This window comes from Enterobacter sp. WCHEn045836 (assembly GCF_003965585.1).
Lineage (GTDB): Bacteria > Pseudomonadota > Gammaproteobacteria > Enterobacterales > Enterobacteriaceae > Enterobacter > Enterobacter dissolvens.
Map to the genome: position 1 here is coordinate 1 of NZ_RXPT01000026.1, position 56,621 is coordinate 56,621.

58 protein-coding genes, 2 pseudogenes and 1 other annotated feature (1 of these 61 running past the window's edge) are annotated in these 56,621 nt (G+C 53.2%); of the genes and pseudogenes, 35 read left to right on the top strand and 25 right to left on the bottom strand.

Annotation, left to right across the window (positions count from 1 at the left end):
* The 4 genes from sapC to EKN38_RS23665 form a co-directional block, all read left to right on the top strand.
* Positions 1-875: putrescine export ABC transporter permease SapC (gene sapC / locus EKN38_RS23650; RefSeq protein ID WP_126522917.1), on the top strand; the 875-nt coding region annotated here is incomplete at its 5' end.
* Positions 875-1,867 carry a peptide ABC transporter ATP-binding protein SapD gene (sapD, locus tag EKN38_RS23655; RefSeq protein WP_014832200.1) on the top strand — a complete coding sequence of 331 codons (993 nt, stop codon included), beginning with the start codon at positions 875-877 and terminating at the stop codon, positions 1,865-1,867. The genes sapC and sapD, both read left to right, overlap by 1 nt.
* 1 nt (position 1,868) lies before the next feature.
* Positions 1,869-2,675 (top strand): putrescine export ABC transporter ATP-binding protein SapF, encoded by an 807-nt coding sequence (sapF, locus tag EKN38_RS23660; RefSeq protein ID WP_014832201.1) that lies wholly within the window; start codon positions 1,869-1,871, stop codon positions 2,673-2,675.
* Between the two features lie 199 nt (positions 2,676-2,874).
* Positions 2,875-3,789: an ATP-grasp fold amidoligase family protein gene (locus tag EKN38_RS23665; RefSeq protein WP_126522920.1), complete on the top strand. Its 915-nt coding sequence runs from the start codon at positions 2,875-2,877 to the stop codon at positions 3,787-3,789.
* A gap of 1 nt (position 3,790) precedes the next feature.
* Here EKN38_RS23665 and EKN38_RS23670 read toward each other — a convergent pair whose 3' ends face one another.
* Both EKN38_RS23670 and EKN38_RS23675 read right to left on the bottom strand, forming a co-directional pair.
* Positions 3,791-4,858: an ATP-binding protein gene (locus EKN38_RS23670; protein WP_014832203.1), complete on the bottom strand. Its 1,068-nt coding sequence runs from the start codon at positions 4,856-4,858 to the stop codon at positions 3,791-3,793.
* Positions 4,855-5,559, bottom strand: coding sequence for a response regulator (locus EKN38_RS23675; RefSeq protein ID WP_126522922.1), 705 nt, complete (start codon positions 5,557-5,559; stop codon positions 4,855-4,857). The genes EKN38_RS23670 and EKN38_RS23675 overlap by 4 nt, the downstream gene beginning before the upstream one ends.
* Positions 5,560-5,876: 317 nt before the next feature.
* On the opposite strand from EKN38_RS23675, the gene EKN38_RS23680 reads away from it, so the two are divergent.
* The 7 genes and pseudogenes from EKN38_RS23680 (at position 5,877) to pdeR (ending at position 16,968) form a co-directional block, all read left to right on the top strand.
* Positions 5,877-6,263, top strand: coding sequence for a hypothetical protein (locus EKN38_RS23680; protein WP_043951647.1), 387 nt, complete (start codon positions 5,877-5,879; stop codon positions 6,261-6,263).
* A gap of 128 nt (positions 6,264-6,391) precedes the next feature.
* Positions 6,392-7,294 (top strand): annotated as a pseudogene (locus tag EKN38_RS23685) (ABC transporter six-transmembrane domain-containing protein).
* Between the two features lie 35 nt (positions 7,295-7,329).
* Positions 7,330-10,425 carry a multidrug efflux RND transporter permease subunit gene (locus tag EKN38_RS23690; RefSeq protein ID WP_014832207.1) on the top strand — a complete coding sequence of 1,032 codons (3,096 nt, stop codon included), beginning with the start codon at positions 7,330-7,332 and terminating at the stop codon, positions 10,423-10,425.
* A 273-nt stretch (positions 10,426-10,698) separates the two neighbouring features.
* A complete protein-coding gene (gene fabI, locus EKN38_RS23695) occupies positions 10,699-11,487 on the top strand; it encodes an enoyl-ACP reductase FabI (protein WP_014832208.1) in 789 nt (262 codons plus the stop codon).
* A 154-nt stretch (positions 11,488-11,641) separates the two neighbouring features.
* Positions 11,642-12,628, top strand: coding sequence for a CMD domain-containing protein (locus EKN38_RS23700; protein ID WP_014832209.1), 987 nt, complete (start codon positions 11,642-11,644; stop codon positions 12,626-12,628).
* 88 nt (positions 12,629-12,716) lie between these two features.
* Positions 12,717-14,651: an exoribonuclease II gene (locus EKN38_RS23705; protein ID WP_014832210.1), complete on the top strand. Its 1,935-nt coding sequence runs from the start codon at positions 12,717-12,719 to the stop codon at positions 14,649-14,651.
* A gap of 325 nt (positions 14,652-14,976) precedes the next feature.
* Complete coding sequence (pdeR, locus tag EKN38_RS23710) at positions 14,977-16,968, top strand: cyclic di-GMP phosphodiesterase (protein WP_014832211.1); 1,992 nt, start codon at positions 14,977-14,979, stop codon at positions 16,966-16,968.
* Here the strand turns inward: pdeR and EKN38_RS23715 are convergent.
* Positions 16,965-17,834 carry a crotonase/enoyl-CoA hydratase family protein gene (locus EKN38_RS23715; protein ID WP_014832212.1) on the bottom strand — a complete coding sequence of 290 codons (870 nt, stop codon included), beginning with the start codon at positions 17,832-17,834 and terminating at the stop codon, positions 16,965-16,967. The genes pdeR and EKN38_RS23715 overlap by 4 nt on opposite strands.
* Before the next feature lie 193 nt (positions 17,835-18,027).
* Here EKN38_RS23715 and EKN38_RS23720 point away from each other — a divergent pair, with 193 nt between their 5' ends.
* From EKN38_RS23720 to osmB, 3 genes are all read left to right on the top strand, one after another.
* Positions 18,028-18,210 carry a hypothetical protein gene (locus EKN38_RS23720; protein ID WP_014832213.1) on the top strand — a complete coding sequence of 61 codons (183 nt, stop codon included), beginning with the start codon at positions 18,028-18,030 and terminating at the stop codon, positions 18,208-18,210.
* Between the two features lie 43 nt (positions 18,211-18,253).
* Positions 18,254-19,006 (top strand): DNA-binding transcriptional regulator YciT, encoded by a 753-nt coding sequence (locus EKN38_RS23725; protein WP_014832214.1) that lies wholly within the window; start codon positions 18,254-18,256, stop codon positions 19,004-19,006.
* A gap of 261 nt (positions 19,007-19,267) precedes the next feature.
* The gene (osmB, locus tag EKN38_RS23730; RefSeq protein ID WP_014832215.1) at positions 19,268-19,486 is read left to right on the top strand and encodes an osmotically-inducible lipoprotein OsmB; all 219 of its coding nucleotides are present in this window, start codon (positions 19,268-19,270) and stop codon (positions 19,484-19,486) included.
* Positions 19,487-19,588: 102 nt separating this feature from the next.
* Here the strand turns inward: osmB and yciH are convergent, their stop codons facing one another.
* From yciH to pgpB, 5 genes are all read right to left on the bottom strand, one after another.
* Positions 19,589-19,915: a stress response translation initiation inhibitor YciH gene (gene yciH / locus EKN38_RS23735; protein WP_014832216.1), complete on the bottom strand. Its 327-nt coding sequence runs from the start codon at positions 19,913-19,915 to the stop codon at positions 19,589-19,591.
* Positions 19,915-20,652: an orotidine-5'-phosphate decarboxylase gene (gene pyrF / locus EKN38_RS23740; RefSeq protein ID WP_014832217.1), complete on the bottom strand. Its 738-nt coding sequence runs from the start codon at positions 20,650-20,652 to the stop codon at positions 19,915-19,917. The genes yciH and pyrF overlap by 1 nt, the downstream gene beginning before the upstream one ends.
* Before the next feature lie 185 nt (positions 20,653-20,837).
* Entirely contained in the window at positions 20,838-22,007 is a 1,170-nt protein-coding gene (lapB, locus tag EKN38_RS23745; protein WP_014832218.1) for a lipopolysaccharide assembly protein LapB, read from the bottom strand.
* Between the two features lie 6 nt (positions 22,008-22,013).
* The gene (locus tag EKN38_RS23750) at positions 22,014-22,322 is read right to left on the bottom strand and encodes a LapA family protein (RefSeq protein WP_013096374.1); all 309 of its coding nucleotides are present in this window, start codon (positions 22,320-22,322) and stop codon (positions 22,014-22,016) included.
* 148 nt (positions 22,323-22,470) lie between these two features.
* Positions 22,471-23,238, bottom strand: coding sequence for a phosphatidylglycerophosphatase B (pgpB, locus tag EKN38_RS23755; RefSeq protein ID WP_014832219.1), 768 nt, complete (start codon positions 23,236-23,238; stop codon positions 22,471-22,473).
* Between the two features lie 198 nt (positions 23,239-23,436).
* On the opposite strand from pgpB, the gene ribA reads away from it, so the two are divergent.
* A complete protein-coding gene (gene ribA / locus EKN38_RS23760; protein WP_013096372.1) occupies positions 23,437-24,027 on the top strand; it encodes a GTP cyclohydrolase II in 591 nt (196 codons plus the stop codon).
* Positions 24,028-24,071: 44 nt separating this feature from the next.
* Here the strand turns inward: ribA and acnA are convergent, their stop codons facing one another.
* The 6 genes from acnA to topA form a co-directional block, all read right to left on the bottom strand.
* Positions 24,072-26,747 carry an aconitate hydratase AcnA gene (gene acnA, locus EKN38_RS23765; RefSeq protein ID WP_014832220.1) on the bottom strand — a complete coding sequence of 892 codons (2,676 nt, stop codon included), beginning with the start codon at positions 26,745-26,747 and terminating at the stop codon, positions 24,072-24,074.
* A 165-nt stretch (positions 26,748-26,912) separates the two neighbouring features.
* Complete coding sequence (ymiC, locus tag EKN38_RS26105; RefSeq protein ID WP_014832221.1) at positions 26,913-27,011, bottom strand: small membrane protein YmiC; 99 nt, start codon at positions 27,009-27,011, stop codon at positions 26,913-26,915.
* 137 nt (positions 27,012-27,148) lie between these two features.
* Positions 27,149-27,283: a hypothetical protein gene (locus EKN38_RS26110; protein WP_072095078.1), complete on the bottom strand. Its 135-nt coding sequence runs from the start codon at positions 27,281-27,283 to the stop codon at positions 27,149-27,151.
* Positions 27,284-27,321: 38 nt separating this feature from the next.
* Positions 27,322-27,462 (bottom strand): YmiA family putative membrane protein, encoded by a 141-nt coding sequence (locus EKN38_RS23770; protein WP_216595843.1) that lies wholly within the window; start codon positions 27,460-27,462, stop codon positions 27,322-27,324.
* Positions 27,463-27,799: 337 nt separating this feature from the next.
* A complete protein-coding gene (gene cysB / locus EKN38_RS23775) occupies positions 27,800-28,774 on the bottom strand; it encodes an HTH-type transcriptional regulator CysB (protein ID WP_006175683.1) in 975 nt (324 codons plus the stop codon).
* Between the two features lie 187 nt (positions 28,775-28,961).
* Positions 28,962-31,559: a type I DNA topoisomerase gene (gene topA, locus EKN38_RS23780; protein WP_014832223.1), complete on the bottom strand. Its 2,598-nt coding sequence runs from the start codon at positions 31,557-31,559 to the stop codon at positions 28,962-28,964.
* A gap of 399 nt (positions 31,560-31,958) precedes the next feature.
* Here topA and EKN38_RS23785 point away from each other — a divergent pair, with 399 nt between their 5' ends.
* The gene (locus tag EKN38_RS23785) at positions 31,959-32,210 is read left to right on the top strand and encodes a YciN family protein (protein WP_003856804.1); all 252 of its coding nucleotides are present in this window, start codon (positions 31,959-31,961) and stop codon (positions 32,208-32,210) included.
* Between the two features lie 34 nt (positions 32,211-32,244).
* Here EKN38_RS23785 and sohB read toward each other — a convergent pair whose 3' ends face one another.
* Positions 32,245-33,291 (bottom strand): protease SohB, encoded by a 1,047-nt coding sequence (sohB, locus tag EKN38_RS23790; protein WP_126522924.1) that lies wholly within the window; start codon positions 33,289-33,291, stop codon positions 32,245-32,247.
* Between the two features lie 251 nt (positions 33,292-33,542).
* On the opposite strand from sohB, the gene EKN38_RS23795 reads away from it, so the two are divergent.
* A complete protein-coding gene (locus EKN38_RS23795; RefSeq protein ID WP_014832225.1) occupies positions 33,543-34,304 on the top strand; it encodes a YciK family oxidoreductase in 762 nt (253 codons plus the stop codon).
* Positions 34,301-34,891, top strand: a complete 591-nt coding sequence (gene cobO / locus EKN38_RS23800; RefSeq protein WP_014832226.1) for a cob(I)yrinic acid a,c-diamide adenosyltransferase — start codon at positions 34,301-34,303, stop codon at positions 34,889-34,891. The genes EKN38_RS23795 and cobO overlap by 4 nt, the downstream gene beginning before the upstream one ends.
* Positions 34,892-34,927: 36 nt before the next feature.
* Here cobO and rluB read toward each other — a convergent pair whose 3' ends face one another.
* The 3 genes from rluB to rnm all read right to left on the bottom strand — a co-directional run bounded on the left by rluB (position 34,928) and on the right by rnm (position 37,398).
* Positions 34,928-35,803 (bottom strand): 23S rRNA pseudouridine(2605) synthase RluB, encoded by an 876-nt coding sequence (gene rluB, locus EKN38_RS23805; RefSeq protein WP_014832227.1) that lies wholly within the window; start codon positions 35,801-35,803, stop codon positions 34,928-34,930.
* A 96-nt stretch (positions 35,804-35,899) separates the two neighbouring features.
* The gene (locus EKN38_RS23810; protein WP_003856793.1) at positions 35,900-36,520 is read right to left on the bottom strand and encodes an L-threonylcarbamoyladenylate synthase; all 621 of its coding nucleotides are present in this window, start codon (positions 36,518-36,520) and stop codon (positions 35,900-35,902) included.
* Positions 36,517-37,398 (bottom strand): RNase RNM, encoded by an 882-nt coding sequence (rnm, locus tag EKN38_RS23815; RefSeq protein ID WP_014832228.1) that lies wholly within the window; start codon positions 37,396-37,398, stop codon positions 36,517-36,519. Before rnm ends, EKN38_RS23810 begins: the two co-directional genes overlap by 4 nt.
* Before the next feature lie 139 nt (positions 37,399-37,537).
* Here rnm and trpL point away from each other — a divergent pair, with 139 nt between their 5' ends.
* The 10 genes and pseudogenes from trpL (at position 37,538) to EKN38_RS23865 (ending at position 46,893) form a co-directional block, all read left to right on the top strand.
* The gene (gene trpL / locus EKN38_RS26285; protein WP_106993556.1) at positions 37,538-37,582 is read left to right on the top strand and encodes a trp operon leader peptide; all 45 of its coding nucleotides are present in this window, start codon (positions 37,538-37,540) and stop codon (positions 37,580-37,582) included.
* Positions 37,559-37,652 (top strand) — a sequence feature (Trp leader region). Its footprint overlaps the gene before it by 24 nt.
* A gap of 25 nt (positions 37,653-37,677) precedes the next feature.
* Entirely contained in the window at positions 37,678-39,240 is a 1,563-nt protein-coding gene (locus EKN38_RS23825; RefSeq protein WP_126522926.1) for an anthranilate synthase component 1, read from the top strand.
* Positions 39,240-40,835, top strand: coding sequence for a bifunctional anthranilate synthase glutamate amidotransferase component TrpG/anthranilate phosphoribosyltransferase TrpD (trpD, locus tag EKN38_RS23830; RefSeq protein ID WP_014832230.1), 1,596 nt, complete (start codon positions 39,240-39,242; stop codon positions 40,833-40,835). The genes EKN38_RS23825 and trpD overlap by 1 nt, the downstream gene beginning before the upstream one ends.
* A 3-nt stretch (positions 40,836-40,838) precedes the next feature.
* Positions 40,839-42,197, top strand: a pseudogene (gene trpCF, locus EKN38_RS23835) (bifunctional indole-3-glycerol-phosphate synthase TrpC/phosphoribosylanthranilate isomerase TrpF).
* A gap of 10 nt (positions 42,198-42,207) precedes the next feature.
* The gene (gene trpB, locus EKN38_RS23840; protein ID WP_014832232.1) at positions 42,208-43,401 is read left to right on the top strand and encodes a tryptophan synthase subunit beta; all 1,194 of its coding nucleotides are present in this window, start codon (positions 42,208-42,210) and stop codon (positions 43,399-43,401) included.
* Entirely contained in the window at positions 43,401-44,210 is an 810-nt protein-coding gene (gene trpA, locus EKN38_RS23845; protein WP_014832233.1) for a tryptophan synthase subunit alpha, read from the top strand. The genes trpB and trpA overlap by 1 nt, the downstream gene beginning before the upstream one ends.
* A gap of 182 nt (positions 44,211-44,392) precedes the next feature.
* Entirely contained in the window at positions 44,393-45,604 is a 1,212-nt protein-coding gene (gene yedE, locus EKN38_RS23850; protein ID WP_014832234.1) for a selenium metabolism membrane protein YedE/FdhT, read from the top strand.
* Positions 45,601-45,834, top strand: coding sequence for a sulfurtransferase-like selenium metabolism protein YedF (gene yedF / locus EKN38_RS23855; RefSeq protein ID WP_013096288.1), 234 nt, complete (start codon positions 45,601-45,603; stop codon positions 45,832-45,834). Before yedE ends, yedF begins: the two co-directional genes overlap by 4 nt.
* 131 nt (positions 45,835-45,965) lie before the next feature.
* On the top strand, positions 45,966-46,400 hold the full coding sequence (uspF, locus tag EKN38_RS23860) for a universal stress protein UspF (protein WP_013096287.1): 435 nt from the start codon (positions 45,966-45,968) through the stop codon (positions 46,398-46,400).
* Positions 46,401-46,488: 88 nt separating this feature from the next.
* On the top strand, positions 46,489-46,893 hold the full coding sequence (locus tag EKN38_RS23865) for a cell envelope integrity TolA C-terminal domain-containing protein (RefSeq protein WP_014832235.1): 405 nt from the start codon (positions 46,489-46,491) through the stop codon (positions 46,891-46,893).
* Positions 46,894-46,946: 53 nt separating this feature from the next.
* Here the strand turns inward: EKN38_RS23865 and ompW are convergent, their stop codons facing one another.
* Entirely contained in the window at positions 46,947-47,579 is a 633-nt protein-coding gene (ompW, locus tag EKN38_RS23870) for an outer membrane protein OmpW (RefSeq protein WP_013096285.1), read from the bottom strand.
* 281 nt (positions 47,580-47,860) lie between these two features.
* Between ompW and EKN38_RS23875 the strand changes: the two genes are divergently transcribed.
* The 4 genes from EKN38_RS23875 to yciA all read left to right on the top strand — a co-directional run bounded on the left by EKN38_RS23875 (position 47,861) and on the right by yciA (position 50,131).
* Positions 47,861-48,265, top strand: coding sequence for a YkgJ family cysteine cluster protein (locus EKN38_RS23875; protein WP_014832236.1), 405 nt, complete (start codon positions 47,861-47,863; stop codon positions 48,263-48,265).
* A gap of 25 nt (positions 48,266-48,290) precedes the next feature.
* Entirely contained in the window at positions 48,291-49,034 is a 744-nt protein-coding gene (locus EKN38_RS23880) for a YciC family protein (protein WP_014832237.1), read from the top strand.
* Positions 49,035-49,090: 56 nt separating this feature from the next.
* Positions 49,091-49,630 (top strand): septation protein A, encoded by a 540-nt coding sequence (locus tag EKN38_RS23885; RefSeq protein WP_013096282.1) that lies wholly within the window; start codon positions 49,091-49,093, stop codon positions 49,628-49,630.
* Between the two features lie 105 nt (positions 49,631-49,735).
* A complete protein-coding gene (gene yciA / locus EKN38_RS23890; RefSeq protein WP_013096281.1) occupies positions 49,736-50,131 on the top strand; it encodes an acyl-CoA thioester hydrolase YciA in 396 nt (131 codons plus the stop codon).
* Positions 50,132-50,169: 38 nt separating this feature from the next.
* On the opposite strand, the gene tonB is transcribed toward yciA, so the two are convergent.
* Positions 50,170-50,892, bottom strand: a complete 723-nt coding sequence (gene tonB / locus EKN38_RS23895; RefSeq protein ID WP_014832238.1) for a TonB system transport protein TonB — start codon at positions 50,890-50,892, stop codon at positions 50,170-50,172.
* Positions 50,893-51,112: 220 nt separating this feature from the next.
* Between tonB and EKN38_RS23900 the strand changes: the two genes are divergently transcribed.
* Positions 51,113-51,409, top strand: coding sequence for a YciI family protein (locus EKN38_RS23900; RefSeq protein WP_014832239.1), 297 nt, complete (start codon positions 51,113-51,115; stop codon positions 51,407-51,409).
* A 42-nt stretch (positions 51,410-51,451) separates the two neighbouring features.
* Here EKN38_RS23900 and EKN38_RS23905 read toward each other — a convergent pair whose 3' ends face one another.
* The 3 genes from EKN38_RS23905 to EKN38_RS23915 all read right to left on the bottom strand — a co-directional run bounded on the left by EKN38_RS23905 (position 51,452) and on the right by EKN38_RS23915 (position 53,417).
* Positions 51,452-52,405, bottom strand: a complete 954-nt coding sequence (locus EKN38_RS23905; protein ID WP_014832240.1) for a helix-turn-helix domain-containing GNAT family N-acetyltransferase — start codon at positions 52,403-52,405, stop codon at positions 51,452-51,454.
* Positions 52,406-52,499: 94 nt separating this feature from the next.
* Positions 52,500-53,135, bottom strand: coding sequence for a leucine efflux protein LeuE (leuE, locus tag EKN38_RS23910; protein WP_014832241.1), 636 nt, complete (start codon positions 53,133-53,135; stop codon positions 52,500-52,502).
* 108 nt (positions 53,136-53,243) lie between these two features.
* A complete protein-coding gene (locus EKN38_RS23915; protein ID WP_086379783.1) occupies positions 53,244-53,417 on the bottom strand; it encodes a YciY family protein in 174 nt (57 codons plus the stop codon).
* A gap of 158 nt (positions 53,418-53,575) precedes the next feature.
* Between EKN38_RS23915 and cls the strand changes: the two genes are divergently transcribed.
* Both cls and EKN38_RS23925 read left to right on the top strand, forming a co-directional pair.
* Positions 53,576-55,036 carry a cardiolipin synthase gene (gene cls / locus EKN38_RS23920; RefSeq protein ID WP_014832242.1) on the top strand — a complete coding sequence of 487 codons (1,461 nt, stop codon included), beginning with the start codon at positions 53,576-53,578 and terminating at the stop codon, positions 55,034-55,036.
* A gap of 33 nt (positions 55,037-55,069) precedes the next feature.
* On the top strand, positions 55,070-55,399 hold the full coding sequence (locus EKN38_RS23925) for an HI1450 family dsDNA-mimic protein (protein WP_014832243.1): 330 nt from the start codon (positions 55,070-55,072) through the stop codon (positions 55,397-55,399).
* Between the two features lie 29 nt (positions 55,400-55,428).
* Here EKN38_RS23925 and EKN38_RS23930 read toward each other — a convergent pair whose 3' ends face one another.
* Entirely contained in the window at positions 55,429-56,298 is an 870-nt protein-coding gene (locus EKN38_RS23930; protein WP_043951650.1) for an ion transporter, read from the bottom strand.
* 14 nt (positions 56,299-56,312) lie between these two features.
* Positions 56,313-56,621: the 3' portion of a murein tripeptide/oligopeptide ABC transporter ATP-binding protein OppF gene (gene oppF, locus EKN38_RS23935; protein ID WP_014832245.1), read on the bottom strand. 696 nt of this gene lie beyond the right edge of the window; 309 of the gene's 1,005 nt are visible here — the last part of the coding sequence; its start codon lies beyond the right edge, outside the window; it ends in the stop codon at positions 56,313-56,315.

Consider the following 56,621-nt stretch of genomic DNA (forward strand, 5'->3'; position numbering starts at 1 on the left):
TATACAGTGAAAAGCGCACGCCCGGTGCGCTACGTACCGTGTGGCGTAAATTCTATGGTGACACCACGGCAATGATCGGCCTGTACGGCTGTGCCGGGCTGGTATTGCTTTGCGTGTTTGGATCGTGGTTTGCCCCCTATGGTATCGACCAGCAGTTCCTCGGCTATCAGTTGTTACCTCCGTCGTGGTCGCGCTATGGGGAGGTCTCCTTCTTCCTGGGCACCGACGATCTGGGTCGTGATGTGCTGAGCCGCTTGCTGAGCGGCGCCGCCCCGACGGTGGGAGGTGCGTTTGTGGTGACGCTTGCCGCCACAGTCTGCGGCCTTGCGCTGGGCATTTTTGCCGGCTCGACACACGGTCTGCGCTCGGCGGTGCTGAACCACATTCTGGACACCCTGCTCTCTATCCCGTCGTTGCTGCTGGCAATTATCGTGGTGGCCTTTGCCGGGCCGCACCTTTCGCATGCCATGTTCGCCGTCTGGCTGGCTATTCTGCCGCGTATTGTTCGTTCTGTTTACAGCATGGTGCATGACGAGCTGGAGAAAGAGTATGTCGTTGCCGCCCGTCTGGACGGCGCTACCACGCTCAATATTCTGTGGTTTGCCGTCCTGCCAAATATCGCGGCCGGCCTGGTCACCGAGATCACCCGCGCCCTGTCGATGGCGATTCTGGATATCGCCGCGCTGGGTTTCCTCGATTTGGGTGCGCAACTGCCGTCACCGGAATGGGGCGCGATGCTGGGCGATGCGCTGGAGCTTATCTACGTTGCCCCCTGGACGGTGATGTTACCGGGTGCGGCCATCATGGTCAGCGTGTTGCTGATTAACCTGCTGGGCGACGGTATTCGCCGCGCAATTAATGCGGGGGTGCAATAATGCCGCTTCTTGATATCCGCAACCTCACCATCGAGTTTAAAACCGGTGAAGGCTGGGTTAAGGCCGTCGACCGTATCAGTATTACCCTTGCAGAAGGCGAAATACGCGGGCTGGTCGGTGAATCCGGCTCAGGGAAAAGCCTCATCGCCAAAGCCATTTGCGGCGTGGCGAAGGACAACTGGCGCGTCACCGCCGACCGAATGCGTTTTGATGATATTGACCTGCTGCGCCTCTCCCCACGCGAGCGTCGTAAGCTGGTGGGTCATAACGTCTCAATGATTTTCCAGGAGCCACAATCCTGTCTTGATCCATCCGAGCGTGTCGGCAAGCAGCTGATGCAGAACATTCCCGGCTGGACCTATAAAGGCCGCTGGTGGCAGCGTTTCGGCTGGCGAAAACGCCGCGCCATTGAGCTGCTTCATCGCGTCGGGATCAAAGATCACAAAGACGCGATGCGCAGTTTCCCCTACGAACTCACCGACGGTGAATGCCAGAAAGTGATGATTGCCATCGCGCTGGCCAATCAGCCGCGTCTGTTGATTGCGGATGAGCCTACAAACGCAATGGAGCCCACCACGCAGGCACAGATATTCCGCCTGCTGACGCGGCTGAATCAGAATAACAACACCACCATTTTGCTGATCAGCCATGACCTGCAAATGCTCAGCAAATGGGCGGATAAAATTGATGTGATGTACTGTGGGCAAACGGTGGAAACCGCCCCCAGTGAAGATCTGGTCACCACGCCGCACCACCCTTATACGCAGGCGCTGATTCGTGCAATCCCGGATTTTGGCAGCGCCATGCCGCACAAGAGCCGTCTGAACACGCTGCCCGGTGCGATCCCGCTGCTGGAGTCATTGCCGATAGGCTGTCGTCTTGGGCCACGCTGCCCGTATGCACAGCGTAAGTGTATTGAAACGCCGCGTCTGACGGGGGCGAAAAACCACCTTTACGCCTGTCATTTCCCGCTGAACATGGAGAGAGAGTGAAATGGTCGAAACCTTACTGGAAGTGCGCAACCTGAGTAAGACCTTTCGCTATCGCACCGGGCTGTTCCACCGCCAGACCGTGGAGGCCGTGAAGCCGCTGAGCTTTACGCTGCGCGAAAAACAGACCCTGGCGATCATTGGCGAGAATGGTTCCGGCAAATCCACGCTGGCAAAAATGCTGGCGGGCATGGTCGAGCCAAGCGGCGGTGAAGTGCTGATTGACGATCATCCGCTGGCATTCGGCGATTACTCCTTCCGCAGCCAGCGTATCCGCATGATCTTCCAGGATCCCTCCACTTCGCTTAATCCGCGCCAGCGCATTTCGCAGATCCTGGATTTCCCGCTGCGGCTGAATACCGATCTGGAGCCTGACGCTCGCCGTAAACGTATTTTTGAAACCCTGCGTATGGTTGGGCTGCTGCCCGATCACGAGAGTTACTATCCGCATATGCTGGCCCCGGGTCAGAAGCAGCGTCTTGGCCTGGCGCGTGCCCTGATTTTGCGCCCAAAAGTGATTATTGCTGACGAAGCCCTCGCCTCTCTGGATATGTCGATGCGTTCGCAGTTAATTAACCTGATGCTGGAGTTACAGGAAAAACAGGGGATCGCTTATATCTACGTCACGCAACATCTTGGCATGATGAAACATATCAGCGACCAGGTGATGGTCATGCACCAGGGTGAGGTCGTCGAGCGCGGCAGCACAGCGGATGTGCTGGCTTCCCCACTCCACGATTTAACAAAACGCCTGATTGCCGGACATTTTGGTGAAGCGCTAACTGCTGATGCATGGAGAAAGGATCGGTAACCGCCTGTCAGGTGTCTCCCGCGACAGCGAATATTTCGACTCAGAACGTCAAAGGATTAAACAGGACGTTTAATCCTTTTATTTTGCGTTGCACATCGCCATCCGCTTTATAAGCGGCTCTCTCCATTTTTCCTCCATACTCCAGGCAATAAGAATCAATCCTTCTCCTTCAGAATATGCAGATATTTCGGAGGAAAGAATGAACAAAATCACATATTATTTAAAAAGCCTGGAGTATCTACTCAGGAAGTGTCGGTCTTATTTAATATCTGACATTAACTTTCATCTGTCCCGTCTCAAAGAAATTCACGGTGACACATTTGATATAAAATCACCTGCTACCCTGAACGAAAAAATTTGTCATCGACTGGTCTATGACCATAATTCACACTATACGCTGCTGGCTGATAAACTGGCGGTGAGGGAATATGTGCTATCGAGAACGCAACGACTAAAAGTAGTGCCATTGATTGGCGTATACCGTCGCGTTGAGCACATTGACCTGACGAAACTGCCGAATAAATTTGTATTAAAATGCAACCATGACAGTGGAAGTGCGGTCATATGCACAAACAAAGCAGAGTTTGACCTCAAAAAAACGCAAAACAAACTCCGGCTGGCATTAAAGAGAAATTTATATTACACCACAAGGGAATGGCAATATAAAAACATCCTTCCTGTTATTCTGTGCGAGCAGTACATCGACCTGTTTAATAACACCGACAAAAGCACAACATCAGAGATGTTAAGGATCCATTGTTTTCATGGCATCGCGCAGTTCGTGGAAGCGGATTTTACCGATGAAAGCGGCAATGGATTTATCAACGTTTACGATCGGCACTGGCAATTGCAGCCTTTCCAGATGGAATATCCTAACACCCCGCAGGACATACCCAGACCTGCGTCTTATCAGGAGGCAGTGCTGGCGGCGCAAGACCTGGCCCAGGGGATTGATTATTGCCGTGTCGATCTCATGCTCACGCAGGATGAAATCTATTTTAGTGAAATAACGTTAAGCCCGAAACGAGGCAAACTTGCCATCACGCCCCCGGAATGGGACGCCAGGTTGGGCGAAATGTGGCAAATGACGCCTGTTACAAACAGGCTCATTTGAGTCATGCCGCAACCGGCCAGGTTAATTTGAATAGCGAGTGGTTTCGCTTCGTCAGAACATAGGTAACATCGCCACCGTGCGCAAGCATGATGGCTTTTACCACCGACAACCCTAAACCACAGCCTTCAGGATTCAGTTGTCTGGCCCCTTTGTCGCGCTGAAAGGGCTGGAAGAGAAAATCATGAAATTCCCGGGGTATGCCTGGCCCTTCATCCTGAATCAGGATGTAATTTTCTTTACCATACACCCCGTTTTTTATGATGAGTTTACGTGATGTCGAGTAATGCAGCGCATTGTCAAATAACACGGTCAGACATTGATTAATACGTAGCGGATCGCAGATACACCGCTGTGTTTTAAGTTCGGTATGAATATCATATTGCTTACGCTTAAACTCAGGCCTGAAGGTCTCAAGTGCTGTTTCCAGGGTGTCCTTAAGATCGATTTCGCTCTTGCATAACGTATAACCCGCACCGCCGTCCGAGCTGACAACACGGAGATCCTCTATCAGGCGAGCCAGACCTTCGGTTTGCTTTAGCAGGTTATTGAATACAGCTGGATCTGGTGCAAACACACCGTCGACGAGACCCTGAAGCCGCCCACGTAAAATCGTGACGGGTGTTCTCAGCTCATGCGCAATCGCCGCATTCCAGGATTTGCGCTGAATATCCAGCGTTTGCAATTTTTCAGCCATTTCGTTGAAGTCGTTGACGAGATGATTTATCTCGCCAAGCTGTGAACTCGCGCACCAGGCCCGGGCATCCAGATCGCCCTGAGAAATGCGTTTCAGGCTGGAGGCTACCGCGTTCAAAGGCGTCAGAATTCGTGATGACAGTTTTACGGTCAAAAAGAGAGAGATCATCAAACTGATTGTCGAGACCGTTACGAGCCACAACCAGTCCCACATCGTCATATTCTCTTCGCTGCCAGCGGCGGTGCCTCCCGGGAGGTAATCCAGTACGAAGCTGTAAAACAGCCAGGAGCCCAGAATAGCGATGGCAATAATAATCAATGCCAGCGTAACCATATAGGTTAAGATTTGGCGGCTCAGAACAGATTCTTTACTCATTTCTTGTCACCCAGCCGGTAACCCATCCCTCTTATGCTTTCAGGCACACCATGAAGACCCGCAAGTTCCAGTTTTTTGCGCAGCTTACTCATGTGGCTGTCCACCGTTCTGTCTAAGGTATCGCCCTCCGGCAGACAGGCGTTAAGTAACTCTTCGCGGGAGCAGACCTTTCTCGGGTTCCTGACCAGATAGGTCAGCAGTTTAAATTCTGTGGTGGTCAATACAGGACATACCACCTCCTCCCCAACCGTGACTTCAATATAGAAATCATCCGGGTAGACCGTAATAAAGGATGTCCGGAGCGGCATTGCTGCAACCTGTTGAACGTTGGCCTTCGTTCTGCGCAGTACGGCTTCCACTCTCGCGACAACTTCAGAGGGATTGAATGGCTTTATGACGTAATCGTCAGCGCCCAGCCGCAACCCCATCAGCTTATCCACATCCTGATCGAGGACGGTGACCATAATGACGGGCACCGTACTCTCCCGGCGCAGCGTGGTAAGGACGCTCCAGCCATCAAATACCGGCAACTGGATGTCCAGTAAAATGAGATCCGGTTTATGCAGACGCGTCAGGTTAATCGCCTGCTCACCGTCAGTTGCCCTTAAGGTTTTCATTCCTGCCCGCTGCAGGTAGCTCATCAGTATATCGGCGATTTCATCTTCATCTTCGGCGACAAGAATTAAATTATTTTGGTACATTTTCTCTCCACAGGTACGGGAAGGCGTCTCTTTTATGTTGCGAAATCATGCTAAGCGCCATTTTATAAAAAGCTCAGACCCACGCATGACAAAAAAGTGCCGTTGTGTTGTGACTTTTTTATAAGCATACCTGCAAAAAACAAAACCCTTGATGTTATTGCCTCCACACTTTCTCCACATTTCGGATATAAACACTCCATATAAACAGTTGAATCTTTTTATTCAGAAAAAAAACGACCAAAGAGAATAAACCATTGAACTTCTCGTATGTGGCTCGGTCTATCAATTGCTTTCATTAATACGCAAAGACACTCAAAATGAATATTAATAGATATGTCTCACCTGCTAACGTTGGCACGTCATGTTTGTTTCTTATTGTATCGTGGGGATTATTGCATCTTTGGATGATCCTGATACATGAAGTCGATGAAAAAGTGGCGGCAACCATTATCTCCTCACCTGTTATTTATGGTTGTATCGCAGCAACATCGTTTTTTCTTGCGATTCAACATAAAGGAGGCGGATTGTCGGAACTCCTTGTCATGGCCCTGTGCCTGGCATTGATTTTTATCTACCTGATCATCATTTTCAGTATTTTGTTAAACATCGCACCTGATATCGCCGATCTGGTGTTTTACTGCGAATGTTTTCTCATTATATTTTTTGTTGGCTCACCCATTTATCTCATGTTAAGGATGATTTAAGTTTACTGTCTCCATATAACCTCCACAAATTGCACATCAGTACTAAACATGCGCTGTATAAAGTAACGGTTAATGGATAAATTCCTGACGGAATTCCCCTGCTCTCTGGCATTAATAACTCGAAAAATATGATCCTTAAAAATACTCATCGTCCTCCGGTCGTTTCCGGGGTTGTTGGCTCGCTCAAGGCACTTGCCGTGCGGCACCGCAAGAAGCTGTTTATTACCTTCTTTCTGGTTATTGCCGAAAATGTGACCTTTTTACTCTATCCCGTACTTGCGGGGATTGCGATAAATGCCATTCTCGCCGGGGATACCGTGAGCGCTGCACTGTATGGGCTAATGGTCCTGTTTATCTGGTGCATTGGTGCCGCCAGGCGCAGCGTGGACACGCGCACCTTCGCACGAATTTACGCCGGACTTGCGGTCTCTGTTGTGCTGGCTCAGCGAAAATAGCAGCTTAATCATTCGACAATCGCGGCGAGAGTTACCTTGTCGCGTGAGTTCGTGGATTTCTTTGAAATGCATCTGCCCATGTTCATTACCTCGATGAGTTCGCTTTTTGGTGCAGCAATTATGCTGCTGATCATTGAATTCTGGGCTGGCATCGTCTGCACCATCGTCGTCTTGATCCTGATGGGATTTGTTTCCGGTTTCACCCATAAGAATGAATTGCTGTTCAGACGCCTCAATAACCGCCTTGAGAAAGAGGTCGATTATGTACATAAAGCGGGCTCTGCAACCCTGACCCGTCATTACTCTACGCTTGCGCGTTTGCGGATTGCGTTATCAGACCGCGAAGCGTGGGGATATTTACTGATTGGCTCGCTGATCGCCCTGCTTTTTACGCTGACCATTATCCTGATGACCCACACAACGGGGATTACCGCCGGTCACATTTATTCCGTGATGACGTACATGTGGATGTTCGCGACAAGCCTGGATGACGCCCCGCAACTGCTGGAGAAATTTTCACAACTCAGAGACATCGGCAAGCGGGTATCGACCAGTGATGAGATATCGCACACCTGATGCGTTTTACTGTGAGTTGACTGGAAGTAATCTTTATGCCGCAATTTTTTATTGATCGTCCTGTTTTCGCCTGGGTCGTGGCGCTTTTTATTGTGTTGACAGGGGTATTGTCGATTCCCCGGCTACCGGTGGCGCAGTATCCGGCTGTTGCGCCGCCAGGCATTATTATTACTGTCTCGTATCCCGGCGCCAGCCCTGATGTGATGAATACGTCGGTCGTTTCCCTTATCGAGCGTGAAATATCCGGCGTGGATAATTTGCTCTATTTTGAATCATCGAGTGACACCACCGGCTCAGCCTCGATTACGGTGACCTTTAAACCAGGCACCGATATCAAACTGGCGCAGATGGATCTCCAGAATCAGATAAAGATTGTCGAGCCGCGCCTACCTCAGTCGGTCAGACAAAACGGCATTAACGTCGAGGCGGCGAACGCCGGTTTTCTGATGATGGTGGGGTTAAAATCCACCTCTGGGACATTTCAGGAAGCGGATTTGAGCGATTATTTTGCCAGAAATATCAGCGATGAACTTCGCCGCGTGCCGGGGGTTGGCAAAGTCCAGCTTTTTGGTGGTGAGAAAGCGCTACGTATCTGGCTCGATCCGATGAAGCTTCATAGCTATGGGCTGTCGGTAAGCGATGTGCTTACCGCGGTCAGCCAGCAGAACACCATTGTTTCCCCCGGCAGAACGGGCGATGAACCGGCAACAGAAGGCCAGGGAGTGACTTATCCGATTACGGTTAAAGGACAACTTTCTTCGGTCGAGGCATTTCGCCATATTACACTTAAATCCGATACCACAGGGGCCCGCCTGCAGTTGTCGGACGTTGCCCGCATTGAGTCCGGCCTACAAAGCTATGCGTACGGTATTCGCGAAAACGGCGTTCCGGCGACGGCAGCCGCAATCCAACTGTCGCCGGGCGCGAATGCCATCAGTACCGCCTCAGGGGTGCGGGCACGCATTGATGAACTGTCTCACGTGCTTCCGGAGGGAATGACCTTCACGGTGCCTTTTGATACGGCGCCCTTCGTAAAGCTTTCAATTATGAAAGTGGTTCAGACATTTGTTGAAGCGATGGTACTGGTGTTCCTGGTCATGCTGCTTTTTCTGCACAAGATACGCTGCACGCTTATTCCGGCAATTGTCGCCCCCGTGGCGCTGCTGGGCACCTTTACAATAATGCTGCTCAGCGGCTATTCCATCAATATTCTGACCATGTTCGGGATGGTGCTGGCTATCGGTATTATCGTTGATGATGCCATCGTCGTTGTCGAAAACGTCGAAAGGCTGATGGAAGAAAAAAAGCTTTCCCCACGCGAAGCAACGCGGCAGGCCATGTATGAAATCACTCCTGCCATAGCGGGTATCACGCTGGTGCTTACGGCGGTGTTTATCCCGATGGGCTTTGCGCAGGGTTCGGTGGGGATCATCTATCGACAATTCTGTATTTCAATGGCCATTTCCATTTTGTTATCGGCATTCCTCGCGCTGACGCTGACCCCCGCGCTTTGTGCCACGTTACTCAAGCCCCACGCGGCGAACAAGAGAGGTGCCGGAAGATTTGCAACCTGGTTTAACACCCATTTCCATGCCCTCACGGCAGTGTATGCGTCCAGCCTGGGCGCGGTGCTAAAAAAAACGGGGCGCATGCTGCTGCTGTATGTTGCCCTTTGCGCTGCCCTGTTTATGGGGTTGTCTTCTTTGCCATCCTCATTTTTGCCGGATGAAGATCAGGGCTACTTCATGTCATCCCTGCAACTGCCTTCTGACGCGACCATGCAGCGTACCCTTAAAGTGGTTGAAAAATTTGAAGAGGAAATTGCATTGCGACAGGCGATTGAAAGCAACATCATGATCCTGGGCTTTGGCTTTTCGGGTTCCGGCCCTAACTCGGCCATGGCCTTTACCACGCTTAAGGACTGGAAAAATCGACAAGGGATCACCGCCCAGGGGGAAGCAGACGCTATCCAGTCCCGCATGGCTGGCGTTTCTGATGCCGTCACAATGAGCTTACTTCCTCCGGCTATTTCGGATATGGGGACCTCATCCGGATTCACTTACTACTTGCAGGACAGAGCGGGTCTGGGATATCAGGCCTTAAAAAATGCCGCCGATGAGTTTGTTCAGCATGCAAATCAGCGCCCTGAACTGAATGATGTCTACATTGATGGCCTGCCTGAGGGAACCAGCCTTGCACTGCAGATTGACCGGGAAAAAGCAGAGGCCATGGGCGTCTCGTTTGATGAAATTAATCAAACTCTGTCTGTCACCATGGGCTCCAGTTACGTTAATGACTACACCCATAACGGTCGCGTTCAACAGGTCATTGTACAGGCCGATGCGCCATACCGTATGCAACCTGAACAATTGTTAACCTTATCGGTAAAAAACCGGACAGGTCAGATGGTGCCGGTATCTACGTTTGCAACACTGTCATGGAACGTTGCGCCTCAGCAGTTGAACCGATACCAGGGATATCCTGCGATACGGATTACGGGAAGTGCCGCCTCGGGTGAGTCCAGCGGTACGGCAATGAAAATCGTGGAAACGCTGGCAAAGGAGCTGCCTGCGGGTATCGCAGGCGACTGGGCCGGGAGTTCACTGCAGGAGAAAGCGTCTGAGTCACAGCTTCCTGGCCTGATTGTGCTGTCAATCCTCGTGGTATTTATGGTACTCGCCGCCCTTTACGAGAGCTGGTCGATTCCCTTCGCGGTCATGCTGGTCGTTCCACTGGGTCTTATTGGCGCGGTTGCAGCCGTATCCATTGCAGGTATGACTAATGATGTTTTCTTCAAGGTCGGTCTGATCACCCTGATTGGGCTTTCCGCCAAGAACGCCATTCTGATTGTCGAGTTTGCCAGGCAGCTTCAGCGGGAGGGGCAAACAACCGTCGCGGCAACCCTCCAGGCCGCCAGTCAGCGCTTGCGCCCCATTTTAATGACCTCGTTAGCCTTTACGCTAGGCGTTGTCCCGCTAATGCTGGCCACCGGGGCGAGTGACAGCACGCAGCATGCCATCGGCACCGGCGTATTCGGCGGCATGATTAGCGGTACGCTTCTCGCCCTCTTCTTCGTACCGGTTTTCTTTATTGTCGTCGCGCGTTTCATTGAGCGCGCCAGGAAAAGGTGAAACGCTTTGCAGGATCACGCTTCCACGCTGGTTGGATGAGGCGAAGCTTAACCCGGGTGATATACTGGACGAATGGCGAAATTTTAAGACCTGCGTCACCCGTGTCAGCCCCTTTCGGGACCCCGTTCATGGGCAATGCGCGAGAAATAGCGTGACACAAGGGGCAGTGAGTGGGCTATAATTTCGAGCTGATTTCGAATAATTTTGAAATACTGCCTGTAACGCTATGATTTACAAGGCAAAAAACAAGCAATGAATATAAGGATTAAAGCTATGGGTTTTCTTTCCGGTAAGCGCATTCTGGTAACCGGCGTTGCCAGCAAACTGTCCATCGCATACGGCATCGCACAGGCTATGCATCGCGAAGGCGCTGAGCTGGCGTTCACCTACCAGAACGACAAGCTGAAAGGCCGTGTTGAAGAGTTTGCCGCGCAGCTGGGTTCCAGCATCGTTCTGGAATGTGACGTTGCACAAGATGAAAGCATCGATGGCATGTTTGCTGAACTGGCAAAAACGTGGGACAAATTCGACGGTTTCGTTCACTCCATCGGCTTCGCACCTGGCGACCAGCTGGACGGCGACTACGTTAACGCGGTTACCCGTGATGGCTTCAAAATCGCGCACGACATCAGCTCCTACAGCTTCGTTGCGATGGCGAAATCTTGCCGCGCCATGCTGAACCCGGGCTCCGCCCTGCTGACGCTGTCCTACCTGGGCGCAGAGCGTGCTATCCCTAACTACAACGTTATGGGTCTGGCTAAAGCGTCTCTGGAAGCAAACGTCCGCTACATGGCGAACGCAATGGGCCCTGAAGGTGTGCGCGTTAACGCCATCTCTGCAGGTCCAATCCGCACCCTGGCCGCTTCTGGCATCAAAGATTTCCGTAAAATGCTGGCACACTGCGAAGCGGTTACGCCGATTCGTCGTACCGTTACCATTGAAGATGTGGGTAACTCTGCAGCATTCCTGTGCTCTGACCTTTCCGCGGGTATCTCCGGCGAAGTGGTTCACGTTGATGGCGGCTTCAACATCGCTGCAATGAACGAGCTGGAAATTAAATAAGTTTGTGACTCTCTTCCCGCCCGGGAAGAGAGTTTCTCCCCCCCCGCCGCCTCTCGTTATTCCGTTCTGCTATTTGTTATCACCTAACAATATTTTTCCCCTCATCCGCCTTACGCCAGGATATTGATCGCCATTTTGAGATCAAGGAACGCCCATGGAACAACGCCGTTTTTCCGGCAAAGGCCACTGGTACCACGAAACCCAGTCAAACCACGCGCAGACGGATGTCCTGCCCCTGGTGCCCGAAGCCGCTAACGTCGACGATCGTTTTTTGCTCGATTTAGCCTTACCTGATGAGATTGTCGCCGCCTGTTCTGGCTGGCTAACCCCTGCCAGAGCCTTATGTCATCTGCTGTTCCCGCTCGATATCCCCGTCAACCGCCTGCACACATTAAGTGCTTATGACAGGCTGAGCACCGCGCTGACGGTCGCGCAGGCCTGTGGGGTTCAGAGGCTCTGTAATCATTACGCCGCCCTTCTCGCCCCACTTCCCGGCCCGGACTCCTCACGTGAAAGTAACCGCCGTCTGGCACAAATCACGCAATATGCCCGCCAGCTTGCCAGTTCACCGGATGTTATTGATGATAAAGCGCAGAACCAGCTCGATGAGGTGGGCCTGACAACGTATGACATCGTGCTCATCAGCCAGATTATTGGCTTCATCGGTTTTCAGGCCCGCGTAGTCGCGGTGTTTCAGGCGCTACTGGGGCACCCCGTACGCTGGCTGCCAGGACATCATATTCAACCGCACACACTGCCCGTCAGGCCCGGCGCCTGGATCGCTCTCCTGCCTGTGGTGGAACTGCGCTATGCCAGTGCGCATCAACTCGAGTCCCTTTCACGCTGGCAAGCCGAGCCTGCCCTTCAGGCGCTAACGCCTGTGCTGTGCCATGAACCCATGCTGCTCGATCTGACGGGGGAAATCCTGAATCATTGCCGTGAAGAAGCCTGGGTAACCTCGCCGGCGCTCTCGGCGGCCGTGGAGTTGTTAACACGTTCTCCGGACCGTTTCAGTGCAGCACAGTTTAACCCGCTCACGGAGGAAGGACTTCCCGCTGACCGGGCGATTGCGCTGCTTACGCGAAGCGCGTTTGATGGCTGGCTTGAGCGCCTGAAAGTCGCGCTTGGCAAAGCGGAATAACCATACTATTTACCCAAAGACCGCTTGCTGTGGCAGTGAGAATCGCGTAAAACTGTCAGCCGCTCAATGGCTACGAAAATAGAACATTATGTTTCAGGACAACCCGCTGCTAGCGCAGCTTAAACAGCAACTGCATTCCCAGACGCCGCGTGCAGAAGGGGTCGTAAAAGCCACGGAAAAAGGCTTTGGTTTCCTTGAAGTCGACGCGCAGAAAAGCTACTTCATTCCGCCACCGCAGATGAAGAAAGTGATGCACGGTGACCGCGTCATGGCTGTCATTCATACTGAAAAAGAACGTGAATCTGCCGAGCCGGAAGAACTGATCGAGCCGTTCCTGACCCGTTTTGTGGGCAAGGTGCAGAGAAAAGACGACCGTCTCTCTATCGTGCCAGATCATCCCCTGCTGAAAGACGCCATTCCATGCCGTGCCGCTCGCGGCGTTGAGCATGATTTCAAAGAAGGTGACTGGGCCGTGGCGGAAATGCGCCGTCATCCTCTGAAAGGCGATCGTGGGTTCTATGCGGAACTGACCCAGTTCATTACCTTCGGCGACGACCATTTCGTGCCGTGGTGGGTTACGCTTGCGCGCCATAATCTTGAAAAAGAAGCCCCGAACGGCGTAGCCACCGAGATGCAGGATGAAGGGCTGGAGCGTAGGGATCTGACCGCACTGGAGTTTGTCACTATCGACAGCGCCAGTACGCAAGATATGGATGATGCGCTGTATGCTGAAGAGCGCGCCGATGGCAAACTGCTGTTAACCGTCGCCATTGCCGATCCTACCGCCTGGATTGCCGAAGGCAGCAAGCTGGACGATATCGCGAAAGTCCGTGCGTTCACAAACTACCTGCCTGGCTTTAACATCCCGATGTTACCGCGTGAACTCTCCGACGATCTCTGCTCGCTGCGTCCGAATGAAGTGCGTCCTGTTCTCGCCTGCCGTATGACCATTGCTGCGGACGGCACGATTGAAGACGATATCGAATTCTTTGCTGCCACCATTGAATCAAAAGCCAAGCTGGCTTATGACGACGTTTCTGACTGGCTGGAAAATACCGGCACCTGGAAACCGGAGTCAGACGCCATTGCTGCACAGATTCGTCTGCTGCACCGCATCTGTCTGAACCGCAGTGAATGGCGTCAAACCCATGCGCTGGTATTCAAAGATCGTCCGGACTATCGCTTTGTTCTGGGTGAAAAAGGCGAAGTGCTGGATATCGTGGCCGAGCCGCGCCGTATTGCAAATCGCATCGTCGAAGAGGCGATGATTTCCGCCAACATTTGTGCCGCACGCGTGCTGCGCGACAAGCTGGGCTTCGGTATTTATAACGTCCATACCGGCTTTGATCCGGCCAATACCGAAGCGCTGGCCGCCCTGCTGAAGAATCATGACGTGCATGTTGACCCGGAAGAGGTGCTGACCTTGCAGGGCTTCTGCAAGCTGCGTCGCGAGCTGGACGCACAGCCTTCTGGTTTCCTCGACAGCCGTATTCGTCGGTTCCAGTCCTTTGCTGAAATCAGCACAGAGCCTGGCCCGCACTTCGGCCTCGGCCTGGATGCCTACGCGACCTGGACATCTCCAATTCGTAAGTACGGCGATATGGTTAACCACCGCCTGCTCAAAGCGATCATCAAGGGCGAATCCATTGCACGTCCTCAGGATGACACGACCCTGCAGATGGCAGATCGTCGACGCCTGAACCGCATGGCGGAACGTGACGTGGGTGACTGGTTGTACGCCCGCTTCCTGCAGGATAAAGCCGGTACAGAGACTCGCTTCGCCGCAGAAATCATTGATATCAGCCGTGGGGGTATGCGTGTGCGTCTGGTGGATAACGGGGCGGTTGCCTTTATCCCTGCACCTTTCCTGCATGCCGTTCGCGACGAACTGGTCTGTAGCCAGGAAAATGGTACTGTGCAAATCAAAGGTGAAACGGTTTACAAGGTCACGGACGTGATTGACGTCACTATCGCCGAAGTCCGCATGGAAACCCGCAGTATTATCGCGCGCCCTGGCGCCTGATAAGCTATTCAATTGTCGGCCCTTTCCTTACAGGGCGGGCCGACATTTTTTTCTTCCACGCCGCTCTGCAAAATCATCATTTTTTCTTACTATTTTCAGTCTTCTTCCGCCCAATTTCGCCATAATTATCTACAGTAAAAGAGTGCCGTTATATCCGGTTACGTGAATTTTTATTGGCTGAGTATCCTTTTTTACCTGACTCGTTTTATTATAAGAAAACCGGGAAAAAACAATAAGTTCACATCGGTTCAGCCGTGGTCTCACTTCGGAAAAGCCGATCGCAAATGAATAAATTGTGCGCTAACAGGCAGCTTCAGGAGAAAACATGATGGACGATTTGGAGCAGAATTTGCTGTTTCGTTACATGGGAACTCACAGCCCCTGGTGGCGACTGACAGCGGACAGCAATGCTCTGCACCTTGCCACCAGCGAAAATGCCGATGTGACTCAGGTGGTGGCGCTGGATGATGAACAGGCCGAACTTATCCGCCAGTTAACCGTCATTACGTCCAGCATCTCAATGACGCTCTCGTTGTATGGCGAAGATGTGCCTGTTCACCTTGTCGGACGCAAAATAACCCGTAATGAATGGGCCGGTACCGCCTCTGCGTGGAACGATACGCCTTCCGTGGCCCGCGACCTGGCTCAGGGCCTGTCCTTTGCTGAGCAGGTCGTCTCCGAAGCCAACTCCGTTATCGTCATTCTCGATCAGAATGGCAACATTCAGCGATTTAACCGCCTGAGCGAAGAGTACACCGGTCTCAAAGAACAAGAAGTTATCGGCCAGAATGTGTTTAAGTTGTTTATGAGCCGCAGTGAAGCCGCAGCCTCAAAGCGCAACATTACCGGTTTCTTTCGCAACGGCAGTTCTTACGAAGTCGAACGCTGGATCAAAACGCGAAAAGGACAACGCTTGTTTCTGTTCAGAAACAAATTTGTCCACAGCGGCAGCGGTAAAAATGAAATTTTTCTTATCTGTTCCGGCACCGATATTACGGAAGAGCGCCGCGCCCAGGAGCGCCTGCGGGTGCTGGCCAACACCGATACCATCACCGGCTTGCCGAACCGTAATGCGATCCACGAACTGATTTCAGACGCCATCGACAACCGTGGTGAGACGCAGGTTGGCGTGGTATATCTCGATCTCGATAACTTCAAAAAAGTGAACGATGCCTACGGGCATATGTTTGGCGATCAGCTCCTGCAGGCGGTTGCGCTGGCCATTCTGAGCTGTCTGGATGAAGGCCAGGTACTGGCGCGACTCGGCGGCGATGAATTTATTGTCATGGCCACCCATACCTCTCAGGGTTCTCTGGAAGCGATGGCATCACGCATTCTGACCCGTCTGCGTCAGCCGTTCAGAATTGGTCTGATTGAAATTTACACGGGCTGCTCATTAGGGATCGCCCTCGCCCCGCAGCACGGCAACGATCGGGAAAGCGTCATCCGCAATGCCGATACCGCTATGTACACCGCCAAAGAGAACGGCCGGGGCAAGTTCTGCGTCTTCTCACCGGAAATGAACCAGCGCGTGTTTGAATATCTCTGGCTGGATACCAACCTGCGTAAAGCACTGGATAACGATCAACTGCTGATCCACTATCAGCCCAAAGTCACCTGGCGCGGCGAAGTCAGAAGCCTGGAAGCGCTGGTGCGCTGGCAATCCCCAGAACGCGGATTAATTCCTCCGCTGGAATTTATCTCGTATGCTGAGGAGTCAGGGCTGATTGTGCCGCTTGGCCGCTGGGTCATGCTTGACGTGGTTCGTCAGGTGGCCAAATGGCGCGATAAGGGCATTAATCTGCGTGTGGCAGTGAACGTCTCGGCTCGTCAACTGGCCGACCAAACCATTTTTAGTGATTTAAAACAGGCCCTGAAGGATCTGGATTTTGAATACTGCCCTATCGACGTGGAGTTGACAGAAAGCTGTCTCATTGAAAACGAAGAGCTGGCGTTGTCAGTGATCAAACAGTTCAGCCAGCTTGGCGCACAAATTCATCTGGACGATTTTGGGACCGGTTACTCGTCTTTGTCCCAACTGGCACGATTCCCAATCGATGCAATCAAGCTTGATCAGTCATTTGTCCGGGATATTCATAAACAGTCCATTTCCCAGTCGCTGGTGCGGGCCATTGTCGCGGTGGCGCAGGCACTGAACTTACAGGTCATTGCTGAAGGTGTGGAGAGCGCAAAAGAAGACGCCTTTCTGACTAAGAACGGCGTCAACGAACGGCAGGGTTTTCTCTTTGCTAAGCCCATGCCCGCTGCCGCATTCGAGCGATGGCTAAAGCGATATCAGTCGCGTAAACAGCGTTAACTGGCTTTGCGTAATCCCGCCGCATGGTGGCGGTTTTGCAGCATCACCAGACGCTCCATATAGGCGATATCTTTTGGCTCAAGGCAGAATGCCGCATCGACCCAATCTTCCGTGATGTCCATCAGCTCACTGCGGGGCAACTGCAGTACGCGTGTACGGGCGCGTAACATCGCCCTTACGCCGTTCAGCTTCGGCCGCAGCGTGTCGATGAACGTTCTGACAGAGACGTAGCTTTGTCCAGGTTCGAACAGCACATCCACTAAACCATGCTGTTCATACCACTCTGCCGTATGAGACTCCCCTTTATAGATGAGTTCCTCTGCCAGTTTCATACCTGAACGGCGTGCGACCAGCGAGTATCCCCCCATACCGGGGAAAAGATTGAAGGCGATCTCAGGGAAGCCTAAACGGGCATCGCGCTGGGACAGCACGAAGTGGTGCGCCAGCGCGGCCTCAAATCCGCCCCCTAACGCACTGCCTTCAACCATCGCCAGCGTGATAGCCCCCGTATCAAAACCCCGTGACGCCGCATGGACACAATCAACGCAGGCACGAGCATAGGCCCGTAACGCTTCGCGACGTCCATTCTGGATGCATTCTACGAAGAACTGTAAATCACCTCCCGTATTGTACATCTCGGGCACCAGCGAACCGGTTACCCAAAAATCGACCGCAAACCCGGACTGGCGAACCAGCCATGAGAGGTTCATGATCTCCTCAATTAACGCATGGTTGAAACAGGGTCGTGGCTGCGCCCGCAACATCATCCAGACTGTGCGGCGCTCCTCTTCGTAATACCCTGACAACTGAGTGAAACGTTCAGTATCGGTAAACAGTGTGCAGGTAGTCTGATTGATAACTGTCATAGTCTAATTCCTCATATAAAAAAGCGCCTTGCGCGCAGTTTTAGACTAATCCACTCATTCATCACGCTGCATGCGGGGGAATAAATTTATTACTTTCATTTATGTAATTTAGTTATTGCATTTTTTCCCTTCTCTTTTGAATCCATTTTCTGCATCATTGAAAATACTAACTTTTCGTACCCGGGATGAGATTATGTCTAACATTGATGCGCAGGCCGTAGCCCAACGAATTGATACCGTGCTGGATATACTGGTGGCGGGCGATTATCACTCTGCGATCCGTAACCTTGAGATCCTGAAGTCTGAACTTCTTGCTCAGAATGGCGCCGAAACTGCACCAGAAAACAGACAGCCAAAAGCCCCGTGGGAAGTTTAACCCCACCCTTTCCGCCCTCGTTTCGCTTTATTAAATGGATGCTATGAATTCCCGACAACAAATCATTCTGCAGATGGTCATCGATCAGGGACGCGTAAGCGTCGTCGATCTCGCTAAAACGACAGGCGTTTCTGAAGTCACAATCCGTCAGGATCTGAATCTGCTGGAAAAACAGAGCTACCTGCGTCGTGCGCATGGGTATGCGGTCCCGCTGGACAGCGAGGACGTTGAAACCCGCATGATGAACAACTATGCCCTCAAACGTGAACTGGCTGAGTTTGCCGCGTCCTTAGTGAACAATGGCGAAACGGTCTTTATTGAGAACGGCAGTAGTAACGCCCTGCTGGCCCGCACCCTGGCCGATCAAAAAGACATCACCATCATTACCGTCAGTAGCTATATCGCTCACTTGCTGAAGGAGACACGCTGTGAGGTCATTCTGCTGGGCGGCATCTACCAGAAAAAAAGTGAGAGCATGGTAGGCCCACTGACGCGTCAGTATGTTCAGCAGGTGCATTTTAGTAAGGCCTTCATCGGTATTGACGGCTGGCAGCCAGAAACCGGCTTTACCGGACGGGATATGATGCGTTCAGACGTAGTGAATGCGGTGCTGGAAAAAGAGTGTGAAGCTATCGTGCTGACCGACAGCTCAAAATTTGGCGCGGTCCATCCCTATACGATGGGGCCAATTTCCCGATTCAGTCGCGTAATTACCGATGACCGGCTGAGCGATGCACACCGGAATAAACTCGAAGAAGACGGCCTTATCGTCGATATTATTAAAAAACCCGCATGATGCCAGGTGCGCCTGAAATTCAGGCGCACCTCAAACGCTCTCTGAGATGATTCCTAACCTCCCTTTAAGAGTTTTTACCTGTTTAACCTGCCCTAAAGTCGTAAAATTAATGCTAGCGATATAACAGGAAGTGACTATCACTTGCGTGATTACGTAACACCTGCGCGACCAGCTTTCACGGAGAACAGAATTTAAGTATTCAGCTAGTCTATACTTAAAACGTACATCTTTCCGTGAATCGATAATTCAGGAGAAAGTATTATGACCTTAACCAGCAAAAAATTAGCCGCCGCTGTTCTGGCAATCACTGTAGCGATGTCCCTGAGCGCATGCTCTAACTGGTCTAAACGTGACCGTAACACCGCCATTGGCGCCGGTGCTGGTGCAATCGGTGGTGCAGTATTAACAGATGGTAGTACGCTGGGTACATTAGGTGGTGCTGCTGTTGGTGGTATTATCGGTCACCAGGTAGGCAAATAATTATTATACGCCCTGACGGGCTTTGCGTTATTTAACGCATTTCAGGTCTGACTTACGCACGTATAAAACAAGAGCCACGGTAATTACCGTGGCTCATTTATTTTAACCGCCCGCCAGTTTCACTTTCATCCCTTTGGCTTCAAGATGCGATTTAATGACATCGCGTTTATCACCCTGGATTTCGATTATGCCGTCTTTTACGGCACCGCCGCAGCCACATTTCTTTTTCAGTTCAGCCGCCAGCTTTGCCAGCTCTGCGTCATCCAGATCAATACCCGAGATAAGACATACGCCCTTTCCTTTACGACCGCTGGTCTGGCGCTGGATGCGAACAATCCCATCGCCTTTCGGGCGCTCCGCTTTCGCTTTCGGTTCGTCAATACGCCCGGTTTCGGTTGAATAGACCAGACGACTGTTGGAGTCCGTCATTACGCCCCCTTTTTCAGTGATGCATTGATAGCCTTAAGCGTCTCTGCCGGATTGGCAGATTGGGTCACCGGACGGCCAATGACCATGTAATCCACGCCTGCCGCCAGCGCCTGCTCAGGGGTCATAATACGGCGCTGATCGCCAGCCTCACTGCCCGCAGGACGGATACCCGGCGTGACCAGTTTGAAATTCTGGCCCAGTTCCGTTTTGAAACGCACCGCTTCCTGCGCAGAACAGACGACACCATCCAGACCGCAATTCTGGGTCAGACGGGCAAGGCGTTCTGCATGATCGGCAGGTGACAACGTCACACCCAGGTCGCGTAAGTCGTTTTCGTCCATGCTCGTCAGTACCGTTACCGCAATCAGCAATGGTGCATCCTTACCAAACGGCAGAAGCGCTTCACGCGCGGCTGTCATCATTCTCGCCCCACCCGATGCATGCACGTTGACCATCCATACACCCAACTCGGCGGCGGCGGCAACGGCGTGTGCCGTGGTGTTAGGGATATCATGGAATTTGAGGTCGAGAAAAACGTCAAAACCGCGTTGTTGCAGATCGCGCACGATTTGCGGTCCAAATAACGTGAACATCTCTTTGCCCACTTTCAGACGGCAGTCGCGAGGATCGATACCGTCGACAAAAGCCAGAGCGGCGTCACGCTTATTATAATCGAGAGCAACAACAACAGGAGAATCAGTAACTACGCGGGAAGTGGAGGAAGTAACAGACGTCATGACCAGCCCTTTTCGTCTATGGGCGCGCAGTGGCGCGGAACAGATAAACGGCGTGCATTCTACCTGTCAGCGCCACAAATTGACAGGACCGTTTTACTTCCTGCCCGGCTGGCAAACCGCACGGTGCTGAGCAGGTTTGTAAAAGCGATAAGTATGTTGTAACTAAAGTGAGTTGTTTTAAAAAATCACTGCCCATCTAGACCGCGAATGGGCTTGATGGTTGACCAGGCCCGGCATGAAGGACAGTGCCAGTAAAGCGTATAGGCGGTGAAACCACACTTCTGACAGCGGTAGCGCGGTTTGCTGCGCACCTGTTCGCCAACCATGTCACGCAGCACCATCAGGCTCTCTTTGGCGCGCCCTTCTTCTGCGTCGTTCAGATGGTAATCCATCAGCTTGTGGAAAACCCGCATTGTAGGGTGACGCTGTAGCTGACGCGTTATATAAACCTGTGCCGTGTCGCTGCCCTCATGTTGCTCAACCACGTCGGAAAGCATCAACTCTGCGGTGGCCCCGGTGTTCTCTTCCACACAGCGACGCAGGAACGCAACCCATTCATCCTGTTTATCCAGTTGCTGATAACAGGTCTGCAGCATTTCAAGGGTTTCACTGACCAGCTCTTTGTCCTGGTCAATGACGCGCAGCAGGCTTTCAACGGCTTTGGCATAGTCGCCACTCGCCATAAATACGCGCCCCATCATGATGGAAATACGCGCGCTGTTGCGATCTGCGGCGGCCCCTTTTTTCAACAACGTCATGGCTTTATCCATGTCGTCGTTCCCCATCTGCTGCAGAGCCAGTTCGCAGTAAAAATGGGCTATCTCAACGCGCTGTTTGTCTTTACCCAGCTTCACCAGACGTTCAGCGGTATCAATGGCTTTCTGCCAGTCGCTGGTGGCCTGGTAAATCTGCAATAACTGCTGTAGCGCGCCAATGCGGAAATCTGTTTCGTCCACCAACTGCGAGAACATGTCTTCGGCACGGTCATACAACCCTGCCGCCATGTAATCACGTCCCAGCTGTTGTACTGCCAGCAGACGCTGATCATAGGTCAACGAGGCGCTTTCCATGAGGGTTTGGTGAATGCGAATGGCACGGTCAACTTCGCCGCGCGAGCGAAACAGGTTGCCCAGGGTCAGGTGTGCTTCAACGGTCCCGGTGTCCTCTTTTAACATGTCGAGGAACAGATCAACCGCTTTGTCCTGCTGATTGCTCAGGAGGAAGTTCACCCCCGCAACATAGTCGCGGGAGAGTCGGTTCGCCTCATCCTGTTTTGTTTGTTGCGCACTTCTGCGGCCCATATACCAGCCATAGGCAGCGGCTACAGGCAAAAGCAGAAACAACAACTCCAGCATATTCGATTATTCCTTGACGACCGGCACACCAGAGCTTTCCGGAATGTCGGACGCAGGCGCAATTTGATGTTCGAGGCGTTTAATTTTACGTTCCGCACGCGCAAGTGAAACACGCACTTTTAACCAGAACAGGCCACAAACCAGCCAGCCAATGGCGAAGCCGGCTGCGAACAAGACCGCCAGCAGGCTTGAAACACGATACTCGCCCTGCGCCAGCAGATAGTTAAAGGTTACCTGTTGATCGTTTTGTGCACCCAATGTGACTGAAATGACAAAAATCGCCAATACCAGTAAGAAAATGAGTAAATATTTCACATTACTTCCCGTTATGTGGTTCAAGCGAATAAAGTGTGTTCAACTCACCGCAATCAGCCTTATAAACTACCATTTTAGCGACGGGCGCGAAACGGAAAAAGTGACGCGCCAGTCATGGATTTATGGGCAAAATGCGCAAAATCAACCATCAGACGCCGCTGTGCTCCCTTTCGGCGATCTCTTCTCTCTCTTCCGGCGGCGGTGTTAACGGACCGCAGAGTCGTTCAGCAAGCCAGGTTGCCAGGGTCACCAGCAGCCATGAAATGAGCGTCGCCACCACTAAATCACGTGGCCAGTGCATGCCCAGCAGTAAACGGCTCCCCATCACTCCCGTCGCCCAGACCAGCAAAATGGCGATAGTCACCGTACGACGCCGCGGCCACAGCAGCCCGACACCCAGAAGTGCCCAACTGGCGGCAAACATGGTGTGTCCGGATGGAAACGCAAAGCCGGTCTCTTTTTGCCAGTGCTTACGTAAGAATTTCGGGATATCCTGCTGTTCCGCAAGCTGTTCTTTCACCAGCGCACCACGATCTTTACGTTTTAAATTGTAGAACTCATTCACCGGAACATGATGCGTTTTTTCCAGCCAGACCACAAAAGGACGCGGTTCCTGGACATGATCTTTCACCCAGGATTTCACCCCCTGGCCTACCAGAATCGCCCCACCGAGGATAGCAAAGAGCACCAGCGCTGCGCGTAGACGAAAGCGCAGGCACCACAAAAACCAGGCGCAAAGCAATACATGAGTAATGATGCCCCAGGGTTGGGTAACGGTCTCTGTTGTCCAGTATAAGATTTTCAGCCACATGGCGTTTTGCCCGGGCTGCCACATCCAGCCTGATACCCATACGGCCAGTGGCATAATCAGTAATAGGGCTGCACCTGCTGCCGTTCGTCTGGCGATTGAAAGCATGTCTTCTCCTTTTTCGCTAAGCATCACAATCATAACTGAAATTCATCCGATGGGTGGATATGTCGGATCGTGCGTTTAACGTTCGTATAGCATGGCAGCCATTAGGCGAACTCGCTGAGCTTGTGGCAAAATGAACGGATACAGAAAGCAAAAACAGGCGAAAGACACGAAAGGTGTCAGCCTACTCTGGAGAATCACATGCAGCTTAAACGTGTGGCAGAAGCCAAACTGCCAACCCCATGGGGCGATTTCCTGATGGTGGGATTTGAAGAACTGGCTACCGGACAAGATCACGTCGCCCTGGTGTATGGCGACATTTCAGGGCAGACCCCGGTACTGTCTCGCGTTCATTCGGAATGTTTGACCGGCGATGCGTTGTTCAGCCTGCGCTGTGATTGCGGTTTCCAGCTGGAAGCAGCACTCTCTCATATTGCCGAAGAAGGCCGTGGCGTGCTGCTTTATCACCGCCAGGAAGGGCGTAATATTGGCCTGCTGAATAAAATCCGCGCCTACGCACTGCAGGATCAGGGTTACGATACGGTGGAAGCGAATCACCAGCTTGGCTTTGCCGCCGATGAGCGTGATTTCACGCTGTGTGCGGATATGTTCAAGCTGCTGGGCGTGGATGAAGTGCGACTGCTGACCAATAACCCGAAAAAGGTCGAAATTCTGACCGAGGCGGGGATCAATATCGTTGAGCGTGTACCGCTTATCGTGGGACGTAACCCGAAAAACGCGCACTACCTCGATACCAAAGCCGCCAAAATGGGGCATCTGCTGAGCGAGTGATCGCGAAATGCCCGGCCACGCGCTCGCGTACCGGGCTGGTTTCATCAATCCAGCATCTTACGAATCACGTAATGTAAAATGCCGTCGTTCTGGTAATAGGTAAGCTCTGTTGCCGTATCAATGCGGCACCGGCATTCGAGCACCTCTGTTTTACCGTCTGCACGCGTTAATTTTACTGGCACCGTTTTACCCGGCTGCAGAGTTTGCAGGCCGCTGATGTCAATCTGCTCTTCCCCGGTGAGGCCCAGCGTTTTGCGGGTGACGCCCTGCGGGAACTCAAGCGGCAGGATCCCCATTCCAATCAGGTTTGAACGGTGAATACGTTCAAACGATTCGGCAATGACAACGCGAACGCCAAGCAGACGCGGACCTTTCGCCGCCCAGTCACGGCTGGAGCCGGAACCGTATTCTTTACCGGCAATCACCGCCAGCGGCGTGCCTTCCTGCTGGTATTTGACGGCCGCGTCATAAATTGAGATCACTTCACTGCCCGGCAAATGACGGGTCATGCCCCCTTCCACTCCCGGCACCATTTCATTGCGGATACGGATATTGGCAAACGTGCCGCGCATCATCACTTCATGGTTACCACGACGTGAGCCGTAGGAGTTAAAATCCCGGCGCTCCACGCCCCGGCTCTGCAGGTAACGGCCAGCGGGACTGTCGGCTTTGATGCTTCCTGCAGGCGAGATGTGGTCCGTGGTGACGGAGTCTCCCAGCATCGCCAGAATGCGCGCGCCGTGAATATCTTTCAGCGGCGCAGGTTCAGCGAGCATCTCATCGAAGAACGGCGACAGGCGGATATAGGTCGAATCATCCTGCCAGTCGTAGGTGTCTGAACCCACGACGTCGATGGCCTTCCATTCCGGCGTACCTTCAAACACCTCCGCATACTCTTTGCGGAACATTTCGGTAGAAACTTTCTCTACGGCCAATGCAATTTCCCGGGCAGACGGCCAGATATCTTTCAGATAGACCGGATCATTCTTGCGATCGTGGCCAATCGGATCGGTGACCAGGTTGATATTCATATTCCCGGCCAGAGCGTATGCCACGACCAGCGGTGGAGACGCCAGCCAGTTGGTCTTGACCAGCGGATGAATTCGACCTTCAAAGTTACGGTTACCGGAAAGGACGGCCCCGACGGTGAGATCGCCCTGCTTAATGGCCATTTCAATCGGTTCAGGTAGCGGGCCAGAGTTACCTATGCAGGTGGTACAGCCGTACCCTACCAGGTTAAAGCCCAGTTCATCCAGATACGGTGTTAATTTGGCCTGAGCCAGGTAATCTGAAACCACTTTGGAGCCCGGCGCCAGAGAGGCTTTTACCCACGGCTGCGGTTTCAGCCCCAGCTCTACTGCTTTCTTCGCCAGGAGACCGGCCGCCATCAGCACGCTGGGGTTCGACGTGTTTGTACAGGAGGTGATGGCTGCAATGACAACCGCACCATCCGGAAGCTGATACTGATGTCCGTTCATGACATAATCGATTGGGCGGTGATCTTTTTTCGCCGTGTTGACCTCCAGTTCATTACTGGCGGCAAAGGCTTTCGGTACGTCCGTCAACGCAACCCGATCCTGTGGACGTTTTGGCCCCGCCAGGCTTGCCTCGACGGAGCCCATATCCAGTTCAAGTGTGCTGGTAAATACCGGTTCATCGCCGGGGTTGCGCCACATCCCCTGCGCTTTGGTATACGCTTCAACCAGTGCCACCTGCTCTTCGCTGCGGCCACTCAGGCGCATGTATTCGAGCGTGACATTATCGATAGGGAAAAAGCCGCAGGTGGCACCATACTCCGGTGCCATATTGGCGATGGTGGCACGGTCAGCAAGCGGCAATGAATCCAGCCCGTCACCGTAGAATTCGACAAATTTCCCTACCACGCCATGCTTACGCAGCATCTGCGTAACGGTTAGTACCAGGTCGGTGGCGGTAATGCCTTCCGACAGTTTGCCGGTAAGCTTAAAGCCCACCACATCAGGGATCAGCATCGATACCGGCTGGCCGAGCATGGCGGCTTCGGCTTCGATCCCGCCAACGCCCCAGCCCAGAACGCCCAGGCCGTTAATCATGGTGGTGTGCGAATCGGTGCCCACCAGGGTATCCGGATAGGCCACCCACTCTTTATCCTGCAATTCACTCCAGACCGCTTTGCCCAGGTATTCAAGATTCACCTGATGGCAGATACCCGTACCGGGTGGAACGACGCTAAAGCGGCTAAAGGCCTGCTGCCCCCATTTGAGGAAGACGTAGCGTTCGTGGTTACGCTCCATCTCCAGACGCACGTTTTCGCCAAAGGCATCGTCGTCACCGAAGTGGTCCACGGTGACAGAGTGGTCGATAACGAGATCAACGGGAGAAAGCGGATTCACTTTTGCCGTATCGCCACCAAGGCGCTTCACCGCTTCACGCATTGCCGCTAAGTCAACCACGGCAGGTACCCCGGTAAAGTCCTGCATCAGGACCCTTGCTGGTCGATAGGCAATTTCTCTGTCAGCATGGGCATGCTTAAGCCATCCTGCCAGCGCCTGGATATCCTCAAGGGTGACAGAATCACCATCCTGCCAGCGTAAAAGATTTTCCAGTAAAACTTTCAAGGACTTGGGTAAACGCGAAATGTCCCCAAGCGTCCTGGCTGCCAGCGGCAGGCTGTAGTAGTGCCAGGTTTTATTTTCTGCCTGTAATGTGTCCTTACTGGCTTCGCGTAGGGTTACCGACATAAGCTCCTCCTTAATTACAGAGATGTCCTGACAATCATCAGGGCTGTAATTAAAGATAACACAAAGATGTCGTAACGTTTTGATAACAACCCGAAATGATAAATCCAGGAATGTTCCCGTTCAGGGGGTAAAACAAAAAACCCCGCCGAAGCGAGGTTTTACGATTTAGTGGAAGGCCAGCCAGATAAGCTGAGACCAGAACAGAATCGACGCGGAAAAAACGCCGAGCCATGACCAGTATTTCATAGACATCATGTTATTCATCATAGGGACACCAGGCATTATTATTAAAGGTTCCGAGGTCTGTCCTCAGTTCAATATTGCTGATGTGTATTTATTAAAGAGTACAAAAGCATTGAGCCGTTATTCAGACTATTTGCATCATTACGCAATTTACTAAATTATTGTTTTTTGGGTTCGTCTTCTGCGAACACATCAATAAACGCTTGCTGCTGCGGCGTCAGTTTCCAGGACGCGGGTACGGCTGTGGCAGGTGCTTTGCGCACTTTGTGGCCGCTGTCACGAAGCTGACACATCTGTTTAACTGTTTCTGTACGTACCGTCACTGCCATATTCAACCCCAATAGTTCCAGGCCAGGAGAGCAACCACCACCCAAAACAGGGCGGAGACGAGAAAGACCGCCAGCCAGGCTTTACGCTTGAGCGCTGGATCCCTTTGCGGTTCTTCACTTCCTGAAGGCATTGCTAACCTCATACAATCGATATCGCTTATCATTTAGAGACCAAACAATTGGTACAATTAATCATCTGTTGAGATAAATCCTAAAGAAACTTTAGCCGAAAAGCCAGTGAATTTACGTATCTATTGATGGGAAATATTCATTCTTTTGACCAGAAATAAATATTTGAAAGGAAATATTTGCGAAGCTAAAAATTAGTTCTACTTTTGTCGCCAATTCACGACATTATAACCTTACTGATTAAATGGTTAATGACATTATATGGCAGGAAACTGCAGATGATGATAATTCTAATTTAGCTTTGAGAGGTTATTTCGGTATCTTTCCTGGAGGGAAAGATACCGGGAGTGATTATTTTGCCGGAAGTTTGATGTCTTTAAACATCTCTTCGATATCTTCATTTGAACGTAATGCCACGGCCGTGTCGACGACATCACGCGTTAAATGTGGGGCAAAGCGCTGAATAAAATCATACATATAGCTACGCAGGAAGGTGCTACGGCGGAAGCCAATCTTGGTGGTGCTATGGCTGAAAATATCGTGCGCATCAAGACGGACGAGGTCAGGGTCTGACACCGGATCGACCGCCATGCTGGCAATCACGCCCACCCCCAGTCCAAGCCGAACATAGGTCTTAATAACGTCAGCATCCGTTGCGGTAAAGACGATACGCGGCGTTAGTCCTGCCCGGTTAAAAGCCGTATCAAGCTCAGACCGCCCGGTGAAGCCAAAGGTATAGGTCACTAAAGGATACTGTGCCAGCTCTTCAATCGTCACCGACCCCTTGCCCGCCAGCGGGTGATCGGGCGTCACAACAATTGAGCGGTTCCAGTGGTAGCACGGGAGCATCACCAGATCGTCATACAGGTGAAGGGCTTCCGTCGCGATAGCAAAGTCCGCATTGCCCTTCGATACCGCCTCAGCGATTTGCGTTGGCGAGCCCTGATGCATATGGAGAGAAACTCGCGGATAGCGTTCAATAAAGCCCTTGATGACGCCCGGTAGTGCATAACGCGCCTGGGTATGGGTGGTGGCAATATACAGCGAGCCTTTATCCGGCCAGGTATGCTCCCCCGCCACGGATTTTATGGCATCGACTTTAGAAAGGACTTCCCGCGCGATGCGGATAATCTCCTGCCCCGCGGGCGTCACCTGGGTGAGGTGTTTACCGCTACGAGCAAAAATCTGAATACCTAACTCATCTTCCAGCATGCGGACCTGCTTGCTGATGCCCGGCTGGGAGGTATATAGCCCCTCAGCGGTAGAAGAGACGTTAAGGTTGTGATTTACCACCTCAACGATATAACGAAGCTGCTGTAATTTCATGCCAGACCATCCGATTTAGCGCACGCGGTCAATCGCTTAAGACGATTTGATAATAAAAAAAGGGTTAACTATAACCACTATATCATTTATAGCCTGACTGTATAGTACGGAACAAAAAATAATAACAAGGTAATAAAAAAGGGCCGGAAGCCCGGCCCTTTAACAGGTAAGTTACGGTAAGGAAAGATTATTTCTTGCCTTCAACCCATTTGCCATCAACAAAGAATGCTGACCAGCCGGTTGCCTTACCCTCTTTCTCCGCCGCAACATACTGCTGCTTCGTTTTACGGCTAAAACGCACAACGGTTTTATTGCCTTCAGGATCCTGCTGTGGCGCATCGGCCAGATAGCGCAGTTTCTCAGGCAGGCGGTCGCGGAAACGGTACAACTCTTCCACCAGTGGCGCACGGGTTTCGCGCGATTTCGGGAAGGTGTTTGCCGCCAGGAACACGCCGGCAGCACCATCACGCAGCACGAAGTAAGCGTCGGACTTCTCGCACGGCAACTCTGGCAGCGGAACCGGATCTTCCTTCGGCGGCGCGACTTCACCGTTACGCAGGATTTTACGCGTATTCTTACACTCGTCGTTGGTACAGGCCATGTACTTACCGAAGCGCCCCATTTTCAGGTGCATTTCAGAACCGCACTTCTCACACTCAACGATCGGGCCATCGTAGCCTTTAATGCGGAACTCACCCTCTTCGATCTCATATCCATCACAGGTCGGGTTATTACCGCAGACGTGCAATTTACGTTTTGGATCGATGAGGTAGCTGTCCATCGCGGTGCCGCATTTCTTACAGCGACGTTTGGCACGCAGGGCGTTGGTTTCCGCATCATCACCTTCCAGCACGTTGAGCACTTCGTTCTCAGGTACCAGGTTAATGGTGGTTTTGCAGCGTTCTTTCGGCGGCAGCGCGTAACCAGAACAACCCAGGAAAACGCCCGTGGTCGCAGTACGGATCCCCATTTTACGGCCGCAGGTTGGGCAGTCGATGCTGGTCAGGACCATCTGATTCGGCAGCATGCCGCCCTCTTCAGGGTCTTTTTCGGCTTTTTCAAGCTGGTTGGTAAAGTCGCTGAAGAAGCTGTCGAGAACCTTTTTCCACTCAGCCTGGTGGCTGGCAACCTGATCGAGGCTGTCCTCCATTTGCGCGGTGAAGTCGTAGTTCATCAGTTCGCGGAAGTTGGCTTCCAGGCGGTCAGTGACGATCTCGCCCATTTTTTCCGCATAGAAACGACGGTTTTCAACACGAACGTAACCGCGGTCCTGAATGGTCGAAATAATCGACGCATAGGTGGAAGGACGGCCGATACCGCGTTTTTCCAGCTCTTTAACCAGAGACGCTTCGCTGAAACGCGCAGGCGGCTTGGTGAAGTGCTGGGCAGGCACGAGGTCGACCAGAGAGAGCTCATCCCCTTTGTTTACCGCAGGCAGCGTTCTGTCTTCATCACCCTTACGCAGCGCAGGCATCACTTTCGTCCAGCCATCGAAGCGCAGGATACGGCCACGCGCTTTCAGGCGGAAATCACCCGCGCCTACAGTCAGCGTGGTGGAGTCATACTGTGCAGGCGTCATCTGACAGGCCACGAACTGACGCCAGATGAGCTGATACAGCTTCTGGGCATCCGTTTCCATATCTTTCAGCGATTCGGCTAACACGGAGACGTCAGAAGGACGAATCGCTTCGTGCGCTTCCTGTGAGTTCTCCTTGCTGGCGTACTGGTTTTCACTCGCTGGCAGGTATTTCTTGCCGAAGTTGTCACTGATGTAGCCGCGCACCATGTTGACGGCATCCTGACTCAGGTTAGTCGAGTCAGTACGCATGTAGGTGATATAACCAGCCTCATAGAGACGCTGGGCCATCATCATGGTTTTCTTCACGCCATAACCCAGGCGCGTGCTCGCCGCCTGTTGCAGCGTAGACGTAATAAACGGCGCGCCAGGTTTGCTGCTGGTCGGTTTGTCTTCACGCTCAAGAACCTGATAGCGTGCTTTTTCCAGCAGCGCCACGGCAGCCATGGTCTGGTCACGGTTTTCTGGACGGAACGGTTTGTCATTCTGATGACTCACCTGCAGCGGTAGTGCATCTCCGCCTGGCGTGGTGACATTGGCATCCACTTCCCAGAACTCTTCCGGGACGAAGGCTTTAATTTCACGCTCACGCTCAACAACAAGACGCACGGCAACGGACTGCACACGCCCTGCGGACAGGCCGCGGGCAATCTTTTTCCACAGCAGTGGAGAAACCATGTAGCCCACAACGCGGTCCATGAAACGGCGTGCCTGCTGCGCGTTAACACGGTCAATGTTCAGTTCACCCGGCTTCTCAAACGCCTGACGAATCGCATTCTTTGTAATTTCGTTAAACACTACACGGCTGTAGCGTTTGTCATCACCCCCGATCACTTCCCGCAGGTGCCAGGCAATGGCTTCCCCTTCGCGGTCAAGGTCGGTTGCGAGATAGATGTGGTCTGCTTTTTCAGCAAGCTGCTTCAGCTCGTTAACGACTTTTTCTTTGCCGGGCAGCACTTCATAGTGTGCATCCCAGTTATGCCATGGGTTAACACCCATGCGGTTGACAAGCGCGCTACGTTCATCCTTTTTAGGCTTTTTAGCCCCTTTGGTGGAGGTAGAGTCTGCGCTCTTTTTGCTGGCTGAGCCACTGGTCGGCAAATCGCGGATGTGACCGACGCTGGACTTAACCACGTAGTCATTACCCAGATACTTATTGATCGTTTTGGCTTTTGCCGGGGACTCAACGATGACGAGAGCTTTACCCATATTCACCTTTACCTAATTTAATTCTTCCAGGAATACGCCGCATGTTGATTTCCCTTCCGCTGACGACGAGCCATTGATATTGCGACTGCGTCAGGGGATATCAACCCCTTTGTCTTACTGAACGTCAAAGCGTTAACGCCCAGGTGATTGAGTTATCGGGTATTTTTCTCACATCGGATGTAATTCGTGACGAATTCCCGCTTGAATGTCAAGCAATTCTGTTGCCAGAATGACGAAAGCGCACACTCTACCTGATAAAATTCGTTACGCAACTTTATTAGCATGCAAAAGCAAATCCCGCCAGCCAGGTCACCGCGCCTTACCCCCTCACATTACAGGGAAAATTTGCCCCCAAAGCGCCCCGGGCGTAGACTATTGTCACTGTTTAAGGAGTGGATTATGCAGAATACAACCCAACCGATTGATCGAGCCTCATTGCTTATCGAAGCAAATAAGCTGATTCGTGACCATGAAGACACCCTGGCGGGCATTGAAGCGACCGGCGTGGAACAACGTAACGGCGTGCTGGTATTCAGCGGCGAATACTTCCTTGACGAACAAGGGTTACCTACCCCGAAAAGCACCGCCGTGTTCAATATGTTTAAATACCTGGCGCACACGCTTTCAGAGAAATATCACCTGGTCGATTAACGTAAAACGCGAGGCACTGGCCTCGCGTTTTTGTTTACAGCAACGGTTTTTGTCCGCGTTGCAACCAGCGGAGCAGCAGGCGATCCGCGCTTTCCGCTGCGCTATTCGTAAAGCGGTCAAGCAGTCGCTTACGCTGGGTAAAGCGCACGCCAACCAGTTCACGCCCTTCCATCAGATTCAACAGCAGGTCGTCACTGGTGCCCACTTCATCCACCAGCCCTTTTTCCTGCGCCTGCGTACCGTACCAGTGCTCACCTGTTGCCACCTGCTCAATATCAAGCGCCGGGCGCATACGGTGCACAAAGTCTTTAAAGAGGTGATGGGTTTCATTGAGATCTTCACGGAATTTCTGACGTCCTTCTTCCGTGTTCTCCCCCAGCAGCGTCAGGGTACGTTTGTACTGACCCGCCGTATGTAATTCAATGTCGATCTCTTTGCTTTTCAGGAAGCGGTTAAAGTTCGGGATTTGCGCCACCACCCCGATGGAGCCAATAATAGAAAACGGCACCGCGACAATTTTGTCCGCCACGCAGGCCATCATATAACCGCCGCTCGCTGCGACTTTATCCACCGCAACCGTCAGCGGGATCTGTTTTTCACGCAGACGCTGTAGCTGCGAAGCCGCCAGCCCATAACCATGAACGACCCCACCCGGACTCTCGAGACGCACAACCACCTGATCCTGCGGTTTAGCCACGGCAAGCACAGCGGTGACTTCTTCACGCAGGGAGGCAACTTCATGGGCATCCATACTGCCTTTAAAATCGAGCACGTAGACGCGTGGTTTAGCCTTTTCCTGCGCCGCATTAAGCTTCGCTTTCGCTTTTGCCGCTTTGGCGTCCTGTTTATGCTTTTTCTTCTGCGCTTTGTGCCACAGTTTCTGTTGATGACTATCAAGCAGAGCCAGCGACATCTCTTCCTGCATCTCTTGATACTGTTCGCTCAGGCGGGTAATGCGTAACTCACCACGCTGACGTTTGCGCTGCGTCAGGTTGACAACCAGAACGGCAACCACCGCAATGGCAATCACCACCGTCGCGATTTTTGCCAAAAACAACCCATATTGAGAAAGTAATTCCACGCGTTCCACCTTGATTTAACCACGAATCTTTCACGGCAGTGTACAACAGCCCTGCCCATGCGTCTCGCTCGTGACATTACCTCTGCGAGCCGTCTTCAGGAATCCCCCGATTCTGGTTTAAATATTTGCAAATTGTTAATTTCACAGCAATGCGTCCTGTAGACTGATTGAATTCTCATGCTAATTCGGGCATAAAGCCGAAAAGTCATAAAAGAAGGCGTCTTTGAGTTACTGTGCGCCAGGGAGTCACCGTGCATTATCAACCGCAAAAAAATCTGCTGCAGAACCGCATCATTCTTGTCACCGGTGCCAGCGATGGAATTGGTCGCGAAGCGGCACTCACGTACGCTGAATATGGCGCAAGCGTCATTCTTATTGGCCGTAACGAAGAAAAACTGAAAGGTGTGGCTCAGGAGATTGAAGCCGCAGGCGGCTCTTCCGCCCGCTGGTATACGCTCGATTTGCTCACCTGCACACCCGCAACATGTCAGGAACTTGCCCAACGTATCAGCACCCACTACCCACGGCTGGATGGCGTACTGCACAATGCCGGCTTGCTTGGGGAGGTTCGCCCAATGGATGAACAGGATCCTGAGATTTGGCAGCAGGTCATGCAGGTCAATATCAACGGAACGTTTTTCCTGACCCAGGCACTGCTTCCTTTATTACTTAACTCTGATTCCGGCTCACTGGTGTTCACCTCCTCGAGCGTAGGACGCGAAGGTCGCGCAAACTGGGGGGCGTATGCCGTCTCAAAATTCGCGACCGAAGGGATGATGCAGGTGCTGGCGGAAGAGTACCAAAGCCGTCATCTGCGTGTGAACTGCATTAACCCAGGCGGAACGCGAACCAAAATGCGCGCCAGCGCCTTCCCGACGGAAGATCCACAGAAGCTAAAAACGCCGGCAGATATCATGCCACTCTATCTCTGGCTGATGGGCGATGACAGCCGCCGCAAAACCGGGATGACCTTTGATGCCCAGCCAGGCCGTAAACCCGGGATTTCGCAATGAGTGAAGAACGTCATCAGCAGCGCCAGCAGCGCCTGAAAGAACAGGTTGATGCCCGTGTTGCCGCTGCGCAGGACGAGCGCGGGATTATCATCGTGTTTACCGGCAACGGCAAAGGCAAAACCACCGCCGCGTTTGGCACGGCCACGCGCGCCGTAGGACACGGCCAGAAAGTGGGCGTGATTCAGTTCATTAAAGGCGAATGGCCCAACGGTGAACGTAATTTACTCGAACCGCTCGGGGTTGAATTCCAGGTAATGGCAACAGGATTTACGTGGGATACACAGAACCGGGAGACTGACACAGCCGCCTGTCTCGCGGTCTGGGAGCATGCCAAACGAATGCTGGCGGATCCCACGCTAAACATGGTGCTGCTGGATGAGCTCACCTACATGGTCGCCTACGACTATCTGCCGCTGGACGCCGTGCTGGAGGCGTTGAAGAACCGCCCGGCGCATCAGACGGTGATCGTCACGGGGCGAGGTTGTCATCGGGAGATTCTGGAGCTGGCAGATACCGTCAGCGAATTGCGCCCGGTGAAACATGCTTTTGATGCCGGTATCAAAGCGCAAATCGGTATTGATTACTAAGAAAAAAGCCCGGCGATGTTAGCCGGGCTTTTATTTTTAACCGTTGTTATTACGGCTGCCAGAGCGGCGATTGTTGCTCACCTGGCTGTGACGTTTCACCGCACGGCGGATCTGGTTCGCCTTCATGCGACGACGATCTTTCTCTACCGCCACTTTTGAGGTGGTTTCTGGCGTCAGGCCAACCAGCTCACGCAAGTAGTTGGTCTGGGTCAGGTCCAGTTCGGTATACCCACCGCGTGGTAAACCTTTTGGCAGCAGAATGTCGCCATAGCGAACACGGATCAGACGGCTAACCTGCACACCCACCGCTTCCCACAGACGACGAACCTCACGGTTACGGCCTTCGGTCAGGGTGACGTTGTACCACTGGTTGATGCCTTCGCCGCCGGTAAATTTGATCGTTTTGAACGCCGCAGGGCCGTCTTCCAGTTGGACGCCACGCGACAGGTCGCGCAGTTTGTTCTCATCAACCTGGCCAAACACGCGCACGGCGTATTCGCGTTCCACTTCACGGCTTGGGTGCATCAGACGGTTTGCCAGCTCACCATCCGTCGTGAACAACAGCAGACCGCAGGTGTTCACATCCAGACGGCCAACGGCAATCCAGCGTGCGCCACGCAGTTTAGGCAGACGGTCAAATACCGTCGGACGCCCTTCAGGGTCGTTACGCGTACACAGCTCACCTTCCGGCTTGTAGTACGCAAGCACGCGGCAGATCTGTTCAGCAGATTCTTTGACCGAGATAAGATGACCGTCGATACGGATCTTAAGCCCCGGAACGATTTCTACGCGGTCACCCAGCGTGGCGATTTTACCGTCCACACTCACGCGGCCGGCTTCAATAATGGCTTCGATTTCACGGCGTGAGCCGTGGCCGGCACGCGCCAGCACTTTCTGTAACTTCTCGCTCATTGAGCTTCCTCAGGTGTCGCCTTCACAGGCGTCGAATCAGGTCAAACCAGGGCCATGCCCCGATTTGATGGCCGCGTAGTATAGCTGCTTACACCCTTACAAGAAAGGCTTAACATCACCCACACCTTCACGAATCACTTCCGGTGCATCTTCAGTTAAGTCGACCACTGTGGTCGGCTGTTGGCCAAGATAGCCACCGTGAATAATCAGTTCAACCACCTTCTCCAGACGATCTTTAATCTCTTCCGGATCGGACTCGGTGAATTCACTGCCGGGCAGCATCAGCGAGGTCGATAGCATCGGCTCGCCAAGGGTTTCCAGCAAGGCCTGGGCAATCGGGTTAGAGGGTACGCGCATCCCGATGGTTTTGCGCTTTTCCTGCAACAGACGGCGTGGAACTTCCTTCGTCCCTTTCAGGATGAAGGTGTAGTTGCCCGGCGTGTTATTTTTAATCAGACGAAATGCCACGTTATCAACATAAGCATAGGTCGACAATTCGGACAGGTCGCGACACATCAGGGTAAAGTTGTGGCCGTCCGGCAACTGGCGAATGCGGCAAATACGCTCCATCGCCCCTTTATCTTCAATCTTGCAGCCCAGAGCGTAACCCGAATCGGTCGGGTAGACGATAACGCCACCTTTTCGCACGATCTCCACGGCCTGATTAATCAGACGCGGCTGCGGGTTATCCGGATGAATATAGAAAAACTGACTCATACTTCCCTCTCTTCAAGTTGCTGTGGCTGTTCCCAGAGCTGCCAGACAGGATCGACGCCTGCGGGTAACCAGAGCTTACGTCCCAGTTCGATCCACGCACAGGGCTGATGAAAATCTGAGCCTTGTGACGCCAGCAAACCGAACTGACGCGCGTAGGTCGCAAGCTGCGAACGCTCGTTGGGCGCCTGCTGACACTGGGCGACTTCCATCGCCTCGCCACCGCATTCGGCAAAATGCGCCAGCAGTCTTTTCAGCCATTTAGCAGAAAGATTATACCGCCCCGGATGGGCCAGCACGGCCTTACCGCCAGAATGATGAATCACATCAATAGCTTGTTTTATTGTACACCACTGTGGCGGAACGTATCCGGTTTTCCCGCGAGCCAGATAGCGTTTAAAGACATCCGCTATCGTCGTCGCCTTGCCCGCGTCCACCAGAAAACGGGCAAAATGGCCGCGCGTCACCGCACCACCGTTCGCCAGCTTTTGCGCACCTTCAAGTGCGCCCGGAATATGCGCCTTTTCAAGACGCTCACCGATCATTGCTGCACGCTGATTGCGGCGCGTTTTTTGTTCTTGCAAAAACGCACACATTACCGGATGGTCTATATCGATATTCAGGCCAACAATATGAATTTCATGATTCTCCCAGACGGTCGATATCTCGACGCCGGGAACCAGATTGAGCGCCAGACCGCTGCGGGCAATCTCAGCGCGCGCAGCCGGAATCGCATCGGTTGTATCGTGATCGGTTATGGCCAGCGTGCCGACACGCATCTCAACGGCACGATGAACCAACGCTTCGGGCGTCAGCAGACCATCAGAAGCCTGGGTATGGCTGTGTAAATCATAAATTACGGCGTAGGTGGTATCGCTCAAAGCACTTCCCGTCACAGGTTAAAGACATCTTAAAAGCCCATGATACCGACTTGCCACGAAATTCTGAAATCAAGGGTTGACAACACGCCATCGAACTAGTTAACTAGTACGCAAGTTCACACGAGAAAGGTATCTGAAAATGACTGCACATTTTACTCTGCATGGTTGGTGGCGCACTTCCTGACTTTCGGGCAGTGTCACACGTCTGCGTACAGCAAACAGATACCCGCCCGCTCACCAGCGGGCTTTTTTTTGAACAGAATAAATGAGAACAACATAATGCAAACAGCCAAACCACACCTCGAATTGCTGACCAGCGAGGCGGCCTATCGCCACAACCCAACCGCACTGTTTCATCAGGTCTGCGGTGCGCGTCCAGCCACGTTGTTGCTGGAGTCCGCTGATATCGACAGCAAAGACGATCTCAAGAGCCTGCTGTTGGTCGACAGCGCACTGCGCATTACCGCGCTAGGTGACACTGTCACTATCAGGGCGTTGTCAGACAACGGTGCGGCCCTGCTGCCATTGCTGGATGCGAGCCTGCCTGCTGGTATCCAGAATGAACACCATCCGGAAATGCGGGTTCTGCACTTCCCGCCGGTGAGCCAGTTGCTGGACGAAGACGCGCGCCTTTGCTCTCTTTCCGTTTTTGATGCCTTCCGCCTGCTGCAAAATCTGGTCACCGTGCCGGAAGACGAACGCGAAGCAATGTTCTTCGGCGGGCTGTTTGCCTACGACCTGGTAGCCGGCTTCGAAGATTTACCGGAGATCGAACAGGGTAACCGCTGCCCGGACTACTGCTTCTATCTGGCCGAAACCTTACTGGTGATCGACCACCAGAAAAAATACACCCGTATTCAGGCAAGCCTCTTCACGCCATCAGCAACGGAGAAAAAACGTCTTGAGCAGCGTATTGCGCAGTTACAGCTGCAAATGACTGAAGCGCCGCCTGAGTTGCCTGTACAGCGCGTCGAGAAGATGACCTGCGATGTTAATCAGAGCGACGATCAGTACGGTGCCGTGGTTCGCCAGATGCAAAAAGCGATTCGCGCCGGAGAAATTTTCCAGGTGGTTCCGTCCCGTCGTTTCTCTCTGCCCTGCCCGTCGCCGCTGGCGGCCTATGAGGTGTTGAAAAAGAGCAACCCAAGCCCGTACATGTTCTTTATGCAGGACAACGATTTCACCCTGTTTGGTGCGTCGCCAGAAAGCTCACTGAAATATGACGCTACCAGCCGCCAGATTGAGATCTACCCGATTGCCGGAACCCGGCCACGCGGCCATCGCGCCGATGGAACACTGGATCGCGATCTCGACAGCCGTATCGAGCTGGAGATGCGTACCGACCATAAAGAGCTCTCCGAGCATCTGATGCTGGTAGACCTGGCCCGTAACGACCTGGCACGCATTTGTACCCCAGGGAGCCGCTACGTGGCGGATTTAACCAAAGTTGATCGTTACTCGTTTGTCATGCATCTGGTGTCCCGCGTGGTGGGCGAACTGCGCAGCGACCTCGACGTGCTCCACGCCTACCGCGCCTGTATGAACATGGGTACGCTGAGCGGCGCGCCGAAAGTCCGTGCTATGCAACTGATTGCTGCAGCTGAAGGACGCCGTCGCGGAAGCTACGGCGGTGCAGTGGGATATTTCACCGCCCACGGCGATCTGGATACCTGCATTGTGATCCGCTCCGCCTACGTCGAAGACGGTATCGCCACCGTGCAGGCGGGCGCAGGCATTGTTCTTGATTCTGTTCCGCAGTCTGAAGCTGACGAAACCCGCAGTAAAGCCCGCGCGGTATTGCGCGCCATTGCTACCGCACATCACGCACAGGAGACTTTCTGATGGCTGACATTCTGCTGCTCGATAACATCGACTCTTTTACCTATAACCTGGCAGATCAGCTGCGTGCGAATGGTCATAACGTCGTTATCTATCGTAACCATGTTCCGGCACAGAAGCTGATAGACCGTCTGGCAACCATGCAAAACCCGGTGCTGATGCTCTCCCCTGGCCCCGGAGCCCCCAGCGAAGCAGGCTGTATGCCGGAGCTGCTGACCCGTATGCGCGGTAAACTGCCGATTATCGGCATCTGCCTGGGTCACCAGGCGATAGTGGAAGCCTATGGCGGCTACGTGGGTCAGGCAGGCGAAATTCTGCATGGCAAAGCCTCCAGCATTGAACATGACGGCCAGGCGATGTTTGCCGGGCTGCCGAATCCACTGCCGGTTGCGCGTTACCACTCGCTGGTAGGCAGTAACATCCCTGCCGGCCTGACCATTAACGCCTCGTTTGAAGGGATGGTGATGGCCGTGCGCCACGATGCGGATCGCGTCTGCGGCATGCAGTTCCATCCGGAGTCGATTCTCACGACCCACGGCGCGCGTCTGCTGGAGCAGACGCTGGACTGGGCGTTGCAGAAACTGGAGCAGACCAACACGCTGCAACCGATTCTTGAAAAACTGTATCAGGCGCAGACCCTGAGCCAGCAGGAGAGCCACCAGCTCTTCTCCGCCGTGGTTCGCGGTGAGCTGAAACCTGAACAGCTGGCGGCCGCGCTGGTAAGCATGAAAGTGCGCGGCGAAAGCCCGCAAGAAATTGCCGGTGCCGCCACGGCCCTGCTGGAAAATGCCGCCCCCTTCCCACGCCCGGATTATCAGTTCGCGGATATCGTCGGCACCGGGGGAGATGGCAGCAACAGCATCAATATCTCCACCGCCAGCGCCTTCGTGGCCGCAGCGTGTGGCCTGAAAGTGGCGAAACACGGTAACCGCAGCGTCTCCAGCCGCTCGGGGTCATCCGATTTGCTGGCTGCCTTCGGTATTAACCTGGATATGAACGCCGAACGCTCCCGTGAAGCGCTGGACGATTTGGGCGTCTGCTTCCTGTTTGCGCCGAAGTATCACACTGGTTTCCGCCACGCGATGCCGGTTCGCCAGCAGCTTAAAACGCGCACGCTGTTTAACGTGCTGGGGCCACTGATCAACCCGGCTCATCCGCCGCTGGCACTGATCGGCGTTTACAGCCCGGAGCTGGTCCTGCCGATTGCAGAAACCCTGCGCGTGCTCGGTTATCAGCGCGCGGCAGTGGTTCACAGCGGGGGGATGGATGAAGTGTCGCTTCACGCGCCAACCCTGGTCGCGGAACTGCGCGACGGCGAGATCCTGAGCTACCAGCTTGAAGCCGCTGACTTTGGTTTAACGCCATATCACCAGGAGGCACTGGCAGGCGGCACGCCAGAAGAAAACCGTGACATTCTCACGCGCTTATTACAAGGTAAGGGAGAGGTCGCCCATGAGGCTGCCGTGGCAGCCAACGTCGCCATGCTGATGCGATTGCACGGCGAGGAGGACCTCAAAGCCAACGCACAAAAAGTTCTGGACGTACTGCGCTCTGGTGCAGCTTACGATCGCGTTACCGCACTTGCGGCAAGAGGGTAAAGAATGCAGACCGTTTTAGCGAAAATCGTTGCCGATAAGGCCATCTGGGTGGAAGCCCGCAAAGCGCAGCAACCGCTTGCCAGTTTTCAGAACGACGTCGTCCCAAGTAGCCGTCGTTTCTATGATGCCCTGCAGGGCGCGCGCACCGCATTTATTCTTGAGTGCAAAAAAGCGTCCCCATCGAAAGGCGTTATCCGCGAGGATTTCGATCCGGCGCGTATTGCCGGCATTTATAAGCATCATGCGTCCGCGATCTCCGTGCTGACGGATGAGAAATATTTCCAGGGCAGCTTTGATTTTCTGCCTGTGGTCAGCGGCATCGCGCCGCAACCGATTCTGTGCAAAGACTTTATTATCGACCCGTATCAGATCTGGCTGGCGCGTTTTTACCAGGCTGACGCCTGCCTGCTGATGCTCTCGGTGCTCGACGATGAGCAGTATCGCCAGCTGGCTGCGGTAGCACACAGCCTCAACATGGGCGTGCTGACCGAGGTGAGCAACGAAGAGGAGCTGGAGCGCGCTATTGCACTGCAGGCCAAAGTGGTTGGGATCAATAACCGCGATCTGCGCGATCTGTCAATTGACCTGAACCGTACGCGCCAGCTGGCACCGCGTCTGGGTTCTGGCGTGACCGTTATCAGTGAATCCGGGATCAACAGCTACGCCCAGGTGCGCGAACTGAGCCACTTCGCCAACGGTTTCCTGATTGGCTCCGCGATGATGGCACATGACGATCTCAATGCCGCAGTGCGTCGCGTGTTGTTGGGTGAAAACAAAGTGTGCGGCTTAACCCGCGAACAGGATGCCTAGGCCGCCTATGAGGCGGGGGCTATTTACGGCGGGCTGATCTTTGTGGACTCCTCACCGCGTGCGGTGAGCGATGAGCAGGCACGCAAGGTGATCGCGGCCGCCCCACTCAGCTATGTGGGCGTCTTCCGTAACGCTGATATTGCTGACGTGGCGGCAAAAGCCGAAGCGTTATCCCTGAGCGCAGTACAGTTGCACGGTGATGAAGATCAGGCGTACATCGATGCCCTGCGTGCCGTGCTGGCTCCTCAAGTTCAGATCTGGAAAGCGCAGAGCGTCGGCAGTGCCCTCCCCGCGCGTAACCTGAATCATGTTGATAAATACGTGCTCGATAACGGCCAGGGCGGTACAGGCCAGCGTTTTGACTGGTCACTGCTGAACGGTGAAGTGCTGGACAATGTCCTGCTGGCGGGTGGACTTAGCCCGGATAACTGTGTGGAAGCAGCCAAAACCGGCTGCGCAGGCCTCGATTTCAATTCAGGCGTAGAGTCGCAACCGGGCATCAAAGATGCCAGTAAGCTGGCCTCGGTATTCAAAACTCTGCGTGCATATTAAGGAAGAAAAAATGACGACATTACTAAACCCGTATTTTGGTGAGTTCGGTGGAATGTACGTTCCGCAGATCCTGATGCCCGCGCTGCGCCAGCTTGAAGAAGCGTTTGTGAGCGCACAGAAAGACCCAGCGTTTCAGGCTGAATTTACTGACCTGCTGAAAAACTACGCGGGACGTCCAACGGCGTTGACCAAATGCCGTAACCTGACCGCTGGCACCAAAACCACGCTGTACCTCAAGCGTGAAGACCTGCTGCACGGTGGCGCGCATAAAACCAACCAGGTGTTAGGACAGGCGCTGCTGGCAAAACGGATGGGCAAAACCGAGATCATCGCCGAAACCGGTGCGGGTCAACACGGTGTGGCATCGGCACTGGCCAGCGCCCTGCTCGGCCTGAAATGCCGCATCTATATGGGAGCGAAAGACGTTGAGCGTCAGTCTCCAAACGTGTTCCGTATGCGTCTGATGGGTGCAGAAGTGATCCCGGTGCACAGTGGTTCAGCCACGCTGAAAGATGCCTGTAACGAAGCGCTGCGCGACTGGTCTGGCAGCTATGAAACCGCGCACTACATGCTTGGCACGGCCGCTGGCCCACACCCGTTCCCGACTATCGTGCGTGAATTCCAGCGCATGATTGGTGAAGAGACCAAAGCCCAGATCCTTGAAAAAGAAGGTCGTCTGCCGGATGCGGTGATCGCCTGCGTGGGCGGGGGATCAAACGCTATCGGGATGTTCGCTGATTTTATCGACGAAACCCGTGTTGGTCTGATTGGCGTGGAGCCTGCTGGTCACGGGATTGAAACCGGTGAGCACGGCGCACCGCTGAAACATGGCCGCGTGGGGATCTACTTCGGCATGAAAGCGCCGATGATGCAGACCGATGAGGGCCAGATTGAAGAGTCGTACTCTATCTCTGCCGGTCTGGACTTCCCGTCCGTCGGGCCACAGCATGCGTTCCTGAATAGCACCGGACGCGCGGACTACGTCTCCATTACCGATGACGAAGCGCTGGACGCGTTTAAGACGCTGTGTCGTAACGAAGGGATCATCCCGGCGCTGGAGTCCTCGCATGCCCTGGCGCACGCGCTGAAAATGATGAAAGCAAATCCGGAAAAAGAGCAACTGCTGGTCGTTAACCTTTCCGGTCGCGGTGACAAAGATATCTTCACCGTTCACGATATTCTGAAAGCACGAGGGGAAATCTGATGGAACGCTATGATAACGCATTTGCACAACTGAAATCCCGCCAGGAAGGCGCGTTCGTTCCCTTCGTCACCCTGGGCGATCCGGGCCCGGAGCAGTCGCTAAAAATTATCGACGCCCTGATAGAAGCCGGTGCGGATGCGCTGGAGCTGGGGATCCCTTTCTCTGATCCTCTGGCGGATGGCCCGACCATTCAAAACGCCACCCTGCGTGCCTTTGCCGCGGGTGTGACTCCAACGCAGTGTTTTGAGATGCTGGCCGCGATCCGTCAGAAGCACCCGACCATTCCGATTGGCCTGCTGATGTATGCCAACCTGGTCTTTAACCGCGGAATCGACGAATTTTATGCCGAGTGCGCGCGGGTCGGCGTTGACTCCGTGCTGGTGGCCGACGTCCCGGTTGAAGAGTCTGCACCATTCCGCCAGGCGGCTATGCGTCACAACGTAGCGCCGATTTTCATCTGCCCGCCAAACGCGGATGACGAACTGCTGCGCCAGATTGCCTCTTACGGCCGTGGTTACACCTACCTGCTCTCCCGTGCGGGCGTGACGGGTGCAGAGAACAAAGCCGCGCTGCCGCTGCACCATCTGTTAGAAAAACTGGCTGAATACCACGCAGCACCTCCGCTGCAGGGATTCGGGATTTCATCCCCGGATCAGGTTACGGCGGCAATTGACGCAAAAGCGGCAGGCGCGATCTCCGGCTCTGCTATCGTCAAAATCATTGAGAAGAACGTGGACAAGCCCGAGCAGATGCTGACTGAACTCAAAGCATTTGTTACGGCGATGAAAGCCGCAACGCGTAAAGCATGACCCTTCCACCGTCTGGCGACTCAGCCAGACGGTCTTCCTCTTATATTCCCGCTATCACTTAAGCGTTACGCCAAAATTGATCCCATCGATATTTTCGGCGTGAATGGCTTTTCAAACCTTGCCGTAAGCGTATGATTTGGTCTCTTTTCAGCTTTAAACCTTCTGAGTTCAGAGGCTTACTCATGTCATGGCAATACTTCAAACAGACTTACCTGGTTAAGTTCTGGTCACCTGTACCGGCCGTCATCGCGGCGGGGATCCTTTCCACCTACTATTTCGGCATTACCGGCACCTTCTGGGCCGTGACCGGCGAGTTCACCCGCTGGGGTGGACAACTGCTGCAACTCGCGGGCGTGCATACCGAAGAGTGGGGTTACTTTAAGCTCATTCGCCTGGATGGCACACCGCTGACCCGCATCGACGGTATGATGATTATCGGCATGTTCGGGGGCTGTTTTGCCGCCGCGCTGTGGGCTAACAACGTTAAGTTGCGAATGCCTAAAAGCCGGATACGCGTTATGCAGGCGATTGTCGGCGGCATGATTGCCGGGTTCGGCGCCCGTCTGGCGATGGGGTGTAACCTGGCCGCTTTCTTTACCGGCATTCCACAGTTTTCGCTGCACGCCTGGTTTTTTGCTGTCGCCACGGCGATTGGCTCGTACTTTGGCGCTAAGTTTACCCTTCTGCCGCTGTTCCGCATTCCGGTCAAAATGGTGAAGGTCAGCGCTGCCTCGCCGCTGACGCAAAAGCCTTCGCAGGCGCGTCGTCGTTTTCGTCTCGGCATGCTGGTCTTTTTCGCCATGGTCGCCTGGGCGCTCTGTACGGCGCTCAACCAGCCTAAGCTGGGCCTGGCCATGCTGTTCGGTGTCGGTTTCGGCCTGCTGATAGAACGTGCGCAGATCTGCTTCACCTCGGCGTTTCGCGATATGTGGATCACCGGCCGTACGATGATGGCCAAAGCGATTATTGCGGGTATGGCGGTAAGCGCCATTGGCATCTTCAGCTATGTGCAGCTGGGTGTTGAGCCGAAAATCATGTGGGCTGGTCCGAACGCGGTGATTGGCGGCCTGCTGTTTGGCTTCGGAATTGTACTGGCTGGCGGGTGTGAAACCGGCTGGATGTACCGCGCAGTTGAAGGTCAGGTGCATTACTGGTGGGTAGGTCTGGGGAACGTTATCGGCTCCACCCTGCTGGCCTGGTACTGGGACGATTTGTCCCCGGTGCTGGCCACGAACTGGGACAAGGTGAATCTGCTCAGCACGTTTGGCCCGCTCGGCGGGCTGCTGGTGACCTACGTCCTGCTGCTGGTCGCTTTTTTACTGGTTGTCGCGCAAGAGAAACGTTTCTTCCGCCGTGCCACGGTTAAACCTGAACCCCAGGAGAATGCAGCATGAAAGAGATTGTGCCTGACTACCGCCTTGATATGGTCGGTGAACCGTGTCCTTACCCCGCTGTCGCCACGCTTGAAGCGCTCCCGCAGCTTCAAAAAGGGGAAATTCTGGAAGTGGTGAGCGACTGCCCGCAGTCCATCAACAACATTCCTCTGGATGCCAAAAACCACGGCTACACCGTACTGGATATTCAGCAGGATGGCCCGACCATTCGCTATCTTATCCAGAAGTAAACCGCCAGGTGACGGGGGCTTCACCCCCGTCAAAAAAGCTGCCTCATCTCCCATTTTAATGGCAAGCACAGCGCCATTAATAATGGCAGCACTACACTTAAAGTGGATAAAAAACAAACAGGAGGTGAGGTATGTTTAATTCAATTTTAGTCCCTGTCGATATCTCTGAAAGTCGTCTGACCGAACAGGTGATTCCCTATGTTCAGGCAAACGCAGCAATCGGTAACGGTAAAATCCATTTTCTGACGGTAGTGCCTTCTTTCCCGTACTATTCATCGCTTGGGCTGGCGTATTCGGTTGAAATGCCAAAGCTGGCGGAGATCCAGGAGGAAGCCCTTACGAAGCTCAAAGAGATGGTTAAGCAGTTCAATTTACCTGCCGATCGTGTGGAGACACACGCCATCTCAGGTGCACCTAAAGATCAGATTCTGAAGCTGGCTGACAGTATCAACGCTGACCTCATTATCATTGCGTCCCATCGACCGGACATCACAACCTACCTTTTAGGTTCAAACGCGGCGGTTGTGGTACGCCACGCAAAATGCCCGGTACTGGTTGTACGCTAGAGAGGCTGGTGAGAAACTTAAGCCCCGGAATTCCGGGGCTTATTTAAAACGTTGTACAATAAAATAATTTCGATAAACGGACTTAACAATGAAAAAAGTAGTGATGCTGGTATGCCTTGCCACAGCAATAACGGGCTGTGCTCCTCTCGCGCCTGAAGGTTGTCAGAAGAAAACCGCTCTCGACTCGTGCTCCTATAAGCAGTCCGGTAAAGTCTCCGATAAGGATATCTATGGTCAACAGGCTGCCGCGATAAAGCAAGCGCTGGACTCGGCGCTGGCCGATCCACACGCCTGGAATGGTAAGCGATGCAACATGCATCTCGACTTTACCGTCGACGGGCTACTGCAGAACCTGGAGATAAAAGGCGGAGACAAAGCGTATTGCCAGGCTTTAGCCGACGCGGCAAAACGAGCCACCTTCCCGCCCTTCACAGACGAGCGTGTATTTCAGGATATGGGTTCTGCCCGCTGGAACATGGAGGGGCAACCGTAGAGGTAAGCCGACAGAAAGACTGGCCATGTTCTGGCCAGTCCCGGAAGCTAGAATCAGAAACGATAACCCGCAGAGAACATAAACACCCACGGATCCAGACGGGTGCTGATGCTTTGTTGCTGTCCGCCCGCCTTGAAGCGCACATCGGTATCAATATCCATATACCAGACCGAGGCGTTAATTAACCAGTCGCGGTTAATGAGATAGTCCATCCCCACCTGTCCTGCCACGCCCCACGAATCTTTCAGGCTGAGATCGGTCAGTCCGGCCTCTTTACCGGTATCGTTGAATTTCTCATCGAAGAAGGTGGTGTAGTTCACGCCCGCGCCAATATAAGGACGCAGTTTGCTGCTTGAGTCACCAAAGTACCACTGCGCCATCAGCGTTGGCGGCAGATGGTGCACCGTGGCGATATCACCGGTTGGGCCTAAACCGACGCGATGACGGAATGGCGTCGCCGCAAGAAGTTCAACGCCGATGTTATCCGTCGCCATATACGTGAACGTTAAACCTAACTGGGTATTGTTGCTGACGTTAAAGCCGCCCATGCCCAGTACGTTATCAGAACCTTCTGTCGGACGTACCGTTGCCGAACCGGCACGAATAAAGAATTCACCTGCTTCATGCGCATACGCGCCGCCAGAGAGACTGCTTAAGATAAGGGCTGCCACCGCTAATTTTTTCATATCCGCTCCATCGTTGTGGTTTTAATTGCGGATGAGAATATACTCACAAAAGGGTAATAAGTGATCTGTCACAGATCACATTAAAACCAGTAAGTTAACATTCATTGATCTGGGTTAATTTTTGGTGACACACCATAAAGCGATAAGTTGTTCCTACGTCAATTTTTGGCATTTCCCGGTTACAAAATTTTCCCTTTTTCCCCTCTTGCTCTTCTGATGGCGGCTGGATAATTTAGCGCTCTCACAATGTGATTTGATGCGTTCTTTTTTGCAGGTGTGCCATGAGTGATATGAACCCGTGCATGACGTGCGGAGCCTGTTGTGCGTATTTTCGAGTCTCTTTCTACTGGGCCGAAGCCAGCGATGGCGGCGGTACTGTTCCGGTTCATCTCACTGAACCGTTATCCCCCTTTCTGCGATGCATGAGCGGTACGAATCAAAAGCAGGCACGCTGTGTGGCGCTACACGGTGAGCCAGGCGTGTCGACCCGCTGTTCCATCTATGCGGATCGCCCCAGCCCGTGCCGGGAGTTTGCGATGTCTGGTGAAGATGGACAGGTCAACGACGCCTGTAATCGTGCCCGCGCGCGCTTCGGATTACCGCCGCTTTACAAAGATATGCTTTTCCATACAAGCCTTGATGCTGCCACGACCGCGTTATCCGGTGTACAATCGCTGGCTAATTAACACCTGCAATACTCAAGGAGAGTGCATGTCTATCACGGCGAAGTCTGTCTACCGTGACACGGGAAACTTTTTCCGCAATCAGTTCGTAACCTTTTTGCTGATCGCGTTGTTATGTGCCTTTATTACGGTGGTGCTGGGTCACGCGTTCTCTCCGAGTGAAGAACAGATAGCCAGCCTCAGCCAGGGCGACCACCTTGCAGGTAGCGTGGGGTTGTTTGAGCTGGTGCAAAACATGACGCCGGAGCAGCAACAAATTTTGCTGCGGGCGTCTGCAGCATCAACCTTCTCGGGTCTGATCGGCAATGCCATTCTGGCGGGCGGCGTCCTGCTGATGATTCAACTGGTTTCCGCCGGTCATCGTGTCAGCGCCTTACGGGCAATTGGTGCCAGTGCGCCGGTATTGCCTAAGCTGTTTATTCTTATCTTTTTAACCACCCTGCTGGTGCAAATGGGCATTATGCTCGTTGTGGTTCCGGGTGTGTTGCTGGCTATCGTCCTCGCGTTTGCTCCGGTGATGGTGGTACAGGACAAAATGGGGATCTTCACCGCGATGCGCAGCAGCGTCAGACTGGCATGGGCGAATATGCGTCTGGTTGCACCGGCCGTGATTGGCTGGCTTCTGGCCAAAACGCTCCTGCTGCTGTTTGCACCTAACTTTGCCGTACTCACGCCAAATGTGGGTGCGGTGGTGGCAAATACGCTGAGCAACCTGATATCAGCGGTACTGCTGGTCTATCTGTTCCGCCTGTATATGTTAATTCGTCAGTAATCCTGAGGCCGGGTACATCGCTGTACCCGTCCCTACACAGAAGATGGAATCACAGAATGAAGCAGTTTCTTGATTTTTTACCGCTGGTCGTGTTTTTCGCGTTTTATAAGCTGTATGACATTTATGCGGCCACGATGGCGCTGATCGTGGCTACCGCTATCGTGCTGATCTACAGCTGGGTTCGCTATCGTAAAGTCGAAAAAATGGCCCTGATTACGTTCGCACTGGTGGCCGTGTTCGGTGGGCTGACCCTGTTCTTCCACAATGATGAATTTATCAAATGGAAGGTCACGGTGATTTACGCGCTGTTTGCGGGTGCATTACTGATCAGCCAGTGGGTAATGAAAAAGCCGCTGATCCAGCGCATGCTGGGTAAAGAGCTGACGCTGCCGCAGGAAGTGTGGTCTCGTCTGAATATTGCCTGGGCGCTGTTCTTTATTCTCTGCGGTCTGGCAAATATCTACATCGCTTTCTGGCTGCCGCAGAATATCTGGGTCAACTTCAAGGTCTTTGGCCTGACGGCGCTGACGCTTATCTTTACCCTGTTAAGCGGCGTTTATATCTACCGGCATATGCCGCAGGATGATAAGCACTGATGAATGACCGACCAGAACGTACGCGGCAGGCGTTCTGGTCTATTCTCTCCAGCCGAAAATCATAGTAGCATCCCGCCTGAAGTCTTCCGTTACGAGTTTAAAACAATGACAACAAATGACGCCCCTCAGGGCGAACTGGTTTTACGCACACTGGCAATGCCCGCGGACACCAATGCCAATGGCGATATTTTTGGCGGCTGGCTGATGTCGCAGATGGATATGGGCGGCGCAATTCTGGCAAAGGAGATCGCCCATGGGCGTGTGGTCACCGTGAGAGTGGACGGCATGACCTTCCTGCGCCCGGTCGCAGTGGGTGATGTGGTTTGCTGCTACGCGCGCTGTGTTAAGCGCGGCAACACGTCGATTTCCATCAATATCGAAGTCTGGGTGAAAAAAGTCTCTTCTGAACCGATTGGACAGCGTTATAAAGCGACAGAAGCGCTGTTTATTTATGTGGCAGTCGACAGCGAGGGTAAACCCCGACAGCTGCCTCAGGCCTGATTGACTGGCAAAAAAAAGCCTCCTTTCGGAGGCTTTTCTTATTCCATCTGTGCCCCGCCGTTCAGGCGGAAAACAATATTAACGATCAACCCACTGCCCGGCTTACCTGGCTCATAACGCCATCTGCGCATCGCCGATTTCACTTCGCGCTCAAACATATTAGAAGGTTGAGCAGACAAGATTTCAACGTTATCAACCCGGCCATCCGGGGTCACGTCAAATTTAACCCGCACACGACCTTCAATGCGCAACGCCTGAGCGCGAGCCGGATATTGAGGCTGATTACGGCTTACGGCACGCGGGCCCGCTGGCGCGGTTGTCGTCGGTTTTGCGGTCGCTGGCGTGTTATTCATCACCGGCCGTGAAGGCGCTGTGTTTTCTACCGTCTGCGTGGCGCGCGGTTCAATCGGACGTTCTTCGCGTTTAGGACGTTCCTCCACCTTTTTCACCGGTTTTGGCTTCGGCTTCGGTTTTGGTTTAGGTTCAGGTTTGTGGATCACCACCGGCGCTTCTTTTGGCGGTTCCGGAACAGGCTCGGGTTCTGGCTCCGGCTCAGCAACCGGCTGTGGCGGAGGAGGTGCAACCTGTGGCGGCTCAAGATCCGCAGGCGAAACCATCGTCACTGAAATTGGCTGCGAGGGAGCTGGCATTTCAATAACCTGATGAACCGAGGTATAGAGCAAACCCGCCACAACAGCACCGTGAATCACGACAGAAAGCAACGTCGGCCAGGGAAAGCGGCGAGGTAAATCAAGGGTCATCGAAGTCATAATCATCAACGTTAAAAAACCGAACTGTGATTTTAAATGCAAATAGCAATCATATTCAATAAGACACTTTGTTCTGGCGCAATTTAAGCGCTGAAGAGGCCAAAAAAGAGGCACTCAGATCAGGGTATTAACAATGTTTTTATTTTACATTGCACGCAGTTGTCCTTTCACATAACGTAACTGACACTTTTAATGGTTAAGGAGCTTCACCGTGTTTTACGTGATTTACTCTGAAGATGTCGCAGATTCCCTGGAAAAACGCCTGTCTGTACGCCCTGCCCATCTGGCACGCTTACAGTTGTTGCAGGATGAAGGCCGTTTACTGACCGCTGGCCCAATGCCAGCTGTCGACAGCAACGATCCTGGCGCTGCCGGTTTTTCTGGATCTACTGTGATTGCCGAGTTTGAATCCCAGGAGGCCGCTCAGGCCTGGGCTGACGCCGATCCGTATGTGGCTGCAGGTGTGTACGCGAAAGTGACTGTTCGGCCGTACAAGAAAGTGTTCTGATACAAAAGCGGCTCCGAAACGGAGCCTTTTTTATGGCGGTGATTATGCATCTCTGCGCCGGGTAAATTGCTGTTCCGTAATAAGGCTTCCCCACTGGTCGCCTTCCCACTCTTTTGCCAGCATGAAACCAAATGACTCATACAGACGTCGGGCAGTAGTCAGCTTATTGAACGTCCAGAGATGCACAGCAGAAAATCCGACACTGTCGCAAAAAAGTATGGCTTCGTTCAGTAATTTTTTCCCCGCACCATGCCCCCGACAGCCGTCGTCGATAATAAACCAGCGCAGATGGGCTTCACCCTGCTCTAAATCCTCGCCATCAATGGCTACCGACCCCACGATTCTGTCGTTCAACACCGCCAGCCATATCTGATTGCAGGGTTTGTCCAGTCGACCACTAAATTCAGCCAGACCGGAGGCCACTTTGGCCTCAAAGAAGCGACCAAAATTATGCTCGCGCGCGTAGTAACTCCCGTGCATCTCTGCGATGCGGCCAATCATGCCGGGAAGATAACCCTGCACAATTTTTAGCTCATCCGGGCGAGTGTCGAGACCCGTCTCGCGACACGCCAGCAGCGCATTGGCATACAGAGATAGCCCCTGAGAGATGATCTGCTGCTGGGCAGGCTGCAGGGACTGTATTGCTGAGACAACTCGCTCGTTGCTATAGGCATTGATTTTATTGACCGTATCACGGCCCTTCCCGGTTAACCTGAGGCTCTTCGTTCTGGCATCTTCCGTTGACACCACCTCTTCAAGTTCGCCTGCAGCAATCAGGCGAGCCAGCATACGGCTGACGCTCGATTTCTCCAGCCCCAGTAACTGCACCAGTTGACCCGCCGTCATCTCTTTGCGTAATGCGATTTCGACGAGAGTGTGGACTGCCGAGGGTGAGTAATTTGTTGAGGCCAGGGTTGAAGCCATAAAACCTAACTCTCGCACCATAAGACGCGAGGAACGACGGATGACGCTGACTACGGGGGTTTCGCTGTGCATAGTATTTCCTCACCATTTAGTTGTACTATACAACTAAATGGTGAGGGGCTGTCAAACAGAATAAAAAAGGCTCCCTCAGGAGCCTTTCATTCAATCAATGCAGCGACGCTAATCTGGCCGCAAACCCGACAAACAACAGTCCTATCAGGCCGTTCCCTAGTTTTGCCAGTTTCTTTTTCGTTTTCAGATAACGCGTGACAAAAGCGCCTGAGAAGATCAGGAAGCTCATATACATAAAGCTGATTAACTCAAGCGTGGTCGCGAGGATCAGGAAAGAGGTTCCGGTGTTTTTCGCATTCACGTCAATGAACTGAACAAAGAACGAGACGTAGAAAAGAATCGCTTTTGGATTTGTGAGGCTCAGTACCAGCGAGCGTTTCATGATCATACTGGCAGGCTCGGTACCGCTTTCCTGCGTATTATTTTGACGGTTCACCACCGACCAGAGCATTTTGGCCCCCAGCCAGAGCAGATAAAACGCCCCGAGATAGCGTACGATATTAAACAGCACCGGGGTGGTCTGGATTAACGCGGCAACGCCCGCCCAGGCAAGGAACATCAAGACGGCATCGCCAATAAACACGCCGGTGGCGGCGAGATACCCTTTTTTAACGCCATGACCAATCCCTGTTTTCAGCACAAACAAGGTATTCGGCCCTGGCACCAGTACGATAAAAAATGCGCCGACAACGTACGTCCAGAAATTCAGTACACCAAACTCCGCAAACACTTCTCCCTCCTTTTGCTAAACACAACAGGAATAGCGCTGCAAAAACGCGATTCCCAAAAAATCAGACGCCATAAAATCATTGGGCACCTTTCGGTGCCCTGATGGATCTCAGATATCCTGGACTGCGAACAGCAACGCATTGCGGTGCCGGGTCAGTCCACACTTTCTGATGGCGTGTATACGCATATTGCGGCGGGATTGAGCTTCCAGCCAACGAGCCTTACGACGACTCACCTGTCGCAACATGCGCCAGCGCCCTACTTCAGTTCTACTGCGCTTCATGTCTACAACTCTTTCTCTAACACTTTTTCTCTAAAAGAAAGGCCATTATAAACCCAACCCCGCGGCAAACCAGCGCTTTTACCTGGCGTTTTTATTTGCCAGATGATTCCTGATGCGTACACTCATAACAATACGCTTTCAAAAGGATTTTTTTACCTATGACAACCTTCTACACCGTGGTGAGTTGGCTGGTCATTCTGGGATACTGGCTGTTAATCGCGGGTGTGACATTACGCATCCTGATGAAGCGCAGAGCCGTACCCTCTGCCATGGCCTGGCTTCTTATAATTTATATCCTGCCGCTGGTGGGAATTATTGCCTATCTCTCTTTCGGTGAGCTTCATCTGGGTAAGCGCCGTGCCGAGCGAGCCCGCGCCATGTGGCCTTCGACCGCCAAATGGCTCAACGATCTTAAAGCCTGTAAACATATCTTTGCCGATGAGAACAGCAGTGTTGCTTCCTCGTTATTTAAGCTGTGCGAACGGCGGCAAGGTATTGGAGGCGTGAAAGGCAATCAGCTGCAGCTGCTGACCTCTTCCGATGATGTCATGCAGGCGTTGATCCGCGATATTCAGTTGGCCCGTCACAATATCGAGATGGTGTTCTATATCTGGCAACCCGGTGGGATGGCCGACCAGGTGGCGGAATCGCTGATGGCTGCCGCACGTCGGGGCATTCACTGCCGCCTGATGCTGGACTCCGCAGGCAGTGTCGCCTTCTTCCGCAGCCCCTGGGCCGGGATGATGCGTAATGCCGGCATCGAAGTGGTTGAGGCGCTGAAGGTTAATCTGCTACGTGTGTTTCTTCGCAGGATGGATCTTCGCCAGCACCGCAAGATGATCATGATCGATAACTATATTGCCTATACCGGCAGCATGAACATGGTTGACCCCCGCTTCTTCAAGCAGGACTCGGGAGTCGGCCAATGGGTTGATCTGATGGCGAGGATGGAAGGGCCTATCGCCACCTCCATGGGGATTGTCTATTCCTGTGACTGGGAGATAGAAACCGGCAAGCGTATTCTCCCGCCGCCACCGGATGGCAATATCATGCCCTTTGAAGAGGCCAGCGGCCATACCATTCACACCATCGCTTCCGGGCCGGGTTTCCCGGAGGATCTCATCCATCAGGCGCTGCTAACGGCCACTTACGCAGCGCGTGAGTATCTGATCATGACCACGCCCTACTTCGTACCCAGCGATGACCTGCTGCACGCAATTTGCACTGCGGCACAGCGCGGTGTTGATGTCAGCATTATTCTGCCGCGCAAAAATGACTCGCTTCTGGTGGGCTGGGCCAGCCGCGCGTTCTTTAGCGAACTGCTTGCCGCCGGGGTAAAAATCTACCAGTTTGAAGGCGGGCTCCTGCATACCAAAAGCGTCCTCGTGGACGGTGAGTTAAGTCTGGTGGGCACGGTAAACCTGGATATGCGCAGCCTGTGGTTAAACTTTGAAATCACGCTGGTCATTGATGATGCCGGATTCGGCGGTGACCTGGCCGCGGTGCAGGACGATTATATCTCCCGTTCGCGCCTGCTGGATGCCAGACTGTGGGTAAAACGTCCGCTGTGGCAGAGAATTGCCGAACGACTGTTTTACTTCTTTAGTCCGTTGCTGTAAAACGTGCCCAACGATGTTAAACAGGTAGTCATCATGGAAATGGATCTGAACAATCGCCTGACCGAAGACGAAACGCTCGAGCAGGCTTATGACATTTTTCTCGAACTGGCGGTTGATAACCTCGATCCCGCAGACGTGATCCTCTTCAATTTGCAGTTCGAAGAGCGCGGCGGCGCCGAGTTATTCGATCCTGCTGAAGACTGGGCTGAGCACGTGGATTTCGATCTGAATCCTGACTTCTTTGCCGAAGTGGTGATTGGGCTGGCAGATGAAGATGGTGGCGAAATTAATGACATTTTCGCCCGCGTGCTGCTGTGCCGCGAGAAAGACCATAAGCTGTGCCACATCATCTGGCGCGAATAATAAAAGGCTGCGAATGCAGCCTTTTTTATTTACTCCGGTAACTCGCTCCCGCAACGGTTACAGTACCGGGCGCTAAGCTCATGTTCAGCCTGGTGACAGCGCGGACATTTTCGCTGCAGTTTGCGGCTCTGAAATGCACTACTCATATGCGTGGTAATAAGCCCTGTCGGAATGGCAATCACCGAATACCCAATCAGAATCAGCACCGAAGCGACAATACGCCCAAGCGGCGTATGCGGCGTGATGTCTCCATAACCAACGGTTGTGACGGTGACAATTGCCCAGTAGACGGAGGCGTTCAGCGTCGTGAAGCCATATTTTGGCCCTTCGATCAGATACATCAGCGCGCCGAAAACAATCATGACAATGGCAATAAACGAATAAAACAGAATGAGCTGATGCCGCGCGCTCATAATTGCGCTCCAGAACACCCGTAATGACGGCATAAAACGCAGCAGTTTCAGAATACGTAATACCCGAATAACGCGCATCGCTCGCCAGGCAAATACATAGCTCAGGCTAATCTCCGGCCACAACCACATTACATAGAGCGGCAGGACGGTGGCTAAATCAATAAATCCCCAGAAACTGAAGACATATCTGGCCGGGTTGGGCCAGCAGACAACACGCAGCAGATATTCAGCTGTAAAGACCAGGGTAATGATCAGTTCGATCCAGACAAAAACATGCCATTCATCATAGGTCATGTGATACTGCGTCCCGGCCCCCGATTCATAGAAGATAACCACCACGCTGAGCAGCGCAAACAGCCCACATAGCCCTTCGAAGCGGCGTCCGGATACCGTTTTCGGATCGAATAAAAAATGATAAAGCCGCCGACGGGCTGAGGTGAATATACTCGACACGGTAACCTCGCAAAAAATAAGGGCTGACATCATGTCAGCCCTTGCGATTATAGCGGGTCTACTTTGAGGCAGGAAACCGCATGTCGGAAACTGCCCTCCAGAACCGGACGTGTTTTCGCACATTCCGGCCCGGCCAGTGGGCATCGCGTACGGAATACGCAACCTGATGGCGGGTTAATCGGCGACGGCAACTCGCCTTCCAGCAGCTGGATGGTTTTATTTTTTTCCAGATCGGGATCGGGAATTGGCACCGCGGACATCAGCGCTTTGGTGTAAGGGTGCAGTGGGTTGTGGTACACCTCATCATAGGTGCCCAGCTCCACGGCATGACCCAGGTACATGACCAGTACGCGGTC

Coding starts and splice junctions, on each gene's coding strand:
- yedE (WP_014832234.1), top strand. CDS start 44,393: ATGTCATGGCAATACTTCAAACAGACTTACCTGGTTAAGTTCTGGTCA.
- ymiC (WP_014832221.1), bottom strand. CDS start 27,011: ATGAATAACATGATGTCTATGAAATACTGGTCATGGCTCGGCGTTTTT.
- EKN38_RS23875 (WP_014832236.1), top strand. CDS start 47,861: ATGAGTGATATGAACCCGTGCATGACGTGCGGAGCCTGTTGTGCGTAT.
- EKN38_RS23880 (WP_014832237.1), top strand. CDS start 48,291: ATGTCTATCACGGCGAAGTCTGTCTACCGTGACACGGGAAACTTTTTC.
- yciA (WP_013096281.1), top strand. CDS start 49,736: ATGACAACAAATGACGCCCCTCAGGGCGAACTGGTTTTACGCACACTG.
- pyrF (WP_014832217.1), bottom strand. CDS start 20,652: ATGACGTCTGTTACTTCCTCCACTTCCCGCGTAGTTACTGATTCTCCT.
- yciH (WP_014832216.1), bottom strand. CDS start 19,915: ATGACGGACTCCAACAGTCGTCTGGTCTATTCAACCGAAACCGGGCGT.
- EKN38_RS23720 (WP_014832213.1), top strand. CDS start 18,028: ATGTCTAACATTGATGCGCAGGCCGTAGCCCAACGAATTGATACCGTG.
- pdeR (WP_014832211.1), top strand. CDS start 14,977: ATGATGGACGATTTGGAGCAGAATTTGCTGTTTCGTTACATGGGAACT.
- sapD (WP_014832200.1), top strand. CDS start 875: ATGCCGCTTCTTGATATCCGCAACCTCACCATCGAGTTTAAAACCGGT.
- rluB (WP_014832227.1), bottom strand. CDS start 35,803: ATGAGCGAGAAGTTACAGAAAGTGCTGGCGCGTGCCGGCCACGGCTCA.
- osmB (WP_014832215.1), top strand. CDS start 19,268: ATGACCTTAACCAGCAAAAAATTAGCCGCCGCTGTTCTGGCAATCACT.
- EKN38_RS23915 (WP_086379783.1), bottom strand. CDS start 53,417: ATGAAGCGCAGTAGAACTGAAGTAGGGCGCTGGCGCATGTTGCGACAG.
- cls (WP_014832242.1), top strand. CDS start 53,576: ATGACAACCTTCTACACCGTGGTGAGTTGGCTGGTCATTCTGGGATAC.
- EKN38_RS23925 (WP_014832243.1), top strand. CDS start 55,070: ATGGAAATGGATCTGAACAATCGCCTGACCGAAGACGAAACGCTCGAG.
- EKN38_RS23785 (WP_003856804.1), top strand. CDS start 31,959: ATGCAGAATACAACCCAACCGATTGATCGAGCCTCATTGCTTATCGAA.
- EKN38_RS23665 (WP_126522920.1), top strand. CDS start 2,875: ATGAACAAAATCACATATTATTTAAAAAGCCTGGAGTATCTACTCAGG.
- EKN38_RS23705 (WP_014832210.1), top strand. CDS start 12,717: ATGTTTCAGGACAACCCGCTGCTAGCGCAGCTTAAACAGCAACTGCAT.
- cobO (WP_014832226.1), top strand. CDS start 34,301: ATGAGTGAAGAACGTCATCAGCAGCGCCAGCAGCGCCTGAAAGAACAG.
- EKN38_RS23670 (WP_014832203.1), bottom strand. CDS start 4,858: ATGAGTAAAGAATCTGTTCTGAGCCGCCAAATCTTAACCTATATGGTT.
- acnA (WP_014832220.1), bottom strand. CDS start 26,747: ATGTCGGTAACCCTACGCGAAGCCAGTAAGGACACATTACAGGCAGAA.
- topA (WP_014832223.1), bottom strand. CDS start 31,559: ATGGGTAAAGCTCTCGTCATCGTTGAGTCCCCGGCAAAAGCCAAAACG.
- fabI (WP_014832208.1), top strand. CDS start 10,699: ATGGGTTTTCTTTCCGGTAAGCGCATTCTGGTAACCGGCGTTGCCAGC.
- trpB (WP_014832232.1), top strand. CDS start 42,208: ATGACGACATTACTAAACCCGTATTTTGGTGAGTTCGGTGGAATGTAC.
- ribA (WP_013096372.1), top strand. CDS start 23,437: ATGCAGCTTAAACGTGTGGCAGAAGCCAAACTGCCAACCCCATGGGGC.
- EKN38_RS26110 (WP_072095078.1), bottom strand. CDS start 27,283: ATGTGTCAGCTTCGTGACAGCGGCCACAAAGTGCGCAAAGCACCTGCC.
- EKN38_RS23905 (WP_014832240.1), bottom strand. CDS start 52,405: ATGCACAGCGAAACCCCCGTAGTCAGCGTCATCCGTCGTTCCTCGCGT.
- EKN38_RS23885 (WP_013096282.1), top strand. CDS start 49,091: ATGAAGCAGTTTCTTGATTTTTTACCGCTGGTCGTGTTTTTCGCGTTT.
- tonB (WP_014832238.1), bottom strand. CDS start 50,892: ATGACCCTTGATTTACCTCGCCGCTTTCCCTGGCCGACGTTGCTTTCT.
- trpD (WP_014832230.1), top strand. CDS start 39,240: ATGGCTGACATTCTGCTGCTCGATAACATCGACTCTTTTACCTATAAC.
- uspF (WP_013096287.1), top strand. CDS start 45,966: ATGTTTAATTCAATTTTAGTCCCTGTCGATATCTCTGAAAGTCGTCTG.
- lapB (WP_014832218.1), bottom strand. CDS start 22,007: ATGCTGGAGTTGTTGTTTCTGCTTTTGCCTGTAGCCGCTGCCTATGGC.
- cysB (WP_006175683.1), bottom strand. CDS start 28,774: ATGAAATTACAGCAGCTTCGTTATATCGTTGAGGTGGTAAATCACAAC.
- EKN38_RS23810 (WP_003856793.1), bottom strand. CDS start 36,520: ATGAGTCAGTTTTTCTATATTCATCCGGATAACCCGCAGCCGCGTCTG.
- EKN38_RS23725 (WP_014832214.1), top strand. CDS start 18,254: ATGAATTCCCGACAACAAATCATTCTGCAGATGGTCATCGATCAGGGA.
- sapF (WP_014832201.1), top strand. CDS start 1,869: ATGGTCGAAACCTTACTGGAAGTGCGCAACCTGAGTAAGACCTTTCGC.
- EKN38_RS23700 (WP_014832209.1), top strand. CDS start 11,642: ATGGAACAACGCCGTTTTTCCGGCAAAGGCCACTGGTACCACGAAACC.
- EKN38_RS23680 (WP_043951647.1), top strand. CDS start 5,877: ATGAATATTAATAGATATGTCTCACCTGCTAACGTTGGCACGTCATGT.
- EKN38_RS23715 (WP_014832212.1), bottom strand. CDS start 17,834: ATGACAGTTATCAATCAGACTACCTGCACACTGTTTACCGATACTGAA.
- EKN38_RS23865 (WP_014832235.1), top strand. CDS start 46,489: ATGAAAAAAGTAGTGATGCTGGTATGCCTTGCCACAGCAATAACGGGC.
- pgpB (WP_014832219.1), bottom strand. CDS start 23,238: ATGCTTTCAATCGCCAGACGAACGGCAGCAGGTGCAGCCCTATTACTG.
- EKN38_RS23770 (WP_216595843.1), bottom strand. CDS start 27,462: ATGAGGTTAGCAATGCCTTCAGGAAGTGAAGAACCGCAAAGGGATCCA.
- trpA (WP_014832233.1), top strand. CDS start 43,401: ATGGAACGCTATGATAACGCATTTGCACAACTGAAATCCCGCCAGGAA.
- EKN38_RS23825 (WP_126522926.1), top strand. CDS start 37,678: ATGCAAACAGCCAAACCACACCTCGAATTGCTGACCAGCGAGGCGGCC.
- EKN38_RS23930 (WP_043951650.1), bottom strand. CDS start 56,298: ATGATGTCAGCCCTTATTTTTTGCGAGGTTACCGTGTCGAGTATATTC.
- EKN38_RS23675 (WP_126522922.1), bottom strand. CDS start 5,559: ATGTACCAAAATAATTTAATTCTTGTCGCCGAAGATGAAGATGAAATC.
- yedF (WP_013096288.1), top strand. CDS start 45,601: ATGAAAGAGATTGTGCCTGACTACCGCCTTGATATGGTCGGTGAACCG.
- EKN38_RS23690 (WP_014832207.1), top strand. CDS start 7,330: ATGCCGCAATTTTTTATTGATCGTCCTGTTTTCGCCTGGGTCGTGGCG.
- ompW (WP_013096285.1), bottom strand. CDS start 47,579: ATGAAAAAATTAGCGGTGGCAGCCCTTATCTTAAGCAGTCTCTCTGGC.